Below are 57,671 nucleotides of genomic sequence, written 5' to 3'. Positions count from 1 at the left end.
CTTATTTTTGGCTATAAGATGAATGGAATTCTAAACCAGGAGAGTAGCGATGGCGTTATTAGTCTCGAAAGTCAGCTCAGCAATAAAGCCCAGCAGCGATCCGTCAAAGTTTTTGGTTTAAATGAAGATCATGTCAGCATTCTTAGTAATGAGCAGTTAATCCAAACACTCGAAAGCTTTTGGCAAGAGAGTCAGCAGGCACACACCGAAAGGTAATACCAATCAGTATAAAGATTTGCTCGCTCAGCGAGAGGTTAACGGTTTTGCGGTAAGGTCATTAAATGCTCCTCGGTAACAGCTCCTGCGTTACTCTACCTCCTATATCCATATAGTCGTGCGTTAATGCCATTCAACACATCTGATCTCCAAGGATGGAGGGAATGCCTTAAGCATGTCAGGAACATGCTAGGCCATGTGGTTAGCAATAAATGAAGGACATCGTTATTCTACGTTCAATTTCATTAACGCAGCACCAAAGCCGCTAAAACTTGCCTGTAAGGAGCGTTTTTAGCCTGCTACTTCGGTGTTGAATAAACTCATAAGGGAACAAGCACTGTGTCTTTACTCACTTTGGATTAGCCGGCCTTGAATCAGTTCGCCAAAAACACTCTGAGTAGATCAACTTATTATACTGATTGGTACAACTACAAAAAAGGCCTCCAGAGGAAGCCTTTATTTTCAGTTAGAACGGAATAGCAAACAACAAATAACCTAGCTGCCAGCTATCTTCATTTTATCCATCAAAATCCCGCCAGTGCGGATAGACGATCGAAGATCCCTATCCATTGCCACTGCTACAATGTTGCTATACATATCTTTTAGATTGCCAGCAATGGTGATCTCTTCTACTGGGTATAAGATAACGCCATTCTCGACATAAAAGCCTGCAGCGCCTCGTGAGTAATCACCGGTAACAGTGTTAACGCCTTGCCCCATTACTTCTGTGACAATAAGCCCTGTTCCCATCTCTTGAACGAGTTGGTCAAATGTTTGCCCAGTTGACGAGAGCGTCCAGTTATAAATCCCACCCGCATGACCGGTGTTGGTTAGCCCAAGCTTTCTAGCCGAATAGCTTGTCAGCAAGTAAGTTGCCAAACGGCCATTATCGATGATTTTACGCTCTTGAGTTGCGACACCCTCACTGTCGTAGGCCGCACTGGCTAGAGCTCCTTTTAACAGTGGTTGCTCTTCGATGCTAAACCAATCTGGAAAGACTTGAGTATCAACCGCATCGAGAAGAAAACTAGATTTACGATAGATACTGCCACCGCTAATGGCACCGACTAAATGCCCCATCAACCCGGTAGCTATTTCAGGTGAGAACAGTACAGGTAGTTCAGTGGTGGATATTTTCCGCCCACCTAATCGACCCGCAGTCTTGATAGCGGCTTGCTTGCCGATCAATTCTGGCGCCAGCATATCACTGTATTTTCTAGCAACGGTGTAGTCGTAATCACGCTGCATACCGGCATCAGTTTCACCAATCGCGACACAACTTAAACTATATCGAGAGCTACAATAACCATGTAAGAACCCATGGCTATTACCATAAACTTTGACACTTGAATGAGCGTTAGCGCTAGCCCCATCGGATATCTGCACACGATCATCAACATCAAGAGAAGCCTCTTCAGCCAAAATCGCAATACGCGTTAGCTCTTCAGGCGAAATCGTCTCAGGATGATAAAGGTCCAGATCAGGAAACTCTGTCGCCATCAATGACTTTTCAGCAAGGCCATTAAAAGGGTCTGCAGAAGTAAATCGAGCTATATCATCAGCCGCTTTTACCGCTTGCTTAATTGCAGCAGGGCTAAGATCTGAGGTTGAGGAGCTGCCTTTGCAACCATCCCTAAATAGCGTTATTCCCAAAGCACCATCTTTATTAAACTCTACCGTTTCAACTTCTTTCATTCGAGTTGAAACAGAGAGACCTTGCTGCTTGCTAATCGCAACTTCTGCACCAGAAGTGCCTAAGGTCTTGGCATATTCCAACGCCATTGAAACAGCGTCTTTAAGGGGAACTAATTCGATATCAATGCTAGGTGAGGACACAAATCTACTCTTCAATAACCGGTAATGACATAAGCATAACAAACCCAAAAACCAATCACATTAAATAACTTTAGCTTTTAGAGCGCTCTAATTGGCTTAGGCCAAAAATTGACAGGTCAACTGGCTTTATAAATGTTATTATTATCTTAGTATTTGTAAGAGATTTAAGATATGAAGATTGTCGGTGACTCAGAACACTTCCACCAGCCCTATGACAAAAATGATGATTACGAAAGCAGAGCAGATGCTAAGCGTGAAATCGTCATCTATCAAGAGCTAGGTAAAAAATTGATTTTACTTAGTAAAAGTCAGATTGAAAGACTCAATCTAGATGAAATAGTTTATGACAATGTATTAAAAGCGAAGACGATTAAGATCAACACTGAAGCCTATCGTCGTCACCTGCAGTACATTGGCAAATTGATGCGCTACGTCGACATTGAAGAGTTACAGCTCGCAATGAAAAATGTATTGAATCAAAACAGTAATGAAAGCGCCAAAGCTAACGTTGCTGATAAGACCCGTGATCAGCTACTAAACGAAGGCGATCCTGCGATTCAAGCGTTGATCGAAAAGCATCCTGAGTTTGATCGACAGAAATTGCGTCAATTTGTACGTCAGACAAAGAAAGAGCTGACTAAAAATGCCGATATTACATTGTCGAAAACAGCAAAAGAGTTAAGTAAATATTTACGTATCGAAATCACAGAATAGTCGTCAGCTCTAGACATTAGTCCTCTGAATAAGTAGCTTGTTCAGAGGGCTATTTTTTGGTTTAAGATAATATAATTTTTATCGTTATGACCAACAAACCCCTTCAAACATCACCGTATATTGTTGCACAAGGAATTTGCGAATGCGCCTCACCAAAAAGCTGGCCGCCCTCCCTGTTACTCTTTTATGTTTATCTGCCTTAAGTGGTTGTAATGGCGCCTCAGGCGATAATGAAGATACCGATAATGGCGGTGTTTATAGCCTGTCATTAAGCTATAAAACTGTGGTTGATGGACAATGTGCAGAAGCCACTGATGCACTTAGTTTTAGCGCCAATAGTTCATTCTGTGCTGTAGCTCAACTCAAGCAAGATGGCAGCAACCGCAATGGCAAGCTTATCGCTTTCTCAACCAGCTTTGGCGAACTTTCAGCAGCGACTAAACTGACCAATAGCAGCGGTTTAGCCGAAGTCATTGTCAGTAATTCAGCTGCTACCGAAGGTGCTGGTACCCTAACAGCAAATTTCTCTGAGAATGATGATACTGCCAGTGGCACTCGTAATTTTGAGTTTACCTCAGCGACATCGCCGTCAGAGCCAACATTTACCCTCAACAGCGCGATCATTAATGGCACCACCATTGTGACTCAGTTCAAAGCTGAAGAGACGGTACAACTGCAAGCCCAGTTTTTAGATGAACAAGGTCAGGGCGTTGCCGGTAAAAAAGCAACCTTTACAGCAGGCAATGCCAACTTAAACCCAAGCTCCACAGTAACTAAAGAAAGCGGTATCGCTCAAGTGAGTTATACCCCAACAGAAAGTGAACTCGGTGCGGCCAACATGACGGTAACGCTAGAGAGTGACGGTAAAACATACCAAAGCTCAGGTCTTTATGAAGTATTAGCAAAAGACGCAGTTAGTGAAGATGGCATCATTGTTATCGGTAATTTCTCTGCTGATGGTGCAACATTTACAGAAAACCAATTAGCCACAACATTACCACTCGTTGATGGCAAGTACATGGTTAGCGCCGGCGGCACCTTCGGTGTCACAGCAGATTTAGCCACTAAAAACGATGATGGCAGCTTCACTCGGCTACAAACTCCAACCAGTGTGAGTTTCAGCTCAAGCTGTGTATTAAGTAATAGCGCCAGTATCGACTCACCGGTGACATCTCTTTCAGGTACTGCAAGCTCTACTTTCCAGAACAGCAGTTGTAGCGGTAATAGCGAACGCGATGACCAAATCACTGCAACAGTGGTTGCAGGCAACCAAAGTATCGCTGCCAACCTTGATTTCTCACTCGCCAGCCAAACGTTAGCTAACTTAAGTTTTGTCTCTGCGGAGCCGACTTCAATTCGCATTAAAGGAACCGGCGGCACAGGTTCAAGCGAATCTTCATTGATTACCTTCAAGGTGTCAGACGCTAATGGTCAGGCTATTGCTCAGCAACAGGTCGACTTCTCTCTCGATACGAGTGTCGGTGGGATTAGCTTCTCCAATGGCGATACAACGATTAGCAATACCAGTAACTCTAGTGGATTGGTCAGCGCCAGCGTACTCTCCGGCACAATTCCAACCCCAGTGCGCGTACTTGCAACTGCGATTGGTTCTGATGATGAGAGCGTCACGACACAGTCAGAGCAATTGAGTATTAATACAGGTTTACCGCAACAACTTGGATTTAGCGCATCGGCATCAATATCCAATCCAGAAGCTGGGGATTTCAATGGCGAGAAAGTCTCTATTACCACCTATGCTTCGGACAGCTTTGGCAACCCAGCTCCTGATGACACTACTATTAACTTTACCGCTGAAGGCGGGCAAATTGTTTCTAGCTGCTTAACTGTAAATGGCGCCTGTAGTGTTGAATGGACCTCTGCCAGCCCTAGAGTGCCAGATCACCGTATTACCATTTTGGCCTACGCTCTTGGTCACGAAACCTTTTTTGATACCAATGGAAATAACATATTTGATGATGCTGACGGTGGCTCAGTTGCTTTAGCCTGTTTGGATAGAAATGGCAATGCAGTGGCTTGTTCAGGCAATGGTATGGACATTGAAACCTACCATGCTGGAGGGTTTAGTGATCTTGGCGATGCGTTCAGAGATGATGACGAATCTTATGCTTATACCTCTGGTGAACCTTACTTTAATACTGCAGCCAACGATAGTTACACGGCAGCCGATGGCAAATTCAACGGCCCTCAGTGTGACAGCGCCAGCTTATGTGGTGAAGGTTTAGCTAACAAGACTTATATCCGCAAAGCGTTAATTTTAACGATGTCTGGCTCAGATGCCCATTTTGAAATTAGCCAAGATGGCAATGTGATTTATAGTGATGGTGACTCAACTATCGCAGCGACTGCAATTCCGGCAGGTGGTTCATCGTCATTTAGCATCCGCTTCTTTGATAGCGCCGACCAAATAATGCCAGCGAAAACAACCCTAACCACCACCGCCTCTAAGGGTGAATTAGATTCAGATGTCTTTGAGGTACAAAACCGCAATGGCTACTATGATTATAAAAGCGAAAGTGATGCAGTCTTTAAAGCTGAAAATAGGCACAGAGAAGGTAGTACAACCAATTTCATCCTGACTAACGATATTGATCCTAGTAGCACTGGCGAACCCGCTAAAAATAGTGCAGTTTCAATTGAGGTGCTTACTCCTAAAGCCGTCAAGTCGACAATTGGCTTTGGCGTTGAGCTAACAGGAACTTAAGCTTCAAGCTGTTTTGAGTAAAGCTTAAAAAAGCCCGCTGCAATCTTATTGCAGCGGGCTTTTTTAATCGCATGATAGCCTTCAGTAAAGTCAACAGCTCCGGTTATCACTAAGCTGTTAACGCATTAATCCTTAATCATCGACCACTGCGGTTAAACGCTTCTTTGTACCCCAATAGGCTAAGCTAAAATAGATCGCCACCATCGCCCATAGCTGCAACCATTGCGGCATTATACTTTGCCAAGAGGCGCCCATTTGATTGAGCTCTAGCATCGCCATAATGCCCGGAACAGCGGGGAATATTTGAGACATCGCCACCACAGATTCAGGAATTAGGGCCGTTGGCCATACAAAGCCCGACACAAACAGAATTGGCATAGAGATCAGTAGTAATACTTGAGTTGGCAGATCACGTCGGGTGAATAAGCTACTAAATGCAATCCCCGCTGCGGTAGTAGATAGTAGAAATGGCAGCAGCAATAATGCCACATTGCTAAAGCTTGCTTGCAAGCTCACGTCATACCAATAGTAGCAATAACCAACATAAAAGCTGGTAAGCAGCGTATAGATAAACATAAAGGCGGCCATACGGCCACAGATTAACTTAAACGGGCTAACCTGTTGCCAATAGCCCGTCTCTCGCCACTGGCTAGCACCTAGAATACTGGTTCCAATCAACAGGGTCTGATGCAAAATCAACAAGAACAGCCCAGGAACAATATAAGGGGTATAACCTAAACTAGGATTGAAAGCTGGAATACTGTTGAGCTTAACTACATCAAGGATTTTATCTGCCGCTTGTGCACCGCTACCTTGGGCCAGTAGACCTAAACGTTGAATATTCTTACCGGCATCTAATCCAGCTGCAATGAGTCCTTCAGCTACAGCAGAGTAAATTAAAAAGTAACTCGCATCGCCGCCGTAACTCAATGTTACGCCGCGCCCGAGTAACAGGTCACGTCTAAAATCTGCAGGAATAACCAACAGACCGTGTGCCCTGCCAGTTTCTATCCAGCTTTTTGCCTCATCAATGGAGCCTACTTTTGCAATCACTTTAATTTTAGCACTCGCATCAGCATGACGGATAAGCTGCCGACTCAATGACGAGTTGTCGTGATCAACCACCACCAGTTGTTGGTCGGTAGGTACTTGATTGATATAGGGTAGTGGATAGAGAACAGCGTAAAAAAGCACGCCACCAAATACAGTTAGCACTATGGTTTTGTCTGCTAATATAGCTTTCAACTCGGCGAAAATAAGCTGTAAGAAGCTCATGTTAGCGCTCCTGTTGGGTCATTGCTGTCACAACATCGTCAGCTGGCTCAAACCCTTTCTTTGCTAAAAAGCTAATAGGTATAAGCAGCAACAAATAGCCCCAATAACTGGTAAACTGTGGCAGTGTTGCTAACCAACCTTGGCCATAACTAACAATGGCAACGTGGGTTTCAATATAGTGACTGGTAGGCATAATGACTCGCCACCACTGGGCTAATTCTGGCATCTCATGGGTTGGGAATGTCACCCCCATAAACGCAAACGCAGGCGCAAACATCGCGGTACAAAAACTTATGACTCGCGCACTGTCTTTTAGTGCAAAGAAGATCAACAGTACCATCAGCCAAACGGCAAGTAACATGATTAACTGCGCCACTAACAACAGCGCAATACTGCCCGCAATTGGTAAACCTAAATACAGATAGATGAGCGCCAGAATAAAGCCACCGTGCAATAACACTAGAGGGGTATAAAACAGTATCTTAGCCGCTATTCCTTTCCAAACTCCCATCGTCATCCACTCTGAAGTGGTATTCCAGCGTAGCTCTCGATTTAAACTATTGGCAAACACCATCATTGCGACCAGTTGTAATAGTGCGATGAGTACTGGCGGCACCAAAAAGCCGACATAGTTATTGTTGCGATTGAACAACGCGGTTGTTTGGCTACTCACTGGACTTAAATTCACCGCAACTTTGGCTTTAGGCACACCCGCTGCCAATTGCTTTATTGCCGCTAACGGCTTTAATCCATCAGCCATACTGGCTTGCAGCTGACTTGAAAGTAGCTTACCCACCAGTAAAAATTGACTGTTATATCGAATATCTATGGTGGGGCTTTTACCTGTCAGTAGATCTCGTTTAAAGCCGTGCGGCAGTACAAGTAATGCGTAAACCTCAGCTTGCTGCATCGCTTCAACTGCGCTTGCAAGGTCACTATAGCTGATAGGTTGCGTGACAGGGTTCGCTTGTAATTGTCTTGCTAAGGCACGGGAAACTTGGCTTTGGTCCAAATCGACCACCGCCACTGGCAACTGCCTAGGAAGCCCGGCACTAAACAGTAGCCACAATCCGATAATACTGAGTAGCGGAATATAGCTGATAAGTGCTAGCTGCCAAGGATCATCCATCAAGGCAGCGAGCTCTCTTTTTAGCATGGTCATCAAAGCAACGGCCTCGTACTGCCCAGCGTTATAAAGTAAACAGAACTGACATACCAACTCTTAGATCGGTAATCATTTCATTAGGGCGTAGCTCAACTTGGAAAGTGCGCATGTCAAAGTCATGGCCACTTTCGGTGGCGCGCCAAGTGGCAAAGTCGCCCATCACCGCAATGTGGCTGACAGTAAACTCTACATCACGCTCTAAGGCTGGGATGCTTAATGACAATGTTTGTCCCTGTTTAACCAATTTTAGCTGGTCTTCTCTAATTTGAAACACCGCCCAAGCATCGCTCATGTCAATTATGCTAACAACAGGAAATCCGCTTGGTGCTAGCTCACCAGCTTGCAATAAAACTTCACTCACTTCAGCATTTTTGGGAGAACGCATCTGGCTATCAGCAAGTATGGCGTTAACTTCATTTACCGCACCTTCAGCCATAAGCGCATTACCCGCTGCAGCAGCTTTAGTCTCGTCGCGGGCACCTTCATCTGTCATCTGGTACATGGCCAATGCGGCTTGTTCGGTATATTTAGCGGCTTGCCATTGAGTAAAAGCTTCATCTCGCTTCTGTCTCGCCATGACACCTTCGTTAAATAGTGCTTCAACGCGATCAAAGGTGGTACTGGCCAACTTTGATGCCGCTTGAGCTTTCAACCACTGCTCTTTTGAAGCCATGATTTCCTGCCTACGAGCGCCATTGTCAGCTTCCAGCTGCATCGCTTTAGCAGCATCACGGCCACCTTCAGCTTGCATCAATTTTGCTTGCAGTTCAGGGCTGTAGATCGCATACAGTAGATCGCCTTGATTGACGATATCACCACGGCGAACTAAAACTTGTTCAACACGGCCTGGCACTTTAGATGAGATATTATATTCGCGAGCTTCTATCTGCCCTTGCAGTACTATGGGCTTCGGCGTATAAGCCAACACTAAGCCATAAGCGAGTATTCCAATGAGCACAACCATTGCGATTGCAGCTAAGATGCGATTAGTGCGCATTATATTCCCCTTGCTGAAGGCTTCTTCCAATAAATTCATCTAGCTGACCGCTAATCGCCATCAGTCTTGCATAAGCTTGTACATAACGATATTGCGCGCCAAGTTGCTGAGTTTCTACCGCAGTAAGCTTAAGCTCTGCATCCACTTTCTCGATAGAAGTGGATAACCCTTGCCTGAAGGCAATATCGCGCAAACGTTTGTTTTCTTCCGCCAAACTAAGCGAAGCATTAAGCGAAACGACTTCCTCTTGCGCTTGCAGCAATTGGCGGTAGCTTTGTTCTAGTAATAGATTTAAGTCTTGCTGGGTTTGCGCTTTAGTATATCGAGCCTGCAGCAATGCACTCTTAGCCGCTTCCACTTTACCGCTGCGGCCATCTCGGCTGATAAGAGGGATGTTCACCCCAACGCCAACCATCCAATCTGGCTCCACTTTGGAGAACAAACTATCGTCTTCATAAAGCGTGTAATTACCGTAAAGGAACACAGTAGGATAATAGCTGCCCTTCTCTACACTGATGAGTCCTTGAGCTTGATCCTCTTTTGCAGCTAACAGCTTCAATGCAGGATGTTGATTCATAGTGAGTTGAGACAGTTGAGGCAGAGACGGCGCACTCTTTATCATAAACATCGGCGAAGTCGCATCCACTTGACGCTCATGCAACATCCGAGACAGTGCGATCATTGCCATTTCGGCTTGGCGCTTGGCGCTGCCGTAACTCACTCTGGCATTTTCTAGTGCAACCTGCGCATTAAGTCGTTCGACTTTGGCAATCTGTCCTTGCTGCTCAAGTTTTTGAGCGTGAGATGCATGCAACGTGAGGGAGTCAACCAACTGCTTTTGTGTCTGGGCGAGTGTTTCTGTTACCGCTACAGCGTAATAGCGATCGACTAGACTAACGAATAGATCGCGAGTGGTAAGCTTTAGCTGTTCCTCTTTCTCTGCAACATGTGCTTCATGAATAGCTTGCGCAGCCGTTATTTTTCCGCCGGTATAGATAGGCCACATCGCCTGTAAGCTCGAGCGGAAAATATCTTGTTCGGTAAAAGGAGTAATAAACAAGGAACCAGGGATCCCAGCGAGTGCTCCACCTAAAGCTGGCGGTAAAGTAGCAGGATCGAGTGAAGCGAGAGGATTAAGGTCGCGCAAATCCAGTTCAATCGGCTTTTCTAATCGCGTGTAGCTGCCCTTAATACTGACTGAGGGCAAATTCATATCTTCACCAGCTACACGCTCAGCCTCGGCGCGATTGACCTCTTGCGTGCCAGCTTGCAACTTATCACTCACTTGGAGCAACTGCTGCCAAGCTTGATCAAAAGCTATAGGCTTAGCTTGTATCGACAGTGGAAAAACTAACAAAAGAGCACAGAGCGAACGTTTCATTTACACCTCTAGAGCTTTTGCTCTAATTATTAAGTGAATTGTATCATTGCTAATCGTTGCTCGCTAGGATCTAGCTAAAAAGCTTACAGCTAAATCCCAGTTTACTTAGGATATTTTGCTTGTACTGACGTTTATTAAGCTGTTCCACCAACGGTCAGCTTATCCAGTTTAAGCGTTGGTTGACCAACACCGACAGGTACACTTTGCCCATCTTTACCACAAACTCCAACACCTTTATCCAGTGCTAGATCATTGCCGACCATCGAGATCTGACTCATTGACTCTGGGCCATTACCAATTAAGGTTGCGCCTTTAATTGGCTGGGTAATTTCTCCATTTTCAATAAGATAGGCTTCTGATGCAGAAAATACAAACTTTCCTGAAGTGATATCGACTTGACCACCACCAAAGTTAGGCGCGTAAACCCCCTTCTTAACAGACTTGATGATCTCTGCAGGATCGGAATCTCCCGCTTCCATGTAGGTGTTAGTCATACGTGGCATAGGCAAATGAGCATAAGACTCACGGCGACCATTACCGGTCGAACGTTCGCCCATTAGACCCGCATTGAGCTTATCCTGCATGTAGCCCTTTAAGATCCCATCTTCAATTAGTACGGTCTTTTGTGTTGGCGTGCCTTCGTCATCAATACTTAATGAGCCACGGCGATCGGCAATAGTGCCATCGTCAACCACAGTAACCAATTTAGAAGCCACTTGTTGGCCAATCTTGCCGCTAAAGGCACTGCTGCCTTTACGGTTAAAGTCGCCTTCTAAGCCATGACCTACCGCTTCATGCAATAACACCCCAGGCCAACCTGCGCCTAATACCACTGGCATTTCACCCGCAGGTGCATCTATCGCTTTAAGGTTAACTTGTGCTTGGCGTACAGCTTCTCGGGCAAAGGCAAAGCAGTAAGGTAGACCATCGTCACCATCTGCCAGCAAGACATCATAACTATGACGCCCACCACCACCAGAGCCACCACGCTCGCGCTTGTCACCCTCTTCTAAAATAACACTGCAATTAAAACGAACTAGTGGTCTGATATCGGCCGCTAATGTGCCATCACTGGCTGCAACTAATATCTCTTCGTGCACCCCAGATAAACTCACAACCACCTGAATAATCCGCTCATCAAGGCTACGAATATAGGCATCAGCCTCTTTTAGAAGGGATATTTTTCTAACCTCTTCCATCGCTGCAATAGGATCAGCGCTTAGGTAAAGCGCTTTATCATGTTGCTGCTTCCAAGCATTTACTTGGCCATTGCCGCCTGATATCGCAATGCCACGCGCGGCATTTGCTGCTGCTTCTAATGCAGCGGGATTGATTTCATCTGCGTAGGCAAAGCCGGTTTTTTCACCCGTTATGGCTCTAACACCCACGCCACGCTCGATATGAAAACTACCATCTTTAACAATGCCATCCTCTAGCACCCAAGATTCGTGGCGACTACCTTGAAAATAAAGATCGGAGAAATCAATCTTGTGCTCATGGATACGCTTTAAATAACTTTGTAGATCATCTATTGCTAATCCATCTTGCAGTAGGCTTTGTCCAACTTGGGTTAAAAATGACATCAATTCTCTCTCTTCGACCAAATATAGTTCTATTTAAAAGACGCTTAACAATAAGCAACTCTATATGATTTGATATTACATGCTAAAGCCAGTTTGCTTTAGCTTACTCGCTCAATTTAGGTGACTGAAAACGATTATGGTTGATTATCGGCATTTTAGCGCGAACATCTGTTAACTCACTCATATCAAGTTCTGCACTAACCCAGCCTGTCCCAGATGGCTTTTCAGCAATAATACTTCCCCAAGGGCTAATGATCATACTTTGCCCCCAAGTTTCACGTCCACCATCATTATGGACTCCCCACTGCGCTGCGGCTAAAACAAAACATTGGGTTTCGATGGCGCGAGCCTGCAGTAGCACTTGCCAATGTGCTTCGCCTGTCACCTTAGTAAATGCGGCTGGTAGTGCGATAATTTCAGCGCCTGCTTCGCGCAGCGCTCTGAATAGATCAGCAAAGCGGATATCGTAGCAGATCGACAAACCAAGCTTGCCAAAGGGAGTATCAACAACCGCTATATGTTTTCCGGGGCAGAATGCGTCGCTTTCACGGTACTGTTTGGTGCCATCAGACACCTCAACATCAAATAGGTGTAGCTTATCGTAATAACCCAGTACGCTGGCATCGGTGTCGAATACATAGCAGCGGTTATAAATGCGGCCATCTTCAGCCAGAATAGGAATACTGCCAGCAACAAGTACTATGCTGTATTTCGATGCTAATGCAGCTAAATCTTGCTTCAGCTGGCTATGAGCTTCATCGGTGGCATATTCTAACTGCTGGCTCTCTTGCCCACCAAACAGTAAGCAGCACTCAGGCAAAACCACAAGCTGCTGGCTGTCAGTTTCATGCGGTAACTGCTTAAGCTGCGACTCGATAAATTTGAGATTGTCGATTACGCTGCGACCACTCTGACATTGCAGTAGGTTTACTTGCATCTGATTCTCCCTGAATCAACTTCAACGTTGGCTTATCTTCGCTAGCCTTATGGGGACTAATTTGCTCATTTGCTTCGCCAGTTGGATTAGCGAAATCTAACTGTGTATTTGACGGTGCTGCATCAGAGCTTATTGCTGTGGCAACAGCTAGCGTGTCTGCTTCTAAAGGCGCTACATTAGTACTTATGCTAGAGGCGCTTTGCTTTGGTTCAGTGCTGCCTTGATCATTTTGACTGTCAGGCTCTATAGCCTTTTTAGGCAATACAGACTCAGGAATTTCAATCTCTTTGCTCTTACGCGATAGCTCTTCAAGTTTAGGCTCAGACATGGTGCCTGTTAACCTAAAGCGGATCTCAGAGATAACCTCAATCACCGGCTCCAACACTTTAGTCAATGCAAAGGCGCCAAGACCCAATGTCCAACCACCAGTACTGAGCAGCACGACAGTGGGCACACTAGAGGCAAGTTTAGGCACAAAGCGAATGTCGTAGTTCAAACTCTCACTCATTAAATTGGTATAGCCGCGCACCCGCATATTGCCGGCAACAGCTTTCATCTCGGTATCGGTAGTTTTTACCACCCCGTTATCCAACTTCAAAGTCCCCGTAAATGAGTCAAAGTATAACCCTTTGCCAAATACATCGGAGAAATCGAGAGACAATTTACGCAGTAATGAGTCGAGGCTAAATAACGAAAATATCCGTGCACCTTTATCACTGACCTCAGATAGATGTCCTTTACCGAGCTCAAAGCCGATTTGACCGTTTAATGTCTCTAACGAAAATGCATATGGCGCCCCGCTCCAAGAAATATCTCCAGTGACTGCGGTCGGTGCATCTTTCAAACCTGGATCGAAGCCAAGCTGCTTTGAAAGGTGATCAAATTTTGTTGCATCCAGCGTTAAATTAAATGAAGTTAAGCTTTCACCCTCCACGATAGACCAACTGCCGTTACCTTGAAGCTTCACCTCATCGGATGTCATCGACAACGTCTGAATATTGTAAGTATCTGCTTTAGGTGTAGCTTGTAATACAAGGTGACCCATCGGACGATCGAACATCTTAAAATCATCAACATCAACGGCGAGTGGTGGCAGATTTGCTAACACTGTATCGGATTTGTAATGCGCGGTTTCATCTGTTTTAGCATCTGGCGATAGATAAAGTTTACTGGCTACAACTTTAAGCCCTTGCTTAACCCAATCAGGGTAAAAATCGATTCTGCCATCAAACTGCTCTGATGTAGCATCAAAACGCCACGAATGCTCTGTGGGTGCAGCGTCAAAATGCAGTTCATTGAGCGCTTGCCCCATCAAATCAAGTTCATTGAAGTTTGCATCAATAGACACCAATGGTGGGAAAAAGCTCTTGGAAGTAACGGCAGTGTCAGCAGGTAGCTCTGATTTAGCCGTGAAACTCTGAATAATCGGTAACCATGGTGAAAATTCTGTTTTATCGAGTTCTATCTGCAAGTGTCCCTGTTTCTTACGCAGTTGATCACCGGGTTTAAATAGTCGGCCGAGGAGTAGGTCAAAATGAGCCAAGCCGTTACCAGATTCGACATCAAAGCCTCCCCAAAACTCGAGCTGCTTATTGAGCTTAATCCCTAAAGATGACTGTTTATTATCACCGATAAGCTCTGCGGTAAAGGCTGCAGCTTGCTCTGATGGTTTGGCAAATGGCGCCGGTAAATCAAACTCAGTGCCAATAAGATCACTATCTACCCTTGCTTGAATTCTATAGCCTGTGGAGTCAAAAATAAGCATCAAACCGCCAGACCAATCGACATTACCCTTATAATAATCGCTCAATGGATTATTCAGCGATTCAGGCAAGTCATTCAGTTGCCACTGTCCGCTCAAATCAACATTAACCGCATAGTTTTTATTTACATTACCGGTATCAAAACTAAGCTGTAACGGTTGCCCGTACATCAACGCGCTAATGTCACTGCCCGTCACCTCATCATTGATGAACTGAACTTGGCCTGTGACGCTTTCGAGCGCAATGCCTGGTTCACTAATGAAAACAGGTGTTTTATCAAAATCTACCGTGCCCTTAATAACCGCATCTGCGCCATCATATAAAGGAATACTGAGATCAAGCTTGCCGGTAATATCACCATTAATCTGCACTACATTCAGGGTTGAACCCACGGAGCTTTTTAAAGGAGATTGCTGGATAACAGCGTTAGCTGCAGCAGCTTTAGTGGCCAAATCGGCTTTTACCACCAGTAAGCTCTCATGGCTCATAGAGGGAATACCAATATAAGCTCCAGCGGCAGATACATCCATCAACTGACCTTTATTGACCCACAAATCCATCGCTGAATTTTCAAACAGTGCCGATAGATTAAGCTCTGAGACAGCTGGCCAAGTCTTTTGGAACTCAAAGTTAGCTTTGTCGAGCGTGAAACCTGCTTGGAAAATACCTGTGCTTTGCACATAAGGATAATCTTTAAAAGCGCCATGCCACACAACCACGGCATCGTCGGTTTTACCTGCCTTTAACGCAGCAGTGAGATAATTGACTAAGCCATCGCTCATCCCCTTTAGCGGAAAGTAACGATGTACATCAGCAACATCATTGATCTTAAGTTCAGCCAGCAACGCCATGTGAGTCGCACCTGAAAACTCCAGTCGAGTTGAGGCATCAAGTGAAATGTCGGCGTTGCTAAAATGCAATTTTGGCAAAGTCAGCGCCGAGGTTTCAAAATCAAACAGGCCAGAGAATGCTTCACCATCTAATGCCAAAGGGGTCTCGAAACCACCATCAAAGTCGACAGTGTATTGCTGTTTGGGCAGCAGAAAACTGAGTGATTCGCCCGTTACCACCAACTTAGCATCAATAGGACTAATACCTGGGATCCCATCATGCGCTTGCCAGCTAACAGCATGGATATCGGCCGACAAATTGGGCGGAAGGTTTGCTCGAGTCCACTGAAAGTGAGCGTTGTCGATTTCCCCTTTAGGGTCTATAGATTGCCAGGTTTCTAACGCAGCTAAATCAATTCCGGGAATAAGTGGTAATAAAGGTAATACTGTAGCGAGATCTAACTGGCTTAAATAAGCATCGATGTTATCGCCATCTTGCTGAGCACTGAGTATAGGTAACGGCCAATGCTCGCCATTGGTGGCAAATGTAAGGTCATGACTGCTCAGTTTCCAGCCACTGTCATTTGGCTGCCAGCGCATGGCGCCCGACTTAATCTCGAACTTTTGTGCTTCATCATTTAAGAACCATTCCAACCAGCTAGGTTGAAATGCTACGGTCGCATCCTTTATCTCTCTATTGGCGAAGCTAATCCATGCCTCAAGATTAACCACCCCTTCGAGCTCCAATTTCTTATCAGCATCAAAAGGATCTGGCTGGCGAGATGCCCACTCACCGATATCAAGCGATTCAGCTGCAAGATAAAATTGACCGACTAAAGATTCAGGTTTATAACCATCTCCCTTTATATCGACATTTAAAGAGAGCAGCTCAACCTCAGATGCTTGCTCATCTAAAAACAATTTACCTTGACCACGATGGCGTTTCGCAGAATTACGCCACTTCATATCTTTAATAAAAATAGGTCGGTACTGGTGTTTACTACTCAGCAATTGCAGCCGAGCATTGACTATGGAGAAGCGATCAAGCTGCTCGAGCATCAACTTATAAATCCAGTCAGTTTCCATCTTGGCACTTGATGAAGTCGGAGTGGCCGCTAATCGGTCCAGATCTACAGCCACATTAGCACCGTCAAAAATGACATCTTCAATCTGCGGTGTTGCTGTAAGCAGGCTTTGCCAGAAATCAAACTTTAAATGGACTTGCTCAAAGAGCAGTGTAACCGGGAGGTTCTCTTGTGAGGGTAATACAAAGTTCTTTACGGTTAATGCTGGCCCAAACGCTTGCCACTCAGCCTGCAGTTTACCAACCTGAACCTCGACTTGATACTGCTCATAGATGTAATCAACCAGCTCTAATCGGACTTGATCAAGCTGCGGCAGTAAACCTCGAAACAGGCTAACGACTAGCGCAAAAAGCACCATTACAATAGCCAGAGACTGCAGACAAACTCTTAAAAAATTAAACTTAACCGACTTGGGTGACACTACATTATCACCACATCAAACTTGTTTTGAGCGTACATAGGTTCATTTTGCAAACGCACATGCTTAGAGATATACACTTCAAGCTCAGCTAACAGATGGCTCTCGTCACCTTTAAGGCTGTGATAAACCGCTGGCGCACAATAAACCAAAAACTCATCGGCATCATAGCCTCGGTTTAAACGAATAATCTCTCTAAAGATTTCATATGAGACCGTCTCCACCGTTTTTAAGCTTCCGGTTCCAAGGCAAGAGGGGCATTCACCGCACAGCACATGCTCTAGGCTTTCACGGGTACGCTTACGCGTCATCTCAACTAAGCCAAGGCCTGAAAAACCACTAATATTGGTCTTAACTCTATCGACTGACAGTGCAGCTTCAAGGCTGGAAAGAACGCGCTTTTGATGCTCAGCTTCTTGCATATCAATAAAGTCGATAATGATAATGCCACCTAAGTTACGTAGCCTTAATTGGCGAGCTATCGCTTGGGTCGCTTCAAGATTAGTGTTGAAAATAGTTTCTTCTAAATTTCGGTGACCAACAAACGCGCCAGTGTTGATATCAACCGTAGTCATCGCTTCAGTTTGATCGATAATCAGGTAGCCACCAGATTTTAGCTCGACCTTACGGCCTAATGCGCGCTGCACTTCATTTTCAACATCATAGAGGTCAAAAATAGGGATAGGGCCATTATAGTGTTCAAGCTTATTGGCTATTTCTGGCATAAACTCATGGGCAAACTGCTGCAACTCTTCATAGGTCTGATTAGAGTCAACTTGAATTTGGTCAAGCTCGGTACCGACAAAGTCACGTACGATTCGCACTGGCAGAGCCAAATCTTGATAAAGTAATGACACGCCACGACGTTTACGACGCTCGCTGACTTTTGCCCAGACACGTCTTAAAAATGCAGCGTCTTGCACCAGCTCATCTTCGCCAGCACTCTCTGCTGCGGTGCGGATGATAAATCCACCATCATCATCAACAAAGGGTTCAGTTATTTTTTTTAGTCTTGCACGAATATCTTCGCTTTCAATGCGCTGAGAAACACCGACATGGCTAGAACCAGGCATAAAGACCAGATAACGAGACGGCAGAGTAATATCGGTAGTTAAGCGAGCGCCTTTAGTGCCAAGCGGATCTTTAACCACCTGCACCATAATATCTTGGCCTTGTCTAACGAGCTCAGCAATATCCCGTACAACAAAATTGCCTTTCTCCACATCGGCAACACACTCTGTATGCGGCACAATATCAGAGGCATGTAAAAATGCGGCCTTATCTAAGCCAATATCGACAAATGCAGCCTGCATACCAGGAAGTACGCGGCTAACCTTACCTTTATAGATATTGCCAACCAAACCACGCTTCATGCGTCGCTCGATATGAACCTCTTGCAGCACACCATGCTCAACTAGAGCCACTCGAGCTTCAGTTGGTGTCACATTGATCAGCAGTTCAGAACCAATTTTTCTCTGGACTCTGCCTGGCACGATTCGACCTGTATTCAAAACTCACCCCACTTAGGGAAATAGCTAACTTAAAAGGATTCGACGCTATTGAGCATTTTCACAACCAACAATTTTTCTTATTATTAATTTGTAGGGTTATAAAACTTTCATCTCACACAACAACGCACGGGTTTCTACCAAAGGTAACCCAACTACTGCGGAATAACTTCCCTCAATAGCCTCAACAAAACTGCCTCCGAGTCCTTGGATCCCATAAGCTCCAGCCTTATCCATTGGCTCTCCTGTCGCGATATAAGCCAAAACATCAGCTTCAGTCATACTGCAAAACTTTACGCCCGTTGTGACCAGCTTAGTAAGCGTTTTATCGCCATCGGTAACCGCTACAGCGGTCATCACTTGATGTGCTTGCCCTGATAACTGAGTTAGCATTGCTTTAGCATCAGCATCATCCGCGGGTTTACCCAATATCTTGTCACCTAGCACCACGATAGTATCGGAGCCCAACACCACAATCTGACCATTATCAGGATGTAAATTAAGGCCCGCTAACGCTTTTTCAGTGGCTAAGCGCACTACAAAATCTTCAGCCAACTCACCGATGCGGTGACTCTCATCGATATCTGTAGCCAGAATATCGAAATTAAATAAAGCGTTATTAACTGAGTTCAAAAAGCTTAACTGAGCTAATAATTCTTTGCGCCTTGGTGATGCCGAAGCGAGTACTAACTTCATTCTACAATACCTATTAGCTCGCACTTAGCAAAGAAGATGCGGCGCAAGTAGAAAATAATTAAACAAGAATAGTGACCAGCTCAACTCACTAGCGGACTTTATATAAACGCCTAACACGACGTAAAATCCAAAATATCCAAGGCCACATGATCAAGCTTGAAAATGCTGGGTAAAACAAAGTGATATCAAAAGTTGCAGTCCCAGTGACAAACTGAACCCAAAAAACAATCAGGTTATACAGTGCCACTTGAGTCGCCACCAGCAAAGCTTGTTGCCACATTGGGAAATTACGCAGGCGCTGAAAATGTAACACCACCACATAAACCACAATCGACATGGCAAATGCCCGAATGCCTAGCGTTGCACCCAGCAGGATATCCAACATCACACCCAGCACCCAAGCCGTTAGAATGTTGTATCGATGAGGCAGTGCCATTGCCCAGTAAATAATGACTAGCAATAACCAATCTGGTCGCCACGCCTCAACCAATCCAGGCAAAGGCATGATTTGAAACATCATAGCTACTAGCAAGCTCAGCCAAACGACCCAACGGCCATTCGCGACATGTAAACTCATGGTGTCGCCTCCTTGTTGGCTTCTAATGCAGCTTTAACACTTTCAGATGTAATCAACTCCGCTTCATCAGCTTCAATATCAGGCCAAATCAATAGTAAGTAGCGAATACGATCTAACGCTGCTAGAGGCTGTGCAATAACAGTTGCGTAGTTTTTGCCATCATCTTTTTCGACCGACATGACCCGAGCAACAGGGTAACCTTCAGGGAATCGCTTACCTAAACCAGAGGAGACTAATAAATCCCCAGCGCGTACATCGGTACTTTTAGCAACATGGCGTAGTTCAAGCTCATCCAACGAGCCAGTACCAATAGCCATCATTCTTACGTCATTACGCGTAATTCGAACTGGAATGCCATGGGAGGTATCAGAAAGTAGCAGCACACGACTCGTTATCTCACTCACCTGCACAACTTGTCCAACAACGCCTTGTGCATCAACAACGGGTTGACCAACAAAAACACCACTGCGAGAACCACGGTTAAGTACCACATACTGATGGAATGGGTCGCTAGCGACCTCCATCACTTCGGCAACCACTTTTTTGGAGTCCATATGTACTGGAGAGCCGAGTAAGCCACGTAGACGGTCGTTTTCCTGCCGCAGGTGCTCAAAACGTTGTAAGCGTTCACTCATCAGCAATTGCTGGCGGAGCAGCTCTTTGTTTTGCTTAGCCAACATATTGCGAGTAGCAAGGCTTTCGGCGGACTCGTCAAGCAATACCCCAGGGATATTGGCGACATACTGCAATGGACTTAGAAGTGAAGACAAGGAATTGCGCACAGGCTCAAGCCTGTCATTAGCGACAAGTAAAATCACTGACATGATGACAGCTAAGGTCAATCTAAATTGGTTGGATATACCGCGAACAAAAATAGGTTTCATAAAAAGCTAGGGCGGTAATCACCGCCCTTTTTAACCGTCTTAATTTTCTTCGGAGAATAAGTCGCCACCGTGCATATCGATCATCTCGAGGGCTTTACCACCACCACGAGCCACACAAGTGAGTGGATCGTCAGCAATCATCACAGGAATACCTGTTTCTTGCATCAGTAGACGATCCAGATCGCGAATAAGCGCGCCACCACCAGTCAGTACCATGCCGCGCTCTGAAATATCAGACGCCAATTCTGGTGGAGACTGCTCTAGTGCAACCATAACAGCACTAACGATGCCTGATAACGGCTCCTGTAGTGCTTCTAAAATTTCGTTACTGTTTAAGGTAAAGCTGCGCGGTACACCTTCAGCAAGGTTACGACCACGTACTTCAATTTCTAATACTTCGTCACCTGGATACGCTGTACCAATCGTGTGCTTAATACGTTCAGCCGTAGCTTCACCAATTAAACTACCGTAGTTACGGCGTACGTAGTTGATAATAGCATCATCAAACTTGTCACCACCGATACGTACAGATGAAGAGTAAACTACGCCGTTTAGCGAGATAATCGCCACTTCTGTAGTACCACCACCGATATCAACAACCATTGAACCGGTTGCTTCAGAAACTGGAAGACCTGCACCAATTGCAGCAGCCATTGGCTCTTCAATCAAATACACTTCGCGAGCACCCGCACCCATTGCTGATTCACGAATAGCGCGTCGCTCAACTTGAGTAGCACCAACAGGGACACAAACCAAAACACGAGGGCTTGGGCGGAATACACTGTTGTTATGCACTTGCTTGATAAAATGCTGTAGCATTTTTTCCGTCACGTAGAAATCAGCAATTACACCGTCTTTCATCGGACGAATTGCTTGAATATTTCCTGGGGTACGACCTAGCATCTGCTTAGCTTCAGTACCGACGGCCGCAACCGACTTCTGACCCGAACCAGACCGTTCTCCACGGATAGCAACCACTGAAGGTTCGTTCAAAACGATTCCCTCTTCGCGGACGTAAATTAGCGTATTAGCTGTACCTAGATCGATCGAAAGATCATTAGAAAAAATGCCGCGTAGCTTCTTGAACATGTAACCAGCCTGTCTCTGTGGAGTCGAAGAAAAAAGAAATCAGGTAACTTTATCATGCTTCTTGAATTCCACAAGGCCGTAGAGGTTAACATTTGCTAATGAAGCAAAGTTTTTTGCAAAAACTCGATAAAGTGTGAGTCAATAGTTTGCCACGGTCACGGCTTGGTGACGCTTAGTTAACTTCTCGCCAATATATGATCCGATCGTGGCCGCGGTAAGTACCAAAGAAAGCGCTAGCTCTTGGGTCCTCAAGTGCCGCGCTATCGAAGTTCCAATACCATTGCAGCCACTTATCAACATGCAGCTGTAAGCCGACCTCACCTTCAGCATTTGGCGCAGGGAAATAGATAAAGCTATTGCCTAAGCCAATCGAGCCGGTTTTACCGCTGCCACCGGTATTGGTAAAGCCCTCGACGGCGCCAAGCCCGGCATCAGGCGTTAGCACTAAACCGGTATCATCGACGAGCGTTGCGGTAGTGGTATCGAAAACCGAGCAGCTATCTTGGCCATTACTAACCCACTGCGAGCTAGCATTGACATACTCAGTGCCAAGCTCAAGGCGCAACTCTTCTGATGAAGGGCCATAGGCATTTTGCATCACTAAACGGCCGTAGCGCATAGCAAATGCATCGTCTTTAGCGATATCCTCAAAAATAAACTCACGGCAATTATCGCTGGCAGTATCTCGATAACAGATACCATCTTTATCGGTCACATCACTCTTTAACAACGCAAGATCAAACTGGCCACTAAACGGCACCGCAGGTGAAGCAGTTCGGGCATAGTGCAGCTTTGCACCGCTCAGATAAGCGCGCTGGACGCTATTATCGTCACTAATCGGATAGTAATCGACAATCCCGGAGATAGGCGACTCATCTAGCACTTGCAACGCAGCACCATCGATTGATGTGGCGCCAGAGGTATCACTATAACTGCGATCTGACCACTGCTTGCCGTGATAGCGCCACCAGTCTCCTATTTGATAATTTCGCGTTTCGGCGCCTGCTTTATTTTTACCGCTAATCGACAGTGTCGGCTCACTACCAGAAATAAAGCCAAAGGGCTGGTCCATGTAAGTGAAACTGCCACATTGCATGTCGGGACTAGGTTCGTTCGCGTTAATACTTAAAAAGTACGGTGAAAAACGGCCAAATATATCACTACCTGAATTGGCTTCAGGGATCGCGGCCCCTAGATAGTTAACCTCACCATCGAGAGCAATACTTACAGCACCTACCTCTGAGTAGGTTTGATTGCTAAGCTTAAGTGGCGCACTATTGCCCTTATCAAAACTCAGTTTGGTGCTACCAAGCAAGCCTAGGACACCATCTTTATCATCACCATTAGCAACTAATGGCGCCTGTAATACAGGTTGGATATTTAAATCGGTAAACCTAAAGTTTTTAAGGGCTGGGCGATCTTTATAAGGCGTGCCACCGTCGGCTCCACACACCGCCTTAACACTCATGTCAAAGTCGTCACCCGCTTTGGCAAATAAGTCACAATTAGCGCCAGCGCAGCCATTTTTATCCGAGGTATTAAAGAAGTGAAAACCATCAGGCTTTGAGACAAATTGATCATTATGCTCAAGTACCAGCATCTCGCTGCTACTGCCGTCAGGTGACTCAATGACTTCGGTTAATGTTGCCGCCAGCTCAACTTTGCCTGCCTCTGGGTAGTTTACATTCAGCAGTGCTTTACCATTGGCATCAAAGCGAACCTGCAGTTCCTCACTCGAACCACCCGCTATGTCTTTACTGGCGACTGGGGCGTTAAGGCTGTTAATGGTTAGCTTGGCAGCCTCATTAATCCCGGTGGCATCTGGGGTAATATAATTAAATGCCATCGAGATGGGTTTAGTTTGATTGGCAAATAAGGGCACACATTGAGGAACTATTGACGTCTCATCTTGCTTAACCGCAAATAACTCGAAGTTGCTGGAGTTTTTACAGGCAGTAGAGTCATCAATATCGAAGTAGATACCACTGTTTTCAAAGGTTAAATTACACTGGCTATTATCAACCAAGTTGTTATCAATATAGCAACTATAATCGCCGCTAGGTACGGTATTGCCGAGCCCTAGCGTCACTGTGCCTCCTTGTGGGTGCCACACCTCAATATCAGCGCTACCGTTAACGTTTGCGCTAGTATAGTTACTACCATTTTTAGTCAGAGTCACAAATGCTGGATCACTTAGCAATGAGCTACAGGCTGAATCGGCACAGGCTTGCACCGTGACTTTTTTCAAAGCGCAGCTTAATGCCCCCGAACTGAAGTTAATACGATAATGGTTTACCGCTGGCGGCTCGGCGGCATATTCAAAAGCAAAGTAACCGATACTTTCTGCAAGGTGACTGCGTTCACCATCACTATGTTGATCTTCATCAATCGCGAAGCTGACATGGTCGTTAAAGCTATCTTTTGTGCAGCGCCTTACCCAACCGCCATCACCACCACGTCGTTGATTTTTATTCGCGATAGTTAAAGGTTGTGAAGGATAATCTTGCTCATAACGATTTAAAAAAGCACATTGCTGACTTAAGCTTCTAACAGAGCTGCCATTGCCATGATTTAAAGCGTTGGCAAACTCATACTTTACACTCTCACCATTGACTGTCATCACGCCTTGTCCAACACCAGCGACATAACCTAAAAGTTCTGGACGGGTGATACCAGAAGACATTTCTGAGCCTTCTATAGCAATATCAAAGTCGGAGCCATTATCATCGACATTATTAATAACCGTGGTAATAAAGCGATTGTTGTTATGACTCAACGCCTGGCCAATCATGGCCGGTTTAAGTCCAAAGTCGAGCTCAAAATCTATACTATCATAGCCTCGACCCAAGCTTGGCAAATTTTTTCCCTGATATAGTTCGGTCGATATAGAACCCGCTTGCAACGCCTTGCCACGCGCTAAAAATCGGTAACCGGGTTCCATGACAAAGTAATCTACCTTATCCATCTTTTTGTCCAGAACTTGCGACACGCCAGAGTTAATCTGTTTTATTGCGGCATTGCCTGTGGTTAAGCTATCGATTCTAACCGTTGATGAACGATCGATATTGGCATTAGCACCATCGATGGTTGGCATAACCATCACTATAGGCGGAGCCGAATAGCTATGCTCAAAGCTGATAACCGCGGTCCCATTAACATCAAGCTCCACGCGGCCAAACTCAAATTGCGGTGCTGGACAGGTTAACAACTTATCAGCAGGAACAATCGTCAATGAACTTGATGATGGAGGTTGCCAATACAGCTTAAAACCTTCTGAACCAAAGGACTCATGAAACCTAAGCTCTATTGTATGCGCACCTTGCTCTAGAGCAATTTGACCTTGAAAAGAGGTGCAATTACACACGGCATGGGTATTATAAAAACCGGTAACGACCTCACCATCAATAAGTAATTCAATGGCGTCATCACCATCTACGGCAAAGGTGTACAGACCCGTTTCAGGCGCTTGGATATAGCCCTCAAAAATACCTAGGTACAGGTCCTGATCTCTTGATGAGCTAGAGTGGGGGTTAATATCTCGTCCCGATTGTTCTAAGTCAGTTTCAATGGACTCGCCAATTTGATAGCGAGTTTTTTTTACAAGATCAATCATCCCATCAAACTGGCTGTTATTGGCAGGGCTATTATTGCTCGTGTCCCAAGGACGCGAGTCATAGGTACGGTAGGTTAACCCTTGAATATTATTTTGCTCAGCTGGACACTGAGGGATAACAGGGGGCTTAGGCTCATCAACATCACAATTGGGTACCACATTTATTCGCCAAGCTTCGTCATCAAACTCTACCCAGCCGTCATCTGCAATACTAATGTAATCAGATGTTACTCCGCCCTCTACTCTCGCTTCCTCACTAAAAATTAACTTACCTTCAGAAACGATATAGCCTCTAAAGTAGGAATCTTCTGCTAAATCAATATCAGAGTATCCATATAGTAAAAATCGGTCTGAATAATAGGCCAGCAAACGGTTGTATTGTACGAAATGATTTTTGACAAAAAAGCTAACTGTGCCGTTGGGAGGAAACCGAACCGTTACCCCCTCAGCGATCTGTAAGTTTTCAATCCAGTATTGTCCGGGAGCTAATTCTAGTACGCCATCTTGAATATTTAACAGCTTAATCCGATAAATGCCGGTGTCATTGCTGGTAAATTTAACCGTATGATAATAGAAATGTGAATTAATATTTGAGTACTGCCCTTCGGGCACCTCTATCACATAGTTAACAGCATCTGATGGCCCTAAATTTCTATTGCTCGTTGAAGCACATTGCTCAAAAGGGATCCTGTCGCTTGGTAGTTCTACGGTATATCTACCTGCCTTACACTTTTTAGAGTTACCATTAGAGGGGACACAAGCTGACTTAGCAAAATCAGTTACGCTGTAAGACGGAAGATTACCATTAGTAGGAGAATCGAAGAGTTTAGAGCCACTATGAAATCGTATTTGCCCAGAACTCGTATAAGAGTTAACCCCCTCTTTAAAGGTTTTAGTCCAATCGGCTGCAAGCGCCCCATTGAGTGACAACATGCTTAAGCACAACAATAGTATTAGTTGGTATGAGTACTTTAATCTAATCACGGGCTTCGACCTCCACCTTGCGGCTCACTCGAATACAGCTAGCATCGCTATCGCTGCCAGAATTACATTGGCCACTGCTGCAGGTTGCAGTGCTGGTAATCAAATATTGTGTCATGTTATTTTGTGATGAATTGGTAGTTGTTGCAGAGCAAGTCATTAACACTTCGCAACCATGAAAGCCGACAAGACTGGTGTCGTTTCCGATTTCCCAGAGTGGTGGGTTACTACAACTGCCAGCACTGCCATCGACAGGGAACAGAGTCGCTAAGGCGCGATCTGCGCCGCTATTAGCTGCAGCAAACGCTCGGGTGCCCCACACCTCGATACTGATCTCTTGATCGGCATCATCAAGCACATTGATCAGCGTCGCAGCCAGTAGAAACATCACTGTGATAATAAATACACCTATCACTAAGGCGCTCCCAGTTTGCTTAGAGCGATGGGATATTTTGCTAACTTGGCTATTGAGAGAAATCACTGGATTAAGGAACATTGATCACCTGCACTTGATGATGATATTGAAAACTCTGTCCTTGCACATCGAACAGCGGATTTAGATGTACCATAGCATTATTTCGCAGCGTTCCTGGGGTATACGCAATACGGCTGTTGTTACCTATGGTATTGACAATATTTTCAGCCATCAGTACTCCGGTGCCCATATCATTAGGCGCTGGCTGTAGGTTTGGGTGATTAAAGCTGTAACCCCCATAGCGCTTTAATGAGCTTAACTCTGTAGGCACTTGCTCAAAGCAGTAACTCACCGCGCCTTGAACACCAAAGTAACGCTGCCTAGGCGAAGCCCCATCGAAACGCACTGCACGGCCAAAATCGATTGTAAGCTCATTGGTTGTGGTGTTAGCAGTAACGCTATCAATACTAAATAGCTTGCCTTGTGTGTCAGTCGTTGAGGTATAAACATCGGCTGGCGTGAGCGGGTAAATCAATAAAGATTGAGCGGCTGTTAAAGGCGCGCTGGCACTAGATTGTATCACCTTACCACTACTAGCAGCTGCAGCAGGCGCTATCGGCATCTCTATATAGGATGCGCTCGAAATAATCGGCATCATCTCGATGCATTGCCAAGCACCATCACCGCTGTCTCGCACCCGAATACTGTTTGGCACGGCGTTACGAAGCTCCCGAGTCATGCGCTCTATCGCAAAGCGACTCTGACTCATCACTTGCTCAACCGAGGTTGAATCGATAAAAATGCGAGTGCCAAAAATAAGAAAACTGCTGACGCCTAGTACCAATACCCCAAGGATAATAATAACGGTAACCATCTCGACTAAGGTGAAGCCCTTAGATTTAAACTGTTTAAGCTGATTCAATGACCTAGAAACAGGACGTATTAACGCATTCATTAATAGTTACTCCTAATCGCATTGAAGGTCATCACCTCACCTTTTGGCGTCGTGATATCGATAGTAACTAACTTAGTGTTGAGGCTTGGTAAATCGTTATATTCAACCTTAACCAATAACTTATAATTGATGTAACGCTGGGCATAGGTTTCACTACTATTGAGCATAGGGCTGTTAATTGTCAGCCCATTGTAATCATCAACATCGTTATAGTTATTGCGCGTCTCTTCTATACCATTAATCTTATCTGGGCCAAGGTTGTCCTCTGCAGTACAAGCTAAACCAGCAGGCAGCCCTAAACTCAGTTTTTCCGGAGCGCCACAAGCTGGCACTCCACCATTCGCGTTAGTATTTTGGTCATAACGCTTACCCCAGATCTCATTCAAAATTGAGTGAGCTAACTCTGCTGAGCGCACCCGATGTAGCGTATCTGCCGCTCGCTCTGCCTGCGGAAATAACATGGTGCTGAGCAAAACGAAGGCGATACTTATCACCACCATACCCACAACGAGCTCGATTAGAGTAAAGCCTTTTTGAGCTTGCCACTTTATGGCTGACAATCTATTGCCCATCATGGATATAGCCCTCAGATTCTATCGCAAGAAACAGGGTTTCATCGGCAATAATACTGATGCAGTTACCGTTGCAACGAGCACCATTTACTATCGGCACGCCTTGAAGATTAAATTCGATATTAAAACTGCTAGCGCCACCATTGAGCAGAGCTAGGCTTCCGCCACCTTGAAACGCTTGTAGCGCATCGGTGCGCACTGGCGTACCTGTGCAAGCACCTTGATAGCGACCATTAAAACGGGAGACTTGATAACCCGTATCGGTAACCGATAAACGGTAGCAGCGATCTTGATTGTTCATCGCCATGATCTGCACCTTGCGCAGCTCACTGATAAACTCATCTTGCAGGGTAAAAGCACTGTAACTGGAAGAGGTCAGCAAGCGAGGAATAACCACCACAGCAAGAATGGCAATAAGGATTATCGTGGTCACCAGCTCCACTAATGTAAAGCCTGCGTGTCGCTGCACTCTATGCATTGAACTTCCTAATTGATTCAGCAGTGTTTAATTTTATTCATCACTGTTGCGCTTTGCAGTTAAAACTAGAATCTAGATCCTAGGACGTCGCGTTGCGACGGCTAGAGCGGGCTTCGCCCCGCTATAAAAGATAAAGCTGCATGCTAGTATCGATTCCGGCTTTTCGCCATCTTAAAACTGATTTCCCAACAGTTTAATAATTATGGCAAATAAAGCCAGTACTTACGGCCTTATACAAAAAAGGCCTGCGAGGCAGGCCTTTTAGAAGCAATTGCTAATTAGCAGTCACTTGGATCTGGCATTGGGCCATATTTTGGTGGTGTTGATGCATCTGCAGCTTCAGTATATGTAAATACACATTGTGTATCTGCACCTTCAATACCAATTGTAGCTACAGAACCTGATGTTGAAATCGTCCAATCGCCAACGACCTCTGGAGTTGGTGGCTGTCCTGTCCCCTCATCTTTCGAGAAAGATACATCCAAAGCATTAGATAGCTCGGCTTCAGTTGCTTGTAAATAACCGAAGTTGGTCACAGCTTTTTTAGCGGTACCGATATCTACCGCCGGAATTACAGGTGGTGAACCAGCACCAGCTTTCGGTAACTTCTCTTGACCACTAATTGCCGCTTTTGAATAAACCAAAGAATTAGCCCCTTGGATAGCAGCCTTCATACCTTGAAGAGTCGATACACGCGCATCGCTTTGCAGGTTGATAAACTTAGGCGCGGCAGTCACAGCTAAGATACCTAGGATGATAATCACAACCACTAATTCAATTAGGGTAAAACCATTTTGCTTTTGCATTTAAAATGTCTCTCTAGATAAGTACTAATTAACAGCCTGAATCTTCAATATGATACATAGGCAAACCACCTTTAGCAGTTGGTTGCTGATACTCTACCCAGCATTTAGCTGAATCAGTTGGAGTAAAGTCTGCTGGATAAACGATTGTTGGATCGGTCAAAGTCACTGTTACAGTGTAATCACCATCATCTTTTAATACCCACTCAGCACCGTTAGCGCTTGTATCAACATCAACGGCTTTTGTGATTTCGTCTTTGTCATTTGGAAGGAAACCAAAAACTGCAGCTACTTTGATGTCATTACTCGGATCTGCATCACCTTTATTGTCAATAATCACTGCACCTGGGTTTTTACCTTCTTCACCTTGAATGGCAGCTTTAGAAAATACTAAAGTATTCGCACCTTGAAGTGCACCTTTAAAACCTTGCAGAGTAGATGCACGAGCGTCGCTTTGTAGATTGATGAACTTAGGTGCAGCAGTCACAGCCAAAATACCTAGAATAATAATCACCACCACTAACTCGATTAGGGTAAAACCATTTTGCTTTTGCATATTCATATCCTCAATCACATATCAAATACAGTAGACAGATTAAGAACCTGCTCACCGAAAACTATTTACTATTTACACCAACTAATGACTTAAAACGACTAACAATCAATTCAGTCAATAAGTAAAGATTACTTTAGTCAATAAAACTAGCCACTTGACCAGAACCTGGGTTGTAGGTCACCCCTTTACCCGCCAAGTTACTTAAATTGGTTAAAACTTCAGTCGGTATTCCCGTTTGCGGATTTAACACTAGTGATGAGGCTAGGTAATACAAACAAACATCTAGATCGCTAACAAGCTCGCCATCTATACTATTTGAACTGCCACCCGCTCCTTTTGCCACGCTCACTACATATCTTGCTTTACGCGCGTCTTCTCCTGCAACTACGCTACGTGGTGCATTTTGTAAAACAAGATCAAACACTTCTTGGCAAAATGCTGGCGTCATGGTTTTGGCATCGGTATTACTCGCGCCCGTTGGGTAACCAAAACGTGTATCCAGAGCTACCGTTGTTCCATCCAGTAACACGGTATTATTTCGACGACCATCGACTTCCCACTGTGAACGAACAAAGCTCACAGCTGTACTTAGTCCGCCTGCCACACCGTCTACACTGGCATCTTCTGCATCATCAGTTACGTTTAAAAAACGTGGGATTGCTGTTGCTGCCAGCAGACCCAAAATTACAATCACAATCACTAATTCGATAAGGGAGAAACCCTTCTGATACTGTCTAATCATTTAAGCCTCATTTGGTTATATGCTTATTCTATCAGCTTGTTAAAAATAGAAAACAGATAATTTCACTATTTACTTTACCCCTGTCAAAAAAGTGACCCTGCCAGAATCTATTTGATAGCTGATACTTCCACCACTTTCGCCAATATACCGACACACGCCTGAACTGGAATTGAACTTGGTGACAATTTGTTGCGAATAACCTGCCCCCAACAATTCATCGATTAGATCGCGACAACCAGTAACAGATGTTTCACTGGGCAGCGGCCAACCACCTTTTGCCATAGAGACAAAACCAGTTGATTCAATATCTCCATCTAATTCACTGCGCCAATCCAATTTTAGCAGTGCAGGTTGACCTCTAATTAACCACTGAGAGCGGATAACGCCCAAAGTATTCAGTAGTCTATTATGATCAACCAATATATGTTGCTGGCCTGCCTGCTTAATACCGCCAAAATAACCAAAAGCTAAATAAGACAATACTAACAATAGTGTAACTAGCGCAAAAATCTTGCCAAAAAGCGTTAAAAGTTCATTATCAGCCTTTTGTTGACTAAGCACCGTTACTACCCACAACGGCCATTAGCTGCCACCTTTAACAACATTGAGCATATCCCACATCGGCAGGTATATGCCTAATGCAAGCACCAATACAATGCAGGCGACAAAACCAATCAGTATCGGCTCTAACTTTGCCGTTAAGTTTTTAAGGTCGTAATCGACTTCACCTTCGTAAAAATCTGCCGCGTCATTAAGTAACTGATCTATTTGACCAGTTTCTTCACCGACAGCGACCATCTGCAGCACCAGTGGTGTGAATAGTTGACTGCTATTATGTACTCTGAGCATTGAATCACCCGACTCGATACCGCGCCGCATGGCCACTATGCTGTCATGCATATAGGCATTATCAACCGCGTCAGCCACTAAGCTTAGCGCTTGAGTCATAGGAACACCGGCGCTGAGCATCATCGAAAAGCTGCGGCAATAACGAGACAAGGTCGAACGTTCAATAATACTGCCGACAGCAGGAATATTCAGTTTCCAGCGATCCCATTGCCGTTCGCCTTTTTCGGTACTGTGCCAATATCGAATACCAACGAAAGATGCAATTAGCACGACGATCATCACCGGCCAGTAATTAACGAATATACTTGAAGTGTTAATCAGTAACTTAGTTGCCCAAGGCAAGTCAGCACCAAAGCGCGAGAACATCTCAGCAAACTTTGGAATAACCATAATATTGAGGATCACCATGGCTATCGCGATAGCGATTAGAACAAATATAGGGTAACGCATAGCGGCCTTTATACGCCTGCGGGTCTCTTGTTCGCGCTCTATGTACCCTGATAGTTGAATAAAGGCATCTTCCAACTTACCGGTATTTTCGCCCACGTGGATCATCGACACAAACAGCGCATCAAATACGTCTGGGTGCTGGTTCATCGCAGAGGACAGTGGCCTACCCGATGTTAGCTGCTCAGAAATATCATTCAAGGCATCTTTCATGCGTTGTGAATGGGTAGTTTCAGAAAGACCCGCGATAGCTCTTAAAATCGGAATGCCCGAACGAGTCAGTGAATACATCTGCCGCGTAAAGATCTGTAACTCATCAAGTGCGACTTTGCCCTTGAACAGTGACTTGAGCGAAAACTGCTTTACCTCTTTGGCAAGCGACAGCTCTAACGGGATCACGCCACGAGACATCAGTTGGTCAGCCGCGACGCTTTCTGAGCTAGCATCTAACTGGCCGGTCACCTGCTCTCCTTGTGCGCTGCGTCCTCGATACTGATAACTTGGCATTATGCTCCCTCACCGATCACGAGCGTGTCATCACTCACATCTTCAACCAACTTGGCAACCTCTTCAATGGTTGTCATCCCTTGGGCAAGATACTCTAAGGCTGAATCTGCTAATGGGGTAAAATTAGGGCTATTATAAGCGGCGTTAGTAAACTCTTGCGGATTACCTGAGCGCATAGCATCAATCATCGGCTCATCAAGTTCTAAGATCTCAAACACACCAATTCGACCACGGTAACCACTGCCATTACAGCTTTGGCAGCCAGAGCCAGTTCTAAAGGTCGCATTAGCAAAGTCTAACTTGCTAACAGTAGACAACCACACTTTATCTTGTGCGGTAAGTGTGTAGGGGTTAGCACAGTTTTGACATACCCGGCGCACCAAGCGTTGAGCGATAATCACTCTAAGTGCACTGGCGACTAGATAAGCCGCAGCCCCCATATCTAACAGCCTTAACGCACTGGTTACCGCATCATTGGTATGCAGCGTAGAAAGGACAAAGTGACCGGTTAATGCACCACGTAGACCAATCTCGACCGTCTCTTGGTCTCGCATCTCACCCACCATGATAATATCGGGATCTTGACGCAAGGTAGTTCTGAGTACGTTAGAGAAATCCAGGCCTATCTTATGGTTAACTTGCACCTGGTTAATGCGCGGCAACTGATACTCGACCGGATCTTCAACGGTGATGATTTTTCTGTCAGCGGTATTTAACTCGCTCAGTACACCGTACAAGGTGGTGGTTTTACCACTACCAGTAGGCCCTGTAACCAACAACATACCGTGAGGGCGCTTAATCTGTCTTCTAATGCGCGCCAACATCTCGGGCGGCATACCGGTCTCATTCAGTGTTAGTAAGCCTGCAGATTGATCCAGAAGACGCATAACGACTGATTCACCATGATAAATCGGCATGGTAGACATACGTACATCAATCTTGTGACCCTTAATCTCCATATGGAAACGGCCATCTTGCGGCAAACGTTTTTCAGAGATATCAAGCCCAGCCATCAGTTTCAAACGTAGCACTAACGCTGCAGCAATATTAACCTCTGGCAATACATTTTCGTGCAACTGGCCATCAATACGTTGGCGGATCCTTAAGGCGTTTTCACCGGGTTCGATATGGATATCCGAGGCACGCATCTGCACTGCATCTTCGAATATCGACTGCAATAACTTAACCACAGTGGTTTCGTTATCACTGTCGCCATCGGTTAGGTTAGCAAGGTCAAATAGATCGTCAGCGGCATACTCTTCTTCAAGCTTACCCGCTATCTCTGCGATCTCTTCTGTACGGCGATAAAGATTATCAAAAGCATCAAGCAATTGGTTTTCAGTGACAACCGCAATTTTAATCCGCTTTGGAGCCAACAGATCTTCTAAGGTATCCATCGCTTGCAGATCGGCAGGGTCACTCATCGCGACTAGGGCTGACTCCCCTTGATCTTCAACGACTAATGCACGATATCGGCGTGCCTGTACCTCTGGCAGCAATCCAACAACCGCTGGAGAGATAGAGCGCTTACTGATATCTAAAAAAGGAATATTAAGCTGCTGAGACAGAAACTTTAGTAACTGCTCTTCGGTAATGCAGTTGAGATCGATTAGCGTGCGCCCGAGCTTCTTGCCCGAGTTTCTTTGTTCACTAAGGGCTTGACCGAGCTGGTCGTCAGTAATGATGTGCTCTTGAACGAGCAGATCACCCAACCGCATTTTTAACTTAGGTTTCACTAGTATGCTCCTAACTGCACCAATCGATTATCGACATAAGCTTGTGCTTGCGATGACAGGTTCCCTTGTGCCAAGGCTTGATTGTAGGCATTTTTAGCCTCGGTATAATTATTTTGAGCGTCAAGCGCATAGCCGAGCCCCATCCACCAACGCCCTTGGCTAGGTTCATTTTTAGCTAGCTGTCTAAAACTCTGTTCTGCGATCGGAAAGTTCTGCTCTTTTTGTGCCAAATCGCTCTGCTGATGCCATTTTTTAACCGCGAGAGGGCTAGTATCGGGGATCTGCGCTAAGCTGCTCAATGCCTGTTTATTTTGCCCTGCTGATTGCTGCACTCGAGCAAGTAGCAGCGCATATTCATATTCTTGTGGAAATAACAATTGCCCCTGCTTCAATAATAAAGCAGCCTCAGATAGCTTATTCTGACCATAATAAAGTGCGGCAGCCTGTCTCCTAGCTTGATGGAGCGCAGGGTTATAGGATAAAGCCGCTTTATAGTAGGTTAATGCATCACTGTGTAAGCCTTGCTGCTGAGCGTCGTTAGCCAAAATCATCTGTTTCTGTGCTAGCTGCTGCGGGGTTAACTTAACCTCTTTAACCGCCATATTGCTGCCGGAATATCTATCTCGATTCTCCCGTTTAGCCGGCGCAATGCTCATCGAACTTGCAGGCTTTTTAGCTATCAGCTTTGTATCGCTCTGACTCGGCGTGTTTGTAGCAACAATATCGATGTTGTTACTCAGCACCTCTGTTGGCTGCTGGGCTGGAGTATCGACTTTCTCAGGCGCTACTTTAGCTAACTCGATATTCTCAGAGATAGGCTCGCGCTTAGCGTCTTTCGCCACCTCAATTTTTGACTCTGTTACAGCAGGAGTACTGACAACATTTACAGGTGTGGCGGCACTAGCTTTAGTCATAACGCTGCCATCAATACTCACCGGGTGACTAGGGTCAATATCTTGCTTTGCCGTTACTGGCAGCTGTTCAACATTATTTTTTTGCGCCGCCAAATGGCTAGCAGCCGTTTCAATCGAAGCTGTTTCCATAACGAAATAAACGACTAAACCACCAAGCAATAATGATAATGAACAGGCAAACATCAATGGCCGCTTTGACTGTCGCTGCGGCATGACTGCACTTTGTGGCTTGGCCATGCTTTCAATACCGTGAGGCTGTTGTCGTTTATCTAAGTCTTTGAGCATTTTGTTGATGACACTCATGCAACGCCTCCTTTTAGCCAATAAATAACAGCGGATATCATGCCAATGATTGCGCCTATCGCTAATACCCAAACTAACAAAGAAACCTTGGACACAGTGGCATCTTCAGTGTCTGCAATAGCGGCATCAACATGCTGCTTTGAGATTTTTGCTGCACCTTCACCAAAACAAACCATTAATGCTTTATGGCACAAAATATTGATTAATCTGGGGATCCCTCGCGCAGCTTTTGCTAAACGTTTCGAATCCAAAGGGGTAAACAACGTCTCGCCTTCACTTCCAGCAACTTGCAGACGATGCTGAATGTACGCAGAAGACTCGTCTAAAGTGAGCGAGCGCAAGCTATAGCTAAAGGTGATCCGCTGTCTTAATTGTCTAAATTTATTTTGCGCCAACCTTTCATCAAGCTCTGGCTGAGCAAACAACACCACTTGTAACAGCTTACGGCTCTCTGTTTCTAAGTTAGTAAATAATCGCAACGCTTCTAAACTGTCATCGGGCAACGCTTGCGCTTCATCTAACACCAAGATAATGGAGTGGCCATGTGCACTGAGTGCCATCAATTGCTGCTGAATCAAACCCGTGAGTTGCTGTTGACCTATTTGAGCGGAATGTTTAAGCCCTAACTCCATTGCTACCGCCCAGCGAAGCTCGTCGGGCGTTAAATATGGATTGGGCAAATAAGCACAATGAAATCGCTCAGGTAGTTCGTTGATAAGCTTTCTACAAATTAAGGTTTTACCTGTGCCGACTTCCCCCGTCACCTTGATAAAACCCTCTCCGGTTTGCAACGCTGTTTGCAGCACTTGTAAGGCTTCTACATGCGGTGCTAAACCGAAGAAAAATTCTGTATTCGGCGTCAATGAAAATGGCGTTTCAGTTAACCGAAAGTGCTGCAGGTACAAGCCTACTCCTCCTCAGGGTACCAACGGTCAAGTAGCTCTTGAGAGCGCTTAAGTTCAGTCTCCCAAGTGTCAGCACCAACGACCACTGGTTTAAGCAGGATAACCAATTCTGTTTTAACAGTAGAATTGGCTCGGTTAGTAAACGCCTCACCCAAATAAGGAATATCGCCCAACAATGGTACTTTTGAAACCAGCTCAACGTTCTCGCTCTTCATCAAACCACCGATCACTACGACATCGCCGCTGGCCGCTTTAATCACAGTATCTGATTCGCGGATTTCACTCTGTGCTAAGGGTAGCTCTAAAGTGCTATCAGAAATTTTAATCGTTTTAACCTGCTCTTTAATATCGATAACTGATGGGTGAATGTGTAATAACACATTCCCTTCGGCATCAATTTGCGGAGTCACATCAAGTGCAATACCAGAGAAAAACGGAGTGAGTTCAACTTCAGGTGTCGTCACAGGTGTTGTGCCCGCAACCGTAGTTGAAGAGACATCGGTAACGAAGTACTCATCGGTACCGACTTTAATCACGGCTTTTTGGTTATTAGACGCGGTAACTCGTGGGCTCGACAGTACATCGACATCGCCCTGTGTATCAAGCAAGCTAATCATGGTACTGAAATCAGAACCTTTAAGCTGTAGAGAGGTGACACCGCCTAATACACTAGTGATCTTATCGCTCAGACCGGTACTTGGACTGGTGCCAAACGTGATGTCAGTGCTGCCAGCATGACCCAATACACTCTCCCAATGAATACCTTGCTGATATCCATCTGACAGTGTGACTTCTAGTACTTTAGCTTCTAAAATAACTTGACGTTGTAGATGGCTCTCAGCAGTTTTAATGAAGTTACGCACCTGCCTAATCTCATTTGGATAAGCGCGAATAGTCACGAGTCCAGCTTGGGGAGTGACCACCACTTGGCGTCCGCCGCCGCTATCGCCAACAATTGAGACCAGCGTTTCTTTTAGCTCACCCCAAAAATCAGATTTTGTCTTAGAACGGATAAAGGTGCCATTAGTTTGTTCACTACTTTCACCGCTTGAATTCGAGTCGCTGTTAGAGCTGCTATTCGAGTTATTACTGTTTCCGCTGCTGTTGCTATTATTACTGCCACTTGAGCTATTGTTACTGTCTGAAATCCGTCCAGAGTTAACTGATGTTAACGATAGACCTTGACGCTCCATATACAGGTAATTCAAAGAAAATGTTTCAGTACGCATTCCCGCTGGATAGATACGTAAAATGCGGCTTTCTCGGCTGACTTCGTAACCATAAATATCTTCAACAACTTGCAATGCTTCGTTAAGCGTTACCCCTTTTAAAGAAAGGGATACTGTCCCCGTCACATCAGGGTGAACAGCAACACTTAACGGCGTACCTTGCACCAAACTTGGAAAGAATACTTTGGCATCGACATCATGGGCCGACACATCAAAACGACGTTCAGCTCTCTTAGCGGGAGTAAAACCAGCCAGCAAACTGTTTGAGGCTAATTCTCTTTGTACTTCGTCTGGTAATACCGCAGGTGGCGGTGCTAAGGCTGCATTTTCCGCTGTAGCCAGTGATTCCGCAATCGCCTGCTTTGACTCTACAGGGTTGGGGCGGTCTACAGTCTGACAGGCCACCAATAACAAAGTCATTAAAGGGGTTATATAGTATATTGAGCGCATCTGGTTATTGTCCCTTAATCTCTGTAATCGCTTTAAACATTGTCAATTTACGGCCATCCGCTAACGACACAGCATCCTTACCAATCTGTACAATTTTAACGCCTTGTACTCGCTGGCCTTTTGTATATATTTCATTATTAATCACTGCAAAGGCGCCACTCTGTTTTATGACCACGCTATTTAGCGTCAATGTCTTATCCACTTTGACTGCAGCTGAGCTCGTTGCAGTCGAGCCAGCACCTGGCAGCGTAGGATCTCGCAAGCTGGCTGCATTGAGACTAAAGCACATCCCACTCACAACAAGGAAAAGTACCGAGCAACTAATTTGTTTTAGCAACACTAATAAAGTCCTTATTTATGCTGAGGGTATAAAGTTCTAAGGTGATAGCCGCTTTGGGGTAGGCGCCAACTTTGTAGTCCATACTGCGCCAATAGAGTTTATTAGGCATATTTTCAACAGCTTCAACAAAACGTAATACCGAAAAATAGTCCCCTGTAAACTCAAGTTTGATGCCATGACTATACAAGTTCATCTTTTTCTCTTCACCCACTTCCAATAGTGGCGTAGGTGCAATAGAGGTAAATGCTTTTAACTTAATGCCTTTCACATTTGAAAGTAGTCCTGCAAGCAAAGCAGGCATATGGTCAGCTGGCACCATATCAACCATCTCAAAAGACAACTGCTCATCAATCTGTTTGGTCTGCTGAATAATATTGGCTAAACGCTGACGATATTCAGTATCGGGATCGGTTGCTAAACTTTGCTGATAGAGTGCAATTTGTTGCGCAGAGATATTGTTCTCATTTTTAAGCGATGCTATCTGTTGCTTCAGCTGAGTATGCTTGGTCAACAAGGATTCTAATGGTAGATATAAAATCATCCCCACCACAATCAACACTGCAGCAGCCACCAAAACCCTTTCACGTTGGCTAAGCAGATCAAACTTGGCAGCTAAATCAGTCCAATACTGCTTCATTTGCTAACCTCCGCCGCGTTGGCTTCCATAGCATCGCTGGTTAATTTAAAAGCTAGCGGCTGATCTTCCCCTAGGCTCATCGTCATCGAAGCAAATGCATGCCCTTTGAGTGTGGTGGTGGTTTTCAATCGATCAATCCAATTCGGCACACTTTGCGGATTCGAGGTATATCCTTCAAAAATATAACGATTTTCGTTCACTTGTATACGATTAAGCCAAATACTGCGATCAGCCACGCTGGCCAAATCAGTCATTAACGGCGAGTAACCATAACTTGTTAGCTCTTCCTGCTGACTCAGCTTGCCGATTAACATCTGTTTAAGCTCTAGCTGTTGCGCTTTTAGTTCAACTTCAGCAACTAAAGTAGCACTTGGCTTCCTTTTAGCTATTTCATCTTCAAGCTCAGCTTTTTGCTCATCCAATAACCTTTTAGCATGCTGCAATTCATTCTTTTCAGACTCAAGGCTAGAAACAACCCCATAAGCAACAGCACTGCCTAGCAATAGCACTATAACTAAGCCTGCTAGTACTTGGTTTAGCCTTAAAAAGGATAAGCGTAACTCTGTTGGAAATAGTGACTCAGAGTAGAGGTTGACTCTTAACTTCATTGTGATTCACCTCTTGAAAACTCAGCTAACGCCATCTGTGAAAAGACCGCATCGACAGATTCAGCTTGGTAAGGTGTCACGCTTTGGTTGAAGTTTTCACTGACTAAAGCAGCAAGTTGGTCACGAGCACCCAGCATTAATAGATCAATAGAAGCCACAGGCGCCTCTCGCAGCTGGCTTTCAAAGAAGTCCATTGAGCGTTGGATCTCTAGGCTTAAATTGTCAGCCAAGCCAAAGGCTAAATCTTCTGCCGCGACGGTATCTAACTGCAAAAAGCCTCTCACTCTTCGCTGCATATATAGCTCACCATTTTTCACAACAGCAAGCAAAAGCTCGCCACCCGTGCGATGGCTCAGCAGTAACCTTGCTTGAGTGTCATTAAACAGGTTGGTTATCGCCATCTCTTCAATCGTTACGCCACAGGTCTCAACACCGGCGGCTTTCGCGGCCGTTAGAAGACTGGTTAATTTTGATTTTTCTGCAACGACGACACTAACTTTATTAGTGGTTTGCTTAGATGATTCAAAATAATCTAGATGGATATTGGTTACAGGTTGGCTTACTAGGTCTTTTACTGACCAAAGTAGTGCCGCACTCATCTCTTCTGGTTCAACATTTGGTTTATCGACTTGTATAAGTTGATAAAAATCGGCGGATAACACCATTTGAACTTTTGCAGACCCCAGTGCTTTGACTAGCTGTTCAAAAGCATCTTTCCAGTCAAACTCTTTAAAACTGAAACTAGAAAACTGTTCAGGAGAAGTATCGCTACTACTTTGATATGCGTATATTTTATCGACACAAACATACAACCCTAACTCTATGGTCGGAGCTGATTTCTTCCAAAAGTGAAGTTTGCTTAGCAAGCTATCTTCCATTCATCCATGCCTTAAATACTGTCAATTTCTACCGAAAAAATATTAATTTATGTCGAATTCTGAGAACGACTTTTTTATTAGTTTGTCAGGAGCACTTATTGAGGTTAGAACAATAGTCTTCTTATGTCATTAGTGTAACCACTAATAGCTGAATATTATAGAAAAACATCTATAAAACCTGTAATGCCGAACACCTGTATTATTTATATACAACTAGACTTCTTCTACTGGTTCACTAAAAAAACTGCCTTGTCCTGCACTTACACCTAAAATCTGCAATGTTTGCCACTCTTCAAAAACTTCAACACCTTCGGCGCAAACTTGAACGTCGGTACGAAACAGACCCGCTATTAAGCTTCGAACAAACAATTGGTTTTCTGCGCGCAAGTGTATTTGACTGACAATAGAGCGATGTAATTTAATCAATGATATAGGATAACGCTGTAAATATTCAGTGCTCACAACTTGTTGTCCAACGCGGTCAACACAGACACCAGCCCCCATCTTGCTGATCATATCCAGCGGTTCCGTTAATACCTCTTGATTGTGCACTAAGATATCCTCATTGACTTCGAAGATAATCCGCGGAGCTAAGTGCCTGTATTCCAATAACGTGGTTTTCAACCAACGTATAAACGCACGACTGGTCAATGTATCCAAACTTAGGTTAATACTGAACTTCAGGCTGGTATCATTTTGTTTCGGCAAAAGGTCAAACAACACCATCTCAATCACTTGCCGCTCAATCTGAGGCGTTAAACCACACTTTATCGCCATAGGTAAAAATAGCGTTGCACGCACTAAATTACCTTGTGTATCACGTAGACGACACGAGACCTCTTGATGATGTGCATTTAGATCACTATCGACCACGGGCTGAGAAAACAAGAAAACCCGCTTACTCACCAGCACATTTTCTAAGAAGCTGCGCCAACGTACTGAGCCTTTTGATAAGTCACCATCAACAGCGCCTTTGTCGTACATAAACCAACTACTACCGCCTTGAAACTGCGCCGAACGTAATGCCTGTTCAGCCTCTTCAACTAAAGCATCCTTATCATCGCCAACGTCAAAATAAGCGCCGCCAAAATGCAGAAAATCATCAGGGGTATCGATAAGGCTATCTATTCGGCTTAAGCTTGCTTTTAGTAATTTGGCAGCCAGTTGATCAGCCTCTTTTTGCGAAATTTGTGGTACAACAACAGCAAACTGATTGTAGGAGCGACGCGAGAAGATGGTGTTCGCTTTGCTCACTAAGATTTGGTTGATGGTAGTAATAATTTGAGACAGCATTTCATTGAGCTCTTGCTCACCGATTTCTCGGCTTAACAGATCCAGATCTTCCATCTCAAACAGATACAAAACACCCGGCGTCATCATGCCGCTGCTATTACTTAGCGCATCTAGGCGATTTTTCAGAAACAGACGGTTACCAATACCGGTCTCGGCATCTAAGAAAGTATTCGAGCGAATAAACTGATCGAATCTTGCACGCTCTTTATGCGCCTCATAAAGTTCAAGCAGTAACTGTGTCATAGCACGGTTGATCATCCTAGGTCTGCCATGACCTTTCTCTGCGAGGGCTTTATCACGTTGACCGGTTAAAATGAGATTCGCCCGTTGAGCCAAATCTTCAATGCCGTTGAGTTGCTCTGAAAACCACCGAAAACCAAACCGAACAAACAGCATCACAGCAATACAGCCCACCACAAGAATCATCCACTCGTAAGCGCTGACTTCATGCTTATTAAACGGTTGAGGTAACACCAGTTCCATCTTTAAGCCATGTTCAAGTTTGCTACTGTATCGCACACCCGCTGGCTGTGCTTTATCCTGACGATATTCAAACAATGTCACCTTCTCTTTGCTAAGCACAAATGACTCTGCCTGATAAGCATGCAATAAAGGCGGCAACCAATTATTAAGTTCCCAGCGCTCTTCAGGTGCAATATTTACCGCAAACTGCTGTTGCAACATGCTTTCAAGTTCAGACACTTTTTGCTGCTGAAATGCGTAGGTCAGTTGAAAAAAACTAAACATAGCAGTGATAAAACAGATAAAGGCGACGCCAGCTAACGACATAAGCCAAAAGCTAGTGAGTTTCTTGGTAAGAATTCGAGTGAGTATCATTCTGTCCGCTTCCTGCAGGATCTTATACCAATCTGTATAAGAAGTTGATCTACTCAGAGTGTTTTTTGGCGAACTAATTCAAGGCGAATAAATGACACAATGGTTAATCCCTTATGAGTTTATTCAACACCGAAGTAGGAAGCCAAAAGCACTCCTTACCGGCGAGTTTTAGCGGCTCTGATGCCGCGTTAATGAACTTGAACGTAGAATAACTATGCCCATTGTTCATTGCCTTACCTCAAAGCCGATAAACTCTCGCTGAGCGATCAAACCTTTATACTGATTGGTATTATTTTAATATTAACAATTAAACGGTATAGCTAACTACTAGCGATTATTAAACAGCGGCTAGTAAAAGGCAAAATAAAACGCTAGAAAACAAAAAAGGGACCGAAGCCCCTTTGTTCATCTCATTTAAATGAGTAATTACGACTCCATATATCCCACAGGCAGCGTCGTAATGTTTGCTACACCTGATTCTATCGCTGCAAGCGCTACCGCTTTAGCCACATTTGGCAATAAACGCGGATCCATTGGCTTAGGAATAACGTACTCCGCACCAAACTCTAATGAGCTCACGTCAGGGTATGCAGCCAGTACCGAAGCAGGAACCGCTTCTTTAGCTAAGCTCGCAATCGCATGCACTGCAGCAATTTTCATTTCATCATTAATCTGCGAAGCACGCACATCTAATGCACCACGGAAAATGAATGGAAAGCACAATACGTTGTTCACTTGGTTAGGATAGTCACTGCGGCCTGTACCCATGATTAAGTCTTTACGCGTTTCGTGAGCGATTTCAGGTCTAATTTCTGGGTCTGGATTTGAACAAGCGAAAATCACAGGTTTTTCAGCCATCAAAGCAACATCTTCAGCACCCAGTACGTCGGGGCCAGATAAACCTAAGAAAGCATCAGCCCCTTTAATAACATCCTGCAACGTGCGCTTATCAGTGTTATTAGCGAACAGTGCTTTATACTCGTTAATGTCTTCACGACGAGTGTGGATAACGCCTTTTCTATCTAGCATGTAGATATTTTCGCGTTGCGCACCACACTTAACGATCATCGTCATACAGGCGATAGCAGCAGCGCCAGCCCCCATACAAACAAATACCGCTTCTTCAATCGACTTACCTTGGATCTCTAAAGCATTGATCATACCTGCGGCAGTGACAATTGCAGTGCCGTGCTGGTCGTCATGGAAGACCGGAACGTTACAACGCTCAATCAAGGCTTTTTCTATTTCAAAACACTCAGGTGCTTTAATATCTTCAAGATTAATACCGCCGAATGTGTCAGCAATTGCCTCAACAGTATTAATAAACTCTTCTGAAGTTCTATGTTTAACTTCAATATCAGTCGCGTCAATATTGGCAAAATGTTTAAACAATAACGCTTTACCTTCCATCACAGGCTTAGACGCCAGTGGACCTAGATTACCAAGACCAAGAATAGCAGTACCGTTAGAGATCACAGCAACGGTATTACCTTTGCCTGTATAACGATATGCATTTTCAGGGTTTGCTGCAATTTCACGAACAGGCTCAGCAACACCAGGGCTGTACGCCAGTGCTAGGTCCATGCTCGTTTCAGCGGGTTTTGTAAGGCAAACTGCTGTTTTACCTGGTACGGGTAATTCATGATAATCGAGGGCTTGTTGACGAAGATCTGCCATTTTTCTAATCCTGAGTGCGACTAATATAATCCAAAGCGAAAGGTCGACAGCAAAACGTTTGTTTAGGTTAAGGTCTTTAAAATGTAAACCTAAATAAAATCGTATACTGATAGCCGCTAAGATACTCGAATATAGAAGCATTTCAAATAAGATCTGCCAAAATTTTAACTTTATCGCTATATATTATTTCAAACTGTCTTTTTCAACGGTTATCTGTGATGGATGGGTGCCATTTAGCCGCCACTTACTGTAAGAAAAATACACCTTGCCTCGCACTAAAACGGGGCTTTGTAGCAGTTTTAGGTTCAAAATGTTGTCAAACTTACTAATATCTTGCTTAGTTATCATCAAAACTAACTTTTCATCGATTATAAGCTCAAAAAGCTGACCTTTTCTTTCATAGCCAGTTACAACTCCTCGGATCTCTAACCAACGGTTGCTATCCTCTCTTGAAAGAGTTTCCACCGCGCGGACTTTATAGTCTTGATGTTGCCATAGGCCGATATTATTACGTCGTGCAACAGTTTCAATATCGGCTAAACACTGCCAAAACATATCATTTTGAAACACCTTTGACTTGGCAAAACCATTAGCAAGCAGTAGCTCCTGCAAATGCTCGCCTTGCTCGGTATATACATAGGCTAGTGTGCGACCATAAGGACCTAGCTTACGCTGGTCAAATGCTAATTTGAGTGTTTGTCCAGGCTTGAGGTGACTTTGTAGAAACGATTTAGCTTCAACAGCGTATGACTGTGATAAAGCGCTAGACTTGAAATCTATTTCAGGCGCATCAACTCCTATCAATCGCACCCTCCGGCCATCTTGCAGAGTAAGCGTATCGCCATCATTAACATAATCGAGCACTACCGATTCGTCGAAATGGATTGGCATACACTGACTCGCCTGCAGCGATGGAGCTATAACGACCAATAACAAACTAGTGAATAGTTGCAGTAATCTCATTGGCACCTCATACCTATTGCATTTAAGTCGTTAATCAATTCGAACACCCTTTTTTATTTCGATACGCCTTTTAATCCGTACTTTGTTACTAAGCGGTGCCAAACAGAAATTGGCCGCTTGGTCGCAGCATTTTGAATTCCATCTCAACCAACTATGACTCAATGCGCTTCGATAAAGCTAAACCTCAAATCCAGAATAGCAAAAAGGCGCCAAAAGGCGCCTTTTTAAAATTCAATGTAGAAGTAAAATTACTTCTTACCAAGTGCACCAAAGCGCTTGTTGAACTTATCGATACGTCCGCCAGTATCCATAACTTTCTGGGTACCAGTGTAGAATGGGTGACATGCACCACAAACGTCTAAATGTAAGTCTTTACCTACAGTAGAGTTAATTTTGATAACGTTACCACAAGTACAAGTTGCAGTGATTTCTGCATAATCAGGATGAATGCCTGCTTTCATTGGAATTACCTCAAGTTTAAGGCCATGTCGCTCTTCCAACCCGAAGTCGGACACCACATGCAGTTAATAGATAGTTTAGGGCGCAGGATGATACAGTAACTCATACCGAGATTCAAGCGCCCCGCCAATAAAAGTTCAAGTCGCCTGCGCCACGCTATTCGCTAACGAAAAACTCAGCCCTATAAAGGTTGATCCATCGAATCGTAGAGTTCTTCAGCCGCAACCGCATCACTATACTGATCCAATGTTGCCTGAGACGGACATTGTAACTGTGCATCAGCTCTTAAGCCGTTAATGCTATCTTTTCTAAATGCTCTCGGGTTAGCATCAAAAATGGCCAGCATTGCGCCGTATGTACTGATGCCCCACACGTTAGACTGACGCAAACCGATACGCCAAAGAGTTTCACTGCCATTAAAGTCGATATTGCAGTTATCTTTTACTTTCACAGTAACCATTGCGGTACTTGCTGTGCGGGTACTGGCAATCTCTTTACTGCTCTTTACAGGTTGCTGAGCGTTAACTGGCAGCGGTGTACTAGCAATCTCCTCAACCGCTTGGCTACTCACACTTCCACCGTCAAATATACTGAGTACGCTCACTTCTCGCCAACGGTTAATGCGGTGTTCTTTAACCACCAATACCGCTTCGTTATCAACCACATCCTCAACACCGCTAACTAATAATGAAAAACTATTTAGAGATTTTGCTACCAAACGTTCTTCACCAACTGATTGGCGTAAAAAGAACTGCACCTTATTAGGGTTTTTATGACTAGAAACAATATTGACCTTTAGCTTAGGATAACCACCCAACTCAAACAGCCTTTGATTGATGCTGACGTGAGAGACTTCTGCAATAACCGTTGTGCTAAATAGCGCTAACGTCACCAATGCTAATATTATTATTTTTTTCATCGTTTCCTTTGAATCTACATATTAGTTAAATCTGACTAGCTCTGACTGACTCGCCTCGGTACACTAACGGCTTATCTCCTATCGAAATAGAGTTTTATGCCTTTGTTTGTTGAGGTCGCACTGCCCGTCCCAATGCGGCAAACCTTTAGCTACCAAGTACCAGACCATATCAACATCGCGCCTCAAATAGGCATGCGAGTCCAAGTGCCATTTGGTCGTCAGCAACTTATTGGCCTTATTACTGCGGTAACTGATAGCTGTAACTTAACGCCAAAACAAATAAAGCCGCTGATTAGCATTTTAGACGATGCACCACTGTTACCTGATTCACTCTATAAACTAACGGCTTGGGCTGCAAGATATTACTTCTGTAGCCTTGGGCAAATGCTTTCTCAAGCCATACCTGTGGCACTGAGAAAAGGCGCCGAAGCCAAAGCCGCAACAGTAAGCTACTGGAGTTTAACGGATACGGGCCGCGAAGCCGATGTTAACCAATTAAATCGAGCTCCCGCCCAGCGAAAGTTATTTAATGCACTCACAGAGCGCGAACTTGAGCATCATGAGATAACCACATTAGAACTGAGTAAAGCGGCGCTTAAAGCACTTGAAGATAAAGGCTGGATTGCTAAACAGTCACGCATCGGCACTGTCGACTTAAGCTGGCAGACTGAGCTTGAAATGACCGAGGAGCCCCACAGACTTAACCCCGAGCAAGCCATCGCCGTTGCGACGTTGACCCAACAATCAAATTATCACTGCACTCTGCTTGAAGGGGTAACAGGCTCAGGCAAGACAGAAGTTTATTTGGCGCTGCTTGAAACCATCCTCAAACAAGGAAAGCAAGCATTGGTGCTGGTGCCCGAAATAGGCTTAACCCCGCAGACGATTAACCGCTTTAGACGCCGCTTTAATGTCAAAGTGGCCGTCATTCATTCTGGCTTAACCGATAACCAAAGGCTAGATGCGTGGCGTCATGCCAAAACTGGCGAAGCTGCCATCATCATTGGTACGCGATCAGCACTATTCACCCCGATGGCGCACCCAGGGGTGATCATTTTAGATGAAGAGCATGACTCAAGTTTTAAGCAGCAAGAGGGGGTGGGTTATCACGCTCGCGATCTGGCCGTTATGCGCGGTCATCTTGAGGATATCCCGGTACTTTTAGGTACAGCAACACCATCACTTGAGACTTTACAAAATGCCCTTAGCGGCCGTTATCAGCATCTGCAACTGGGTAAGCGCGCAGGTAACGCCGAAAAAGTGCGCCAAGGGATTGTCGATATTCGTAATCAGCCACTGCGTTCAGGCATGTCCCACGCACTACTTAATGAGATGCGCATTCACCTGGATGCCGGCAATCAAGTGATACTATTTCTTAACCGCCGCGGTTTTGCCCCAGCGTTAATTTGTCATGAATGCGGCCATCTACATGAGTGCGACCGCTGTGACGCCTTTTTTACTGTGCATCAAGCACTGGGTGAAATCCGTTGTCACCACTGTAGCAATCAATACGCTATCCCCAAGCAATGTCATCAATGTGGTAGCACCATGCTGGCAGGACAAGGAGTCGGTACCGAGCAACTCGCGAGCTTTTTAGAAAAAGAGTTTCCTAACCACCCTGTTGTGCGCATTGATCGCGACACCACCCGTAACAAAGGCTCACTAGAGGGTCACCTAAATGCAATTCATAAAGGTGAATATAAAATTCTAGTCGGCACCCAAATGCTTGCCAAAGGTCATCATTTTCCTGATGTAACTCTGGTAGGCCTACTTGATGTCGATGGTGCGCTTTTTAGTGCCGACTTTAGAGCGCCTGAGCGTTTTGGTCAGCTTTATACTCAAGTATCAGGCCGTGCGGGCCGTGCAAACAAACCGGGCACAGTGTTACTGCAAACCCACCAAAGCGATAACGCTATGCTGCGCGAGTTGATGCACAAAGGCTACGGTGAATTCTCACGTAATCAGCTCAATGAGCGTAAGCAAGCGTTACTGCCTCCAGCTTGGCACATGATCCTTATTCGCGCGGAAGCGCATCAAGCATCCGATGCAGATGCGCTGCTTAGCCAGATAGGCGCGCTACTGCCACAAAACGAAGAGTGTGAAGTGATTGGCCCAATGCCTGCACCACTTGACAGAAAAGCCGGTAAATACCGCCGCCAACTGCTGTTTCAAACTAAGAATCGCAACCAACTGCAACAAGCCTTTGAACAAGCATTGCCACAAATTGAGCAACTGCCGTTAGCTAAAAAGTGTCGCTGGAGTCTCGATCGTGATCCACAAGATCTACTTTAAATCGAGTTTATTTAAACTAAAGCAGAAAAAGTTCGCTAGAGGATAGTAATTAGGTGCCACAAGCGGCTAAAATAGTCGGTTACTCCTATTATTTTTCATTACTTGTAAGTGCCGATTAAACGCCAATGAAATCACATACTCAATCTTTACTCGCTGAATCGTTAAATGCCCTTAAACAACAAGGTGTTGTTCCTGCTGATTTTGAAGCCCGCATTCAAGTAGACCGAACCAAAGATAAGAGTCACGGTGATTTTGCGACTAACTTGGCGATGATGCTTACCAAAGCCGCACGCAAGAACCCGCGTGAAATTGCCCAGTTGATCATCGATAACTTGCCGCAATCTAGCCATGTAGAAAAGGTAGAAATTGCTGGCCCCGGTTTCATCAACTTCTTTATTGATGACAACGCTCTTGCCAATCAATTAATGGATGCGCTCAATAGTGACCATTTAGGCGTGACCTTGCCTGAATCACAAACAGTGGTTGTTGACTATTCGTCGCCAAACCTAGCTAAAGAGATGCATGTTGGCCACCTAAGATCGACCATTATCGGTGACAGCGTAGTGCGTTCGCTTGAGTTTATGGGCCACAATGTTATCCGCCAAAACCATGTTGGTGACTGGGGTACTCAGTTCGGTATGCTACTGGCTTACATGGAAGAACTACGTGCAGCCAATGGCGAACAAGCACAAATGGAGCTTTCAGATCTAGAAAACTTTTACCGCGCCGCTAAGGTGCGTTTCGACGAATCAGAAGATTTTGCCAATCGCGCCCGTAAGCTTGTGGTTGCATTGCAATCTGGCGATGAATACTGCAACAAGCTATGGCGTGAGTTTAACGATATCTCGCTCAGCCATTGCCATGAGATCTATGAACGTTTGGGCGTAAGTCTAACTCGCCAAGATGTGCGCGGCGAAAGCTCGTACAACGATGATTTAGAGCAAGTAGTTGCTGATTTAGATAGCCAAGGCCTATTGTCTGAAAGTAATGGCGCTAAAGTTGTCTTCCAAGACGAATTCAAAAACAAAGAAGGTGAGCCACTGCCGGTTATTATTCAAAAAGCAGATGGCGGCTACCTATACGCAACGAGTGACATGGCAGCCATGCGCTACCGCTCAAACGTATTAAAAGCGGATAGAGCGCTGTATTTTGTCGACCTACGTCAAGCACTGCATTTCCAGCAAGTGTTCAAGCTCGCTAAAACGGCCAAATTTGTCCGTGAAGAGATGAGCTTCGAACATATGGGCTTTGGCACCATGAATGGCGAAGATGGCCGTCCATTTAAGACTCGCTCCGGTGGCGTGGTAAAACTTATCGATCTGCTTAAAGAAGCTGATACTCGCGCACTTGAACTTGTTCGTAGTAAGAATCCTGATATGGATGAAGCTGAACTCGCTGAAATCGCGCGCGTAGTCGGTATTGCGTCGGTGAAATATGCCGATCTTTCTAAAAACCGTACTAGCGATTATATCTTCAGCTTTGAACAGATGCTCAGTTTTGAAGGTAACACAGCGCCATACCTACTTTATGCTTACACTCGTGTTGCAGGGATCTTCAAGCGTGCACAAGATGTTGATTTAAGCGATGCTAAAATCGTGCTTGAGCATGAAAAAGAGAAAGATCTTGGTACCAAGTTGGCTCAGTTTGGTGAAGTGATGAACCGCGTTGTGAATAAAGGTCAGCCACATGCATTATGTGCTTACCTGTTCGAACTTGCGGGCGCATTCTCAAGCTTCTACGAAGCTTGTCCAGTGCTGGCTGCCGATACCGAAGCACAAAAGAAGAGCCGTTTACTGTTAGCCAAACTAACAGCTAAAACACTTAAGCAGGGGCTTAACTTGCTAGGACTAGACACTTTAGAGCGGATGTAATCGTAACACCATGACCAGTCGTGACTACGCAAACCGTAAACCCACGCGCAAAGGCAATGCCAAAAAGCGTGGGTCAAAGGGAAATCCGCCTAAGCGTTTCCCGTTATTAATATTTTTAATCACCCTCGCGGGCATAGTTAGTTTTGGTTATGTATTGTGGCTACTGAGCGATACTGACGAAGCTGTAACTACACCTGTGGTGGTAGAAAAGCCTAAAAAGGCCGCGGTTAAGAAAGATCCCAACGCGCTACCTCCCGCCCCTCAAGAGGAGTGGACCTATCTTGAAGAGCTAGAGAATAAAAAGGTAGAAGTGGATCTGCCCGAGGTTTCAGACAAACCAAAGCGTCCATACCAGATGCAGTGTGGTTCGTTTAGAAAAGAGTCTCAGGCTAATCAACTTAAAGCGATGATCGCCTTCCAAGGCTTGGAAGCGCAAGTTCGCAAAGTGAAAGGTTCAAGCGGTATTTGGTACAAGGTCGTTCTTGGTCCTTATGACAAGAAACGTGATGCAGAAAGACAACGTCATGTGCTACAAAACTCTGGCACAAACGGCTGCCAAATCTGGTTCTGGGAAAGTTAACCTCGAAACCTATTCACTATTTTAAAGCGCTGCCCAAGCAGCGCTTTTTTGTATCTTCAATAAATAAGGTAAACTGCATTATCCAAACAAAGCAATGACTAAAGGGCTAGTTCATGCGCCACTTCTTACTTACGCTAAAATGGGCTTTATTAACAATAGTGCTGGCCCCAATTGCGTTGTACCTTATCTTATTGCTTATCAATATACTTGACGTGGCGCCTTCAGAGCAGTCACAGCGTTACCTTACTCAAATAGTAAAAGTCGATAGCACCCTCACTAAAAATCACAATGACAATGCTTACATTTTTGCACTAGGTTTTGGCTCCGCCAAAGATAAGTCACCAATAACAATTGGGCTCGAATCTCTGCATAATCTACAAAACAAAGATGTTTTAAGTGCCGATAAAACGCAGCAATATGCTCTGCCTAATTTACCACTTGAAAACTGTTTAGCTGAAGATGATTTTGCGGCGGCCTGCGGCGCTAATCTCAGGAAAAACACTGATCTTAAAACCCTCTTATCTAACAACCGTTGGCTAATCAATCGCTATCAACAGTTACTGCAAATGAGCAACTGGCATGACAGCCCTTCTTTCAATGCTGATATAAATCCCATGCCGTTTAAAGAACTGTTGTTTGCACAAAAGCTTTACCTGCTTGATGTTTATCAAAATCTAAATTCGAGTTCAGCAAAAGCCACAGCTCAAGCAATCGATCAAGATATGCTTTTTTGGCTAGAGGTATCTAGCAATACCCACATACTGATCAATAAAATGGTCAGTGCAGCTGCAATTTCAGTCAACATGCAGCTTGGTGAAGTTATACTCAGCCAAAGCGAAGTAGAACCCAATATTGCGACTCTCCCAACGAGTTGGAATAAGCCGATAACCGCAGAAGTGCTATCGCTAAACAAGGCTAAATTAGGTGAATGGTCCTATTTCATAAGAACTATCGCTTCAGCTCAAGCCGATGATGGCAGCGTAGATACAGCAAGCCAAATAGTCAGCACCTTACTGTCACCCTTAATGCAGAACCAAGATACCGCTAATCGCTATGCAGCGATTTTAACTAACTCAGCCATACAAACTGACTGCGACAAAGGTTTATCTATCGACGGTATAAATAGTTATATCTACAACCCGCTTGGAAAATACATCCTCTGTACAGGTATGCCGTCTTTTAGTGCCCACCAAATGACCTTAGATAAACTCGAGCAACAAAGGGAAAAACTTGTTACACGAATCAAGCACTAGTCGAGTCATATTGACGTAAGGCAATGCGACACTTGAACAGATATAGATTTAAGTGTCGCAACTAACGTAAATGAATTCACTCATAACGTGTTGCAATCTAAGCTTCCCCCTTGATATTTATTCAACCACCCCCATATCGGTTATATCGTCAACCAGCAGGCACATTGTCGCTGGCTAGAGAAGAGGATTTATCGTGACCACTATCGTATCAGTACGCCGTAATAACCAAGTTGTTATCGCCGGTGATGGCCAAGTTTCTCTCGGTAATACCGTGATGAAAGGCAATGCTAGAAAAGTTCGTCGTCTATACCACAACAAGGTATTGGCAGGCTTTGCTGGCGGTACAGCAGATGCATTTACTCTATTCGAGCGTTTCGAAGCCAAACTCGAAATGCATCAAGGTCATCTTATGCGCGCCGCGGTCGAAATGGCTAAAGATTGGCGTTCAGATAAAGTGCTACGCAAACTTGAAGCCCTATTAGCTGTTGCTGATGGTGAGTCTTCATTAATCATTACCGGTAACGGTGATGTGGTTCAGCCTGAAAATGACTTAATCGCTATCGGTTCTGGCGGCAACTTTGCCCAATCAGCAGCAACTGCCCTGCTTGAGAACACCGATCTTAGCGCGTTAGAAATCGCTGAAAAATCACTGACAATTGCAGGTGACATCTGCGTGTTCACCAACCAATTTAAGACCATCGAAGAATTAAAGTACTAAGCGAATTATCGTTTATACCTAAGACTGATGCTTAAGCATGAGGAAAGAATATGTCTGAAATGACACCCCGCGAGATTGTGCATGAACTTGATAGCCACATCATCGGTCAACAGAAAGCAAAACGCTCTGTTGCAATCGCCTTGCGTAATCGCTGGCGCCGGATGCAGCTCGCTGCAGATCTTCGTCAAGAAGTCACCCCAAAGAACATTCTAATGATTGGCCCAACAGGCGTTGGTAAAACTGAAATTGCCCGCCGTTTAGCTCGTCTAGCTAAAGCGCCTTTTATTAAAGTCGAAGCGACTAAATTTACAGAAGTCGGCTATGTCGGTAAAGAAGTTGACCAGATCATTCGCGACCTTACCGATTCAGCGATTAAGCTGACACGCGAAGAGCAAATGGTTAAATGTAAGTATCGCGCTGAAGAAGCCGCTGAAGAGCGTGTTCTTGATGCGCTACTGCCTAAGCCAAAAGAAGATTGGGACAGCGAAAAACCAAGCGACAGCTCCACTCGTCAAGTTTTCCGTAAAAAACTACGTGAAGGCCAGCTAGATGACAAAGAGATTGAAATCGACATCTCTGCGCCACAAGCTGGTATTGAAATCATGTCGCCTCCAGGCATGGAAGAGATGACCAATCAGCTACAAAGCATGTTCCAGAACATGGGGCCTGGTGCGAGTAAGCGCCGTAAAATGCCAATTAAAGAAGCTTACAAACTGCTAATTGAAGAAGAAGCAGCCAAGCTTGTGAATGCTGATGACCTTAAAGAGCAAGCAATTGAATTGGTTGAGCAGCATGGTATCGTTTTCTTAGACGAAATTGATAAAATCTGTAAACGTGGTGACGCTTCAGGCCCTGACGTTTCTCGTGAAGGTGTGCAGCGCGATCTACTGCCTCTCGTTGAAGGTTGTACGGTTAACACTAAACACGGCATGGTTAAGACTGACCATATCTTGTTTATTGCATCTGGTGCATTCCAGATGTGCAAACCGTCTGACTTAATTCCTGAGCTACAAGGGCGTTTACCGATCCGCGTTGAGCTTGATGCATTATCAGCAGGTGATTTTAAGCGTATTTTGACTGAACCATTTGCCTCTCTAACTGAGCAATATGTCGCCCTTATGGCAACAGAAGGCGTTAAGGTTGAGTTTAAAGATTCTGGCATCGACGCTATTGCAGAAGCTGCTTGGCAGGTAAATGAGCGTACTGAAAATATTGGTGCTCGCCGCCTACACACGGTTATGGAGCGTTTGATGGAAGAGCTTTCTTATGAAGCATCTGACAAATCAGGTTCTGTTACCGTTGTCGATGCCGATTATGTCAAAGCACACCTGGATAACTTGGTACAAGACGAAGACCTGAGCCGCTTTATTCTATAGTGTTATGACGAGTAAAAGCTCAATGAGTGATAGCGGTTAAGGACTTTTAGGTGCTTAACCGCTATTCTGTTTTAAGACCCAATTACTTACTGGCAAACTTATGACCCAAGACAATAGCCCCAATGTTGAATCCTTAAAGTTGAAGCGTAAATCACGCCAGTTAGAGATGCACTTTGATAACGGTGAAACCTATCAATTGAGCTGTGAAATGCTAAGAGTGTATTCACCGTCAGCTGAAGTTCACGGCCACGGTAATCCGGTGCTAGTCACTCACAAAAAGAACGTTAATATCTCAGCTATTGAGCCTGTTGGTAACTATGCGGTTAAAATTGTATTTGATGATGGCCATGATACCGGACTGTTCTCTTGGAAAGTGCTGTATGACTTAGCGACCCATCAAGTCGATCTGTGGGAAAAATACCTCGCACGTCTGCGCGCTGAAAAAGCCAGCCGCGAACCACTTATCGATATGGCGGTTAAATATCATAAGTAATACTAATCAGGATAAAGGTTTGATCGCTCAGCGAGAGTTTAGTGGCTTTGAGGTTATCTAATGAGCTAAGTCACGTATCAACCAATGACAATCAATTTAACTTCACAAAAATGGCGCCTAACGGCGCCTTTTTTGTGATCGAACAGCTGATATAGTGTATTAATCGGCCTATGCGGACTTATGTCCTCTACGGATCACAATCAGGCTATTAGTATCGGTTGTAATCAAAAAAGAGGATTACTCATGACTGCACATATCGATGGTAAAGCCGGTGATTTTGCCGAGACGATGATCATGCCTGGCGACCCGCTTCGCGCTAAATATATTGCCGAAAACTTTCTAGATGACGCGGTAGAAGTCACTAATATCCGTAACATGTTTGGCTATACTGGTTTCTATAAAGGCCAGCGTATTTCAGTTATGGGACACGGTATGGGCATCCCTTCAATGGTGTTATACGCTCACGAATTGGTCACTGATTTTAACGTGAAGCGCATCATTCGGGTTGGTAGTCTTGGCGCTACACAGCAAGATGTCAAAATTAACGATGTGATTCTAGCGCAAGCCGCTGGTACTGACTCGCCAACCAATGCTAAGCGCAGTAGCGGTTACCAAATGGCGACATCGGCCACATTTGATCTACTACACAAAGCCTACAATATCTCCCAGCAAAAGCAGCTCAATGTCAAAGTGGGCAACGTATTCAGTGGCGACATGTATTACGACCCCGATGAAGACATGATCCCAGCGCTAGAACGCTTTGGCGTGTTAGGTGTTGATATGGAGGTTGCCGGACTATATGGCCTAGCCCACCATCTAGGGTTCGAGTCGTTAGCAATTCTAACGGTATCTGACCACTGCTTAACTGGCGAAGAGACCAGTGCAGAGGCTCGTCAGTTAACCTTTAATCACATGATTGAGCTGGCATTAGAAACAGCCTGTCAGTAACACTTTTAAGTCGCATGGTACTCACTGTCATGCGGCTTAGCTTTACTATTTGATACAGCAAATTAGATCTAGGAACAGATAATGAAAAATAAAATATCCTTAACATTGCTCAGTTTTTTAGCCAACTTTGTCATGGCAGGCTTTGCAACCCAGTTTGGTATGTTAATTGAACCGATTGCAGAAAAGTTTTCAGCCAACGTTAATGAAGTGGCTTCTATCTTCTCGCTACTCAACGGCGGTGCACTCGCGGGTACCATTGCCGCTTTTTTCTTGATTGAAAAAATCGGTGTAAAACGCATAACGCTTATAAGTTATTTCAGCATCGCACTCAGTGCTGCAGCGCTTCATTTCACCAGTTCACTTTCTGTGGTGATGATAGCCATGACCGTTATCGGCCTTTGTGGTGGCGTTGGTCTATGTATCGCCGGTACCATTGTGGTGTCAGTCTGGAAAGACAAAATCCAAAGCACTATGTTAGTGGTACAAGACGCTACCTTTAACGTTGCAGGTGTGGTTTTCCCACTTATCACTACTTATGCATTAAGCAATGCGCTTTCTTGGAGCTACAGCTATTTAGCTGTGGGTATTGTGGCGTTGGCGACTGCCGCGATTGCGCTTGCGACTAACTTCTCACTGGTTGAAAGCCAAACATCAAGTGAATCAGGTAAAGATGAATCCGAGTGGAATCTTGGCATCATTAGCGGTGGTCTAGGTTTGTTCCTTGGTATGCTAGCGCTATACACTTTCCTCACTTGGGCACCAATGTTCGTCAAAGAGAAGTTTGATATTCCTTTTGAAGAAGCAGGTAATATCATCACCCAGTATTGGTCTGCAGCACTAATTGGCGCACTAATATCAACAGTGATTGTATCAAGAGTGAAGATTCAACACTTTATCATGGGGATGATTTCACTAGCGCTTATTATCACCGGTATGATCGTTACTACTGAGAATTTGGCCTGGATTGGCTACCTAACTTACGGTTACGGTTTTGCCTGTGCCGCACTTTACAACGCCTTTATCGCTTACGGTGTGTCATTTGTTAAAACAGCCAGCAGCCGTAATGTCTCTTATATCTTAATAAGTGGTAGTGCCGGTGCGATGTTCAGCCCAGCGATTAGCTCAATGTTCGAAAGCATCATTGGTCTACAAACGGTGATGTATGCCATCCCTGTTATCTACGGCTTAATTATCGCGATGTTGCTTATCTCCAATAAACAAAAAGCGGCTCTAACGGCGCAAACAGCGTAAAGCTTGCGGAATAAACCTCAAACCTTTGGTTTGAGGTTTATTCTATAAAGGCCTTCAAGCCTTCGAGATCGCAAATCACCAATCCCTCTTTATCACGCTTAATCAACTGCAGATCCTCCAGCTTTTTAACCGCTCGGCGATAAACTC

49 protein-coding genes (2 of these 49 cut by a window edge) are annotated in these 57,671 nt (G+C 44.8%); 12 read left to right on the top strand and 37 right to left on the bottom strand.

From position 1 onward, the window contains the following. A protein-coding gene (locus K5R16_RS07405) for an alpha/beta hydrolase (protein WP_259649794.1) crosses the window boundary here: on the top strand, positions 1-216 show its 3' portion. It extends 1,071 nt beyond the left edge of the window; the window shows 216 of its 1,287 coding nt (coding positions 1,072-1,287); its start codon lies off the left edge, out of view; its stop codon occupies positions 214-216. Positions 217-711: 495 nt separating this feature from the next. Here the strand turns inward: K5R16_RS07405 and pmbA are convergent, their stop codons facing one another. Beyond that, positions 712-2,052, bottom strand: a complete 1,341-nt coding sequence (pmbA, locus tag K5R16_RS07400) for a metalloprotease PmbA (protein WP_220736892.1) — start codon at positions 2,050-2,052, stop codon at positions 712-714. 171 nt (positions 2,053-2,223) lie between these two features. Between pmbA and yjgA the strand changes: the two genes are divergently transcribed. Both yjgA and K5R16_RS07390 read left to right on the top strand, forming a co-directional pair. After that, on the top strand, positions 2,224-2,766 hold the full coding sequence (yjgA, locus tag K5R16_RS07395) for a ribosome biogenesis factor YjgA (protein ID WP_220736890.1): 543 nt from the start codon (positions 2,224-2,226) through the stop codon (positions 2,764-2,766). A gap of 142 nt (positions 2,767-2,908) precedes the next feature. Next, the gene (locus K5R16_RS07390; RefSeq protein WP_220736888.1) at positions 2,909-5,488 is read left to right on the top strand and encodes an Ig-like domain-containing protein; all 2,580 of its coding nucleotides are present in this window, start codon (positions 2,909-2,911) and stop codon (positions 5,486-5,488) included. Between the two features lie 132 nt (positions 5,489-5,620). Here the strand turns inward: K5R16_RS07390 and K5R16_RS07385 are convergent, their stop codons facing one another. The 35 genes from K5R16_RS07385 to K5R16_RS07215 form a co-directional block, all read right to left on the bottom strand. Further along, positions 5,621-6,763: an ABC transporter permease gene (locus K5R16_RS07385; protein WP_220736887.1), complete on the bottom strand. Its 1,143-nt coding sequence runs from the start codon at positions 6,761-6,763 to the stop codon at positions 5,621-5,623. A 1-nt stretch (position 6,764) separates the two neighbouring features. Continuing rightward, entirely contained in the window at positions 6,765-7,925 is a 1,161-nt protein-coding gene (locus tag K5R16_RS07380) for an ABC transporter permease (protein ID WP_220736886.1), read from the bottom strand. 28 nt (positions 7,926-7,953) lie between these two features. Continuing rightward, entirely contained in the window at positions 7,954-8,925 is a 972-nt protein-coding gene (locus tag K5R16_RS07375) for an HlyD family secretion protein (protein WP_220736885.1), read from the bottom strand. Then, positions 8,915-10,306 carry a TolC family protein gene (locus tag K5R16_RS07370; protein WP_220736884.1) on the bottom strand — a complete coding sequence of 464 codons (1,392 nt, stop codon included), beginning with the start codon at positions 10,304-10,306 and terminating at the stop codon, positions 8,915-8,917. Before K5R16_RS07370 ends, K5R16_RS07375 begins: the two co-directional genes overlap by 11 nt. A gap of 134 nt (positions 10,307-10,440) precedes the next feature. Then, complete coding sequence (gene tldD, locus K5R16_RS07365) at positions 10,441-11,889, bottom strand: metalloprotease TldD (protein WP_220736883.1); 1,449 nt, start codon at positions 11,887-11,889, stop codon at positions 10,441-10,443. Positions 11,890-11,992: 103 nt separating this feature from the next. Further along, positions 11,993-12,826, bottom strand: a complete 834-nt coding sequence (locus tag K5R16_RS07360) for a carbon-nitrogen hydrolase family protein (protein ID WP_220736882.1) — start codon at positions 12,824-12,826, stop codon at positions 11,993-11,995. Next, the gene (locus K5R16_RS07355) at positions 12,750-16,925 is read right to left on the bottom strand and encodes a YhdP family protein (protein WP_259649793.1); all 4,176 of its coding nucleotides are present in this window, start codon (positions 16,923-16,925) and stop codon (positions 12,750-12,752) included. Before K5R16_RS07355 ends, K5R16_RS07360 begins: the two co-directional genes overlap by 77 nt. Continuing rightward, positions 16,925-18,391, bottom strand: a complete 1,467-nt coding sequence (gene rng, locus K5R16_RS07350; protein ID WP_374758386.1) for a ribonuclease G — start codon at positions 18,389-18,391, stop codon at positions 16,925-16,927. The genes K5R16_RS07355 and rng overlap by 1 nt, the downstream gene beginning before the upstream one ends. 138 nt (positions 18,392-18,529) lie before the next feature. Beyond that, the gene (locus tag K5R16_RS07345; RefSeq protein ID WP_220736879.1) at positions 18,530-19,126 is read right to left on the bottom strand and encodes a nucleoside triphosphate pyrophosphatase; all 597 of its coding nucleotides are present in this window, start codon (positions 19,124-19,126) and stop codon (positions 18,530-18,532) included. An 88-nt stretch (positions 19,127-19,214) separates the two neighbouring features. Then, positions 19,215-19,703: a rod shape-determining protein MreD gene (mreD, locus tag K5R16_RS07340; RefSeq protein WP_220736878.1), complete on the bottom strand. Its 489-nt coding sequence runs from the start codon at positions 19,701-19,703 to the stop codon at positions 19,215-19,217. Continuing rightward, positions 19,700-20,587, bottom strand: coding sequence for a rod shape-determining protein MreC (gene mreC / locus K5R16_RS07335; protein WP_220736877.1), 888 nt, complete (start codon positions 20,585-20,587; stop codon positions 19,700-19,702). The genes mreD and mreC overlap by 4 nt, the downstream gene beginning before the upstream one ends. Positions 20,588-20,626: 39 nt before the next feature. Beyond that, positions 20,627-21,676, bottom strand: a complete 1,050-nt coding sequence (locus K5R16_RS07330) for a rod shape-determining protein (protein ID WP_020910715.1) — start codon at positions 21,674-21,676, stop codon at positions 20,627-20,629. A gap of 172 nt (positions 21,677-21,848) precedes the next feature. After that, on the bottom strand, positions 21,849-26,273 hold the full coding sequence (locus K5R16_RS07325; protein ID WP_259649792.1) for a DUF6701 domain-containing protein: 4,425 nt from the start codon (positions 26,271-26,273) through the stop codon (positions 21,849-21,851). After that, on the bottom strand, positions 26,266-26,766 hold the full coding sequence (locus K5R16_RS07320) for an MSHA biogenesis protein MshP (RefSeq protein WP_220736876.1): 501 nt from the start codon (positions 26,764-26,766) through the stop codon (positions 26,266-26,268). The genes K5R16_RS07325 and K5R16_RS07320 overlap by 8 nt, the downstream gene beginning before the upstream one ends. Further along, positions 26,756-27,640 carry a PilW family protein gene (locus tag K5R16_RS07315; protein ID WP_220736875.1) on the bottom strand — a complete coding sequence of 295 codons (885 nt, stop codon included), beginning with the start codon at positions 27,638-27,640 and terminating at the stop codon, positions 26,756-26,758. The genes K5R16_RS07320 and K5R16_RS07315 overlap by 11 nt, the downstream gene beginning before the upstream one ends. Continuing rightward, complete coding sequence (locus tag K5R16_RS07310; RefSeq protein ID WP_220736874.1) at positions 27,640-28,215, bottom strand: prepilin-type N-terminal cleavage/methylation domain-containing protein; 576 nt, start codon at positions 28,213-28,215, stop codon at positions 27,640-27,642. The genes K5R16_RS07315 and K5R16_RS07310 overlap by 1 nt, the downstream gene beginning before the upstream one ends. After that, a complete protein-coding gene (locus K5R16_RS07305) occupies positions 28,202-28,690 on the bottom strand; it encodes a Tfp pilus assembly protein FimT/FimU (RefSeq protein WP_220736873.1) in 489 nt (162 codons plus the stop codon). The genes K5R16_RS07310 and K5R16_RS07305 overlap by 14 nt, the downstream gene beginning before the upstream one ends. Positions 28,691-28,968: 278 nt before the next feature. After that, positions 28,969-29,496, bottom strand: a complete 528-nt coding sequence (locus tag K5R16_RS07300) for a type II secretion system protein (RefSeq protein ID WP_220736872.1) — start codon at positions 29,494-29,496, stop codon at positions 28,969-28,971. 28 nt (positions 29,497-29,524) lie between these two features. Further along, a complete protein-coding gene (locus K5R16_RS07295) occupies positions 29,525-30,049 on the bottom strand; it encodes a type II secretion system protein (protein ID WP_220736871.1) in 525 nt (174 codons plus the stop codon). Between the two features lie 133 nt (positions 30,050-30,182). Further along, a complete protein-coding gene (locus K5R16_RS07290) occupies positions 30,183-30,791 on the bottom strand; it encodes a type II secretion system protein (protein ID WP_259649791.1) in 609 nt (202 codons plus the stop codon). A gap of 69 nt (positions 30,792-30,860) precedes the next feature. Continuing rightward, positions 30,861-31,352, bottom strand: coding sequence for a hypothetical protein (locus K5R16_RS07285; RefSeq protein ID WP_220736870.1), 492 nt, complete (start codon positions 31,350-31,352; stop codon positions 30,861-30,863). Between the two features lie 21 nt (positions 31,353-31,373). Next, positions 31,374-32,594, bottom strand: coding sequence for a type II secretion system F family protein (locus tag K5R16_RS07280; protein WP_220736869.1), 1,221 nt, complete (start codon positions 32,592-32,594; stop codon positions 31,374-31,376). Then, a complete protein-coding gene (locus tag K5R16_RS07275; RefSeq protein ID WP_220736868.1) occupies positions 32,594-34,330 on the bottom strand; it encodes a GspE/PulE family protein in 1,737 nt (578 codons plus the stop codon). Before K5R16_RS07275 ends, K5R16_RS07280 begins: the two co-directional genes overlap by 1 nt. Next, entirely contained in the window at positions 34,330-35,547 is a 1,218-nt protein-coding gene (locus K5R16_RS07270; protein WP_220736867.1) for a lipopolysaccharide assembly protein LapB, read from the bottom strand. The genes K5R16_RS07275 and K5R16_RS07270 overlap by 1 nt, the downstream gene beginning before the upstream one ends. Beyond that, positions 35,544-36,452: an ExeA family protein gene (locus K5R16_RS07265; protein WP_220736866.1), complete on the bottom strand. Its 909-nt coding sequence runs from the start codon at positions 36,450-36,452 to the stop codon at positions 35,544-35,546. The genes K5R16_RS07270 and K5R16_RS07265 overlap by 4 nt, the downstream gene beginning before the upstream one ends. 2 nt (positions 36,453-36,454) lie before the next feature. Next, positions 36,455-38,131, bottom strand: a complete 1,677-nt coding sequence (gene mshL / locus K5R16_RS07260; RefSeq protein WP_220736865.1) for a pilus (MSHA type) biogenesis protein MshL — start codon at positions 38,129-38,131, stop codon at positions 36,455-36,457. 4 nt (positions 38,132-38,135) lie between these two features. Next, entirely contained in the window at positions 38,136-38,471 is a 336-nt protein-coding gene (locus K5R16_RS07255) for an MSHA biogenesis protein MshK (protein WP_259649790.1), read from the bottom strand. Then, a complete protein-coding gene (locus K5R16_RS07250) occupies positions 38,452-39,108 on the bottom strand; it encodes a type 4a pilus biogenesis protein PilO (RefSeq protein WP_220736864.1) in 657 nt (218 codons plus the stop codon). The genes K5R16_RS07255 and K5R16_RS07250 overlap by 20 nt, the downstream gene beginning before the upstream one ends. Continuing rightward, positions 39,105-39,716, bottom strand: coding sequence for a PilN domain-containing protein (locus K5R16_RS07245; RefSeq protein ID WP_220736863.1), 612 nt, complete (start codon positions 39,714-39,716; stop codon positions 39,105-39,107). Before K5R16_RS07245 ends, K5R16_RS07250 begins: the two co-directional genes overlap by 4 nt. Continuing rightward, positions 39,713-40,594 carry an MSHA biogenesis protein MshI gene (locus K5R16_RS07240; RefSeq protein WP_220736861.1) on the bottom strand — a complete coding sequence of 294 codons (882 nt, stop codon included), beginning with the start codon at positions 40,592-40,594 and terminating at the stop codon, positions 39,713-39,715. The genes K5R16_RS07245 and K5R16_RS07240 overlap by 4 nt, the downstream gene beginning before the upstream one ends. A 213-nt stretch (positions 40,595-40,807) precedes the next feature. Beyond that, positions 40,808-42,724 (bottom strand): RNase E specificity factor CsrD, encoded by a 1,917-nt coding sequence (gene csrD, locus K5R16_RS07235; protein ID WP_220736860.1) that lies wholly within the window; start codon positions 42,722-42,724, stop codon positions 40,808-40,810. Between the two features lie 426 nt (positions 42,725-43,150). Then, a complete protein-coding gene (locus K5R16_RS07230) occupies positions 43,151-44,401 on the bottom strand; it encodes a malic enzyme-like NAD(P)-binding protein (protein WP_220736859.1) in 1,251 nt (416 codons plus the stop codon). A gap of 183 nt (positions 44,402-44,584) precedes the next feature. Further along, positions 44,585-45,364, bottom strand: a complete 780-nt coding sequence (locus K5R16_RS07225; RefSeq protein WP_220736858.1) for a thermonuclease family protein — start codon at positions 45,362-45,364, stop codon at positions 44,585-44,587. Between the two features lie 248 nt (positions 45,365-45,612). Further along, positions 45,613-45,825 carry a 50S ribosomal protein L31 gene (rpmE, locus tag K5R16_RS07220; protein ID WP_012156969.1) on the bottom strand — a complete coding sequence of 71 codons (213 nt, stop codon included), beginning with the start codon at positions 45,823-45,825 and terminating at the stop codon, positions 45,613-45,615. 179 nt (positions 45,826-46,004) lie between these two features. Next, positions 46,005-46,742, bottom strand: coding sequence for a FimV/HubP family polar landmark protein (locus K5R16_RS07215; protein ID WP_220736857.1), 738 nt, complete (start codon positions 46,740-46,742; stop codon positions 46,005-46,007). A gap of 96 nt (positions 46,743-46,838) precedes the next feature. Between K5R16_RS07215 and priA the strand changes: the two genes are divergently transcribed. The 9 genes from priA to tsgA all read left to right on the top strand — a co-directional run bounded on the left by priA (position 46,839) and on the right by tsgA (position 57,524). After that, a complete protein-coding gene (gene priA / locus K5R16_RS07210; protein ID WP_220736856.1) occupies positions 46,839-49,034 on the top strand; it encodes a primosomal protein N' in 2,196 nt (731 codons plus the stop codon). 125 nt (positions 49,035-49,159) lie between these two features. Continuing rightward, positions 49,160-50,905 (top strand): arginine--tRNA ligase, encoded by a 1,746-nt coding sequence (argS, locus tag K5R16_RS07205; protein ID WP_220736855.1) that lies wholly within the window; start codon positions 49,160-49,162, stop codon positions 50,903-50,905. Positions 50,906-50,915: 10 nt separating this feature from the next. After that, positions 50,916-51,485 (top strand): SPOR domain-containing protein, encoded by a 570-nt coding sequence (locus tag K5R16_RS07200; protein WP_220736854.1) that lies wholly within the window; start codon positions 50,916-50,918, stop codon positions 51,483-51,485. Positions 51,486-51,598: 113 nt separating this feature from the next. After that, on the top strand, positions 51,599-52,738 hold the full coding sequence (locus K5R16_RS07195) for a hypothetical protein (RefSeq protein ID WP_220736852.1): 1,140 nt from the start codon (positions 51,599-51,601) through the stop codon (positions 52,736-52,738). Between the two features lie 193 nt (positions 52,739-52,931). Then, positions 52,932-53,456 (top strand): ATP-dependent protease subunit HslV, encoded by a 525-nt coding sequence (gene hslV / locus K5R16_RS07190; RefSeq protein ID WP_220736851.1) that lies wholly within the window; start codon positions 52,932-52,934, stop codon positions 53,454-53,456. Between the two features lie 50 nt (positions 53,457-53,506). After that, positions 53,507-54,832, top strand: a complete 1,326-nt coding sequence (hslU, locus tag K5R16_RS07185; protein WP_220736850.1) for an ATP-dependent protease ATPase subunit HslU — start codon at positions 53,507-53,509, stop codon at positions 54,830-54,832. Positions 54,833-54,932: 100 nt separating this feature from the next. Further along, positions 54,933-55,325 carry a gamma-butyrobetaine hydroxylase-like domain-containing protein gene (locus K5R16_RS07180; protein WP_220736849.1) on the top strand — a complete coding sequence of 131 codons (393 nt, stop codon included), beginning with the start codon at positions 54,933-54,935 and terminating at the stop codon, positions 55,323-55,325. A gap of 243 nt (positions 55,326-55,568) precedes the next feature. After that, positions 55,569-56,273: a purine-nucleoside phosphorylase gene (gene deoD / locus K5R16_RS07175; RefSeq protein ID WP_220736848.1), complete on the top strand. Its 705-nt coding sequence runs from the start codon at positions 55,569-55,571 to the stop codon at positions 56,271-56,273. An 81-nt stretch (positions 56,274-56,354) separates the two neighbouring features. Continuing rightward, entirely contained in the window at positions 56,355-57,524 is a 1,170-nt protein-coding gene (gene tsgA, locus K5R16_RS07170) for an MFS transporter TsgA (protein ID WP_220736847.1), read from the top strand. A 37-nt stretch (positions 57,525-57,561) separates the two neighbouring features. On the opposite strand, the gene K5R16_RS07165 is transcribed toward tsgA, so the two are convergent. Then, on the bottom strand, positions 57,562-57,671 hold the final stretch of the coding sequence (locus tag K5R16_RS07165) for a Crp/Fnr family transcriptional regulator (protein WP_220736846.1). The gene runs 562 nt beyond the window's last position; 110 of the gene's 672 nt are visible here — the last part of the coding sequence; its start codon lies off the right edge, out of view; it ends in the stop codon at positions 57,562-57,564.

Origin of the sequence: Shewanella sp. c952 (genome assembly GCF_019654975.1) — a bacterium.
Classification (GTDB): Bacteria; Pseudomonadota; Gammaproteobacteria; order Enterobacterales; family Shewanellaceae; genus Shewanella.
The sequence above is the reverse complement of the archived record's forward strand: the minus strand, read 5'-3'. Positions and strand labels throughout refer to the sequence as shown.

What these genes read in the sequence shown, in the direction of transcription:
- K5R16_RS07390 (WP_220736888.1), top strand. Translation starts at nt 2,909, where the DNA reads ATGCGCCTCACCAAAAAGCTGGCCGCCCTCCCTGTTACTCTTTTATGT.
- K5R16_RS07290 (WP_259649791.1), bottom strand. Translation starts at nt 30,791, where the DNA reads ATGATTAGACAGTATCAGAAGGGTTTCTCCCTTATCGAATTAGTGATT.
- K5R16_RS07230 (WP_220736859.1), bottom strand. Translation starts at nt 44,401, where the DNA reads ATGGCAGATCTTCGTCAACAAGCCCTCGATTATCATGAATTACCCGTA.
- K5R16_RS07330 (WP_020910715.1), bottom strand. Translation starts at nt 21,676, where the DNA reads ATGTTCAAGAAGCTACGCGGCATTTTTTCTAATGATCTTTCGATCGAT.
- K5R16_RS07215 (WP_220736857.1), bottom strand. Translation starts at nt 46,742, where the DNA reads ATGAAAAAAATAATAATATTAGCATTGGTGACGTTAGCGCTATTTAGC.
- K5R16_RS07375 (WP_220736885.1), bottom strand. Translation starts at nt 8,925, where the DNA reads ATGCGCACTAATCGCATCTTAGCTGCAATCGCAATGGTTGTGCTCATT.
- K5R16_RS07280 (WP_220736869.1), bottom strand. Translation starts at nt 32,594, where the DNA reads ATGCCAAGTTATCAGTATCGAGGACGCAGCGCACAAGGAGAGCAGGTG.
- yjgA (WP_220736890.1), top strand. Translation starts at nt 2,224, where the DNA reads ATGAAGATTGTCGGTGACTCAGAACACTTCCACCAGCCCTATGACAAA.
- K5R16_RS07345 (WP_220736879.1), bottom strand. Translation starts at nt 19,126, where the DNA reads ATGAAGTTAGTACTCGCTTCGGCATCACCAAGGCGCAAAGAATTATTA.
- K5R16_RS07300 (WP_220736872.1), bottom strand. Translation starts at nt 29,496, where the DNA reads ATGCAAAAGCAAAATGGTTTTACCCTAATTGAATTAGTGGTTGTGATT.
- hslU (WP_220736850.1), top strand. Translation starts at nt 53,507, where the DNA reads ATGTCTGAAATGACACCCCGCGAGATTGTGCATGAACTTGATAGCCAC.
- K5R16_RS07295 (WP_220736871.1), bottom strand. Translation starts at nt 30,049, where the DNA reads ATGCAAAAGCAAAATGGTTTTACCCTAATCGAGTTAGTGGTGGTGATT.
- K5R16_RS07225 (WP_220736858.1), bottom strand. Translation starts at nt 45,364, where the DNA reads ATGAGATTACTGCAACTATTCACTAGTTTGTTATTGGTCGTTATAGCT.
- tldD (WP_220736883.1), bottom strand. Translation starts at nt 11,889, where the DNA reads ATGTCATTTTTAACCCAAGTTGGACAAAGCCTACTGCAAGATGGATTA.
- K5R16_RS07245 (WP_220736863.1), bottom strand. Translation starts at nt 39,716, where the DNA reads ATGAAGTTAAGAGTCAACCTCTACTCTGAGTCACTATTTCCAACAGAG.
- K5R16_RS07305 (WP_220736873.1), bottom strand. Translation starts at nt 28,690, where the DNA reads ATGCATAGAGTGCAGCGACACGCAGGCTTTACATTAGTGGAGCTGGTG.
- K5R16_RS07270 (WP_220736867.1), bottom strand. Translation starts at nt 35,547, where the DNA reads ATGAGTGTCATCAACAAAATGCTCAAAGACTTAGATAAACGACAACAG.
- K5R16_RS07315 (WP_220736875.1), bottom strand. Translation starts at nt 27,640, where the DNA reads ATGAATGCGTTAATACGTCCTGTTTCTAGGTCATTGAATCAGCTTAAA.
- K5R16_RS07180 (WP_220736849.1), top strand. Translation starts at nt 54,933, where the DNA reads ATGACCCAAGACAATAGCCCCAATGTTGAATCCTTAAAGTTGAAGCGT.
- K5R16_RS07360 (WP_220736882.1), bottom strand. Translation starts at nt 12,826, where the DNA reads ATGCAAGTAAACCTACTGCAATGTCAGAGTGGTCGCAGCGTAATCGAC.
- mshL (WP_220736865.1), bottom strand. Translation starts at nt 38,131, where the DNA reads ATGCGCTCAATATACTATATAACCCCTTTAATGACTTTGTTATTGGTG.
- K5R16_RS07195 (WP_220736852.1), top strand. Translation starts at nt 51,599, where the DNA reads ATGCGCCACTTCTTACTTACGCTAAAATGGGCTTTATTAACAATAGTG.
- K5R16_RS07380 (WP_220736886.1), bottom strand. Translation starts at nt 7,925, where the DNA reads ATGACCATGCTAAAAAGAGAGCTCGCTGCCTTGATGGATGATCCTTGG.
- tsgA (WP_220736847.1), top strand. Translation starts at nt 56,355, where the DNA reads ATGAAAAATAAAATATCCTTAACATTGCTCAGTTTTTTAGCCAACTTT.
- deoD (WP_220736848.1), top strand. Translation starts at nt 55,569, where the DNA reads ATGACTGCACATATCGATGGTAAAGCCGGTGATTTTGCCGAGACGATG.
- priA (WP_220736856.1), top strand. Translation starts at nt 46,839, where the DNA reads ATGCCTTTGTTTGTTGAGGTCGCACTGCCCGTCCCAATGCGGCAAACC.
- K5R16_RS07250 (WP_220736864.1), bottom strand. Translation starts at nt 39,108, where the DNA reads ATGAAGCAGTATTGGACTGATTTAGCTGCCAAGTTTGATCTGCTTAGC.
- K5R16_RS07385 (WP_220736887.1), bottom strand. Translation starts at nt 6,763, where the DNA reads ATGAGCTTCTTACAGCTTATTTTCGCCGAGTTGAAAGCTATATTAGCA.
- argS (WP_220736855.1), top strand. Translation starts at nt 49,160, where the DNA reads ATGAAATCACATACTCAATCTTTACTCGCTGAATCGTTAAATGCCCTT.
- csrD (WP_220736860.1), bottom strand. Translation starts at nt 42,724, where the DNA reads ATGATACTCACTCGAATTCTTACCAAGAAACTCACTAGCTTTTGGCTT.
- mreD (WP_220736878.1), bottom strand. Translation starts at nt 19,703, where the DNA reads ATGAGTTTACATGTCGCGAATGGCCGTTGGGTCGTTTGGCTGAGCTTG.
- K5R16_RS07200 (WP_220736854.1), top strand. Translation starts at nt 50,916, where the DNA reads ATGACCAGTCGTGACTACGCAAACCGTAAACCCACGCGCAAAGGCAAT.
- K5R16_RS07320 (WP_220736876.1), bottom strand. Translation starts at nt 26,766, where the DNA reads ATGTTCCTTAATCCAGTGATTTCTCTCAATAGCCAAGTTAGCAAAATA.
- rpmE (WP_012156969.1), bottom strand. Translation starts at nt 45,825, where the DNA reads ATGAAAGCAGGCATTCATCCTGATTATGCAGAAATCACTGCAACTTGT.
- K5R16_RS07370 (WP_220736884.1), bottom strand. Translation starts at nt 10,306, where the DNA reads ATGAAACGTTCGCTCTGTGCTCTTTTGTTAGTTTTTCCACTGTCGATA.
- K5R16_RS07310 (WP_220736874.1), bottom strand. Translation starts at nt 28,215, where the DNA reads ATGATGGGCAATAGATTGTCAGCCATAAAGTGGCAAGCTCAAAAAGGC.
- mreC (WP_220736877.1), bottom strand. Translation starts at nt 20,587, where the DNA reads ATGAAACCTATTTTTGTTCGCGGTATATCCAACCAATTTAGATTGACC.
- K5R16_RS07240 (WP_220736861.1), bottom strand. Translation starts at nt 40,594, where the DNA reads ATGGAAGATAGCTTGCTAAGCAAACTTCACTTTTGGAAGAAATCAGCT.